Raw genomic sequence first — 41,559 nt, 5'->3', positions numbered from 1 at the left:
TTTCACCCAAATTTGTATGCTTATCAGCATAACATTTCTTTCTTAATGGGTGGCCAAATTAACTATGCCACTACAACATATAAGAATGATCTAACTCGACAATCAAATAGCGAGTTAGAAGAATTAAAAACCACACTGAAAATTTCTGAAATAAAATCGAATGTTCAGATAAGCCATCTTCATGAAAAACAGGCAGAAAGTATATTTACTATTCATAAGTATATGTGGGAGCTATTTTCGTCTTTAGAGGATTACACTACGGTGTTTCAGGCTCGTACACTTGCAGAGAAAGAAGGAAAACGATTAAGTGTGGCTAATGACCTAGAGCAATTGAGAATTTACCATCAATTGAATTCACTATATCTTTCTGAAAAGTTAAGTGAAAACATTACAAGTATTATTAAAAACATGCAAAAAACTGCATTTGAGTTTATGAATGAAGTTGAAAGGGAAAGTGGTAAAGATATGCTTGATAAATGGGATAGTATACACAAAGAAGTTAACACCCAAATTAAGTCAACAATTAATGGGTTAGCTAATGAGTTTAGGTCTGTACTAGGCGTAAGCTAACAAGCTAACAAGCTAACAAGCTAACAAGCTAATAAATAAGGACTAAAAACAGTTCGCTGTTTTCGTTCCTCAACATTTTAGCAAACTATTTTTAGCCCATTATTAGGGCGTTATGTATCTAAGGTGTAATATTGAAGTACGGTGCTTGTGTTTTACTTTTAATGCTTTCTATTGGCTTAGGTGTCTTGAAGTTAAATCAAGATGAAGTATCCGGAACTGAGCTAATTCAAAAAACTGGATTTATTGAGTCCATAAATTGTAATTCGGGAAGTAAAGACGGCGCTCCAACAGTTACGGTAAAAAGCAATGAAAGTATTTATTCCTACAAAGTATTAGAAGAATTTTCTCTAAGAACCGATTGTGATGATAAAAAGAAAGACCTAATAGGTCTTCCTGTAATAGTTTCTGTTTTTACTAACGAAAAAGACTTTGCACTGGCTTATGAGTTTACCCTTGATGGAACTCAAATTTATTCATTAGATGATGTTGTATCTTCGGACAAAGAAACAGCTTACACACTATTTTTAGTTGCTTTGGCTATGCTAGGTTTATTATTCTTTCGTCGGCGAAAAGATACATAACAACACGCCCTGAGGTGGACAGCAAGCGCTAAAGCTCACTTTCCACCGCAAATTTTAACAGCGGTGATCCCTTACTTTTCAATGCAGTTAAGTAAGTTGATTCATCGTAGGGCGTATGTGTTTTCCAGCACCTAAATAGGATTCGTATCCACTTAAATGCCAATGATCTGATGATGGTATTATGGGGTTTTCCTTTGCCTTCTTGCTGCCGATAATATGCTTTAGCCCAAAATGAATAACGTACAGATAATCCTGCCCATTCCACAAATGTTTGCCTTAAAAATTTAGTGCATGAGTACCGCCAGTGTATCCATTCCTTTTTGCCACTGCGTTCGGTAACAGGGGCAATGCCTGCGTATTTTTGTATGTCAGCGGCGCACTTATAGCGGTCACGATTTGACCCCATAGCGGCTAATAGTCGAGGTGCTAATTGTGGGCCTGCACCTGGTAAACTATCAAAAATAGCGCGATCTGCATGTTGCTTATAAAAAACAGAATAACAGTGACACCCATCCTAAATTTTGCTCTTTTTAAAATTAAGGACTACGTTTTATCTAGTCTAAAAAACAAGCAGGGTGTCTTATGGCTATTGCAAGAAAGCGTCAAGTTAGTTTGGTTGATACAAAATACTATCACTGTATTTCACGGTGTGTTCGTCGTGCATTTTTATGTGGCGAAGACCGTTTTACAGGTCAATCTTACGAGCATCGACGAGGCTGGGTTGAAGATAAGCTGCTTGAATTAGCAAAAATATTTTGTATTGATGTATGTGCTTATGCCGTCATGAGTAATCATACCCATTTAGTACTATATGTAGATGATAAGAAAGCAAACAGGCTGAATGATAAAGCGATTGTTATTCGCTGGCATAAACTGTGTAAAGGCACATTGTTAACGCAGAAATATGTACAAGGTGAAAAGTTAAGTAAAGTTGAGCTCATCTTTTTCAATCAAACGGTTAAACAATACCGCGAACGCCTAGCAAGTATTAGCTGGTTTATGCGGTTGTTAAATGAAGACATTGCGCGCAGAGCAAATAAAGAAGATAACTGCACAGGACGATTTTATTCGCAGCCATCCATGGCGCTCACCCTTCGGGCCGCCTAAGGCGTTCAAAGTTGTTCCATACAACTTTGTGGGAAGGGCCTTTCCTTAAAATAAAAAGTAATCGCAAGCATTACTAGATGAAGCAGCACTTGTAGCCTGTATGGCCTATGTTGATTTAAATCCCATTAGAGCTAAAATGGCTAACACACCAGAAGAGTCAGACCATACCAGTGTACAAAATCGCTTAACATGCGCGGCAGAAGGTAAACAACCTAAGCAGTTACTACGTTTTGCAGGCATGCCACGTCAGATTATGCCTAAAGGGCTGCCGTTTGAGCTTAAATCGTACCTTGAACTTGTTGAGCTAACAGGGCGAATAATACGAGAGGATAAGCGCGGGCATATTGATAATATGAACCTTCCTTTACTAGAAAGGCTTAATATATCCCCAGATAACTGGCTAAAACTCACTACGCAATTTACGCGCCTATTTCACGGCGCAGTAGGCAGGCCGACCTCACAAGCAAGTTACTGTGAAAACTTAAAGCGAAAGCGGCGAGCGAATATCAGTAACTGTGAAAAGCTATTAGCATAAATTAAAAACCATTCAGTAAAAGTTAAAACTGCCATTACGGAGCTATTTTCATGCGTGTAATTTGGGTTCAAGAATGTAGTGACTTATTTAATAGATGAAATGAAAGTGACCCAGTAAAAAAGATAAATTTTGAATCTGAAGGGCTAATTTTGTGGCACAGTTTTGTTTGTTCAATTAAAGTGGCTGCCTAGTTTGGTCATAATTCAGGTTTAAGCATGCTAATGACTTATTTAATGGATGAAATAAAAGTTATCCAGTAATAAAAGATAAATTTTGAATCTGAAGAGCTAATTTTGTGGCACAGTTTTGTTTGTTCAATTAAAGTGTCTGTCTGGTTTGGTCGGTATTAATCGATCCCTTGGAGGGGTAATGGAAGCAATAACAATTACGAGTGTTTTTAGTGCGGTAGTCGGTGCATTAACAGGTAGTCTTGGGGCTGCACTCCTGGGAGCGGGTATTGGTGCAGGGCTTTCTGCAACTTTAATAGTTATCCATGAAACTAATCGTGAAAGAAAAAATAGAGCTCTTGATCTGATACAAGAATACAGTTCTCCGGATTACATTCAGATTCGTAATGATGCAAGTAAAGCACTTAAAAAGTCGATGCTAGAAATTGAAAGCCCATCTTGGGATAGTCTTTACCGAAAACTATCTACGGAAGAGTGGCAAAAAATATCTAAAATTGAACATTTCTATAAAAAGTTAAATTTTATGGTAGATATTAAAGAGGCTGATTCTAGATATTTAGCAAAATATTTTGAAGTTGAATTTTGGCATTGGCAAGCAAGGTATTTTAGTCGGATTAATATTGAATCTGGTGAGCCTGAAATGGTATTTCAAGCTCTTGCGGATGCTTTCGAAAACCCTAATAATAAAAAGACTTAGGGAAATAATAAAATCGTATCCCCATTCTTAAATAAACTAGACAACCATTCTAAATTTTATGAAAACACTAATAGATTGAAGCAAAATAGGAACTCAGCTATGGTTTGTTTATTAATAAAAACAAATAAAAACGAGTTAATCAGCTGGCTCGTTAGGTAATTCAATGAATACTGCCATCGATGAAGTCACAAATAATTACCAAGACTGGAGCTTAGACAAATTATCGTATGTTGATGGGTTACTAACACTGAACCTTAAAACTTATATAAAAGACGATGATCCCGTAAGGTTTATGGTTGTGTTTACAAATACCGTTTTATTCGAAACTTATGATGAAAGTAGCCATTTTCATGACTATCATCAAAACCGTGATTCGGGCGTCATTGGCGTATATTCTGATTCAAGCTTATTGGAGTATGCTCAAACTAAAACGAATACTTTCAGTTTAAACAACAATAAGCTGTTTCATTATTCTGTAATGACTACAAATGAAATTATTCATGTTTTAACAAATATTGAGCCTCAGGTGATAAACGTTACCTAACAACACGCCTTGAGATGGGCGACTAGTAAAATTTGGCTATTAATTGTGGGAAGCTGAAAATAGTAAGTAAGATTTTAAAAGCTTTATAACAAGGAACGTATATGAATTTATCTGAAGGCAAAACTGTAATTGAGTTTGAAATATCAGAAACAGGCCACCAAATTGTTGAAGCTAAAATTAACGGTAAATTGTTACGTTTTATTTTAGATACTGGCGCTGGAACGTCAGTTTTAGACAGGGGATGCCTAAGTGAGCTTAGCATTGAAGAGACACTCAATGTTGAGAATGCAGCAGGCTTGGGCACTTCGGATCACGCTATGGGTGATATAGAAGTTCATTCAATAGAGTTTGGAAATGCCTTGTTTGAAAGTCCTGACTTTGTGTCACTTAATCTTGACCATGTTCAGGTAGCGGGTGGTGAAAAGGGAGTACATGGTTTGTTAGGCTCTCCCTTTTTTACTCAATACCAAGCAGTTATCGATTTTTCAAAAAATAGGTTAGAGCTTTTTAATAAAAAAAATTAAATATCTAACCTAAATTTTGTTAGTAGATTTTAACTAACGCACCATGTTTATAGATTTTACTATGGCATGGTGCGACAGCTGTTATTGTTTACAATTTGTATTTTATAGCTACTTTTCTAATTCTTTTCTTATAATTTCTGCCCCTGCGCTCAAGGCATTTAATTTGCCGTTAGCTATATGGTGAGGTAGCGGAGCCATGCCGCAGTTTGTACATGGGTAAAGTTTGTCGGCATCTACAAATTGCAGTGCTTTACGCAGCGTATTAGCTACTTCTTCTGGCGTTTCGATAGTATGATTTGCTACATCAATAGCGCCTACCATTACTTTTTTACCGCGAATGAGTTCTAGTAAATCCATTGGTACATGTGAGTTATGGCACTCTAATGAGATAATATCGATATTAGATTGCTGAAGCTTAGGGAATGCTTCTTCGTACTGGCGCCATTCGCTTCCTAGTGTTTTTTTCCAATCTGTATTGGCTTTAATGCCGTAGCCATAGCAAATATGCACGGCGGTTTCGCATTTGAGCCCTTCAATTGCGCGCTCTAAACAGGCAATTCCCCAGTCGTTTACTTCATCAAAAAATACATTAAACGCGGGCTCGTCAAATTGAATAATATCAACGCCTGCGGCTTCTAACTCTTTTGCTTCTTGATTGAGAATTATGGCAAATTCCCACGCTAGTTTTTCGCGGCTTTTATAATGGTCATCGTAAAGCGTGTCAATCATTGTCATTGGGCCTGGCAATGCCCATTTTATTGGTTGCTTGGTTTGCTTGCGTAAAAACTTGGCGTCTTCAACAAACACTGACTTTTGGCGGCTAACAGGGCCCACAACGGTAGGTACACTTGCGTCGTATCGGTCACGAATTTTTACTGTTTTGCGCTTTTCAAAATCAACGCCATTTAGGTGCTCTATAAATGTAGTTACAAAATGCTGCCTTGTTTGCTCGCCATCGCTAACAATATCAATGCCTGCTTGTTGCTGGTCGAATAATGACAAGCGTAGGGCGTCGTGTTTGCCTTGAGTTAATTCATCACCTTGTAATTTCCAAGGTGACCAAAGTGTTTCTGGCTCTGCAAGCCATAAAGGCTTAGGTAAACTGCCAGCGGTAGATGTAGGTAGTAAGATTTTCATAATAAATAATGCCGTATATTTTAGTTAATTATTAAACGTAGCGTTAAGCGCGTTATTACTGGTTGTTACCATTAGTTGTTATGACAGATAGCGAGTAGAGAATTGCTCAAGAACCGTTTGGTACGGCTTGATAAAATGCTCTTGTGCAAACTTGCCTTGCTCATTCGCTAACTTGCCGCGCTCTTCTCGGTCATACACAATTTGCGTTAGTGAGTGATCCAAGTTTTTTAAGTTTGGTTTGTATGATTTACCCGCTGTTGCGTTGGCATTATAAATCTCTGGTCTGTAGATTTTTTGAAACGTTTCCATCGTACTAATGGTGCTTATAAGCTCAAGATTGCTGTAATCATTAAGTAAATCACCAAAGAAAAACAATGCTAAAGGCGCGGCGCTATTTTGTGGCATAAAATAACGTACCTGTAAGCCCATTTTTTTGAAATATTGCTCAGTTAAAGACGATTCATTTGGCTCGTACTCAACGCCAAGTACCGGGTGTTGGTTTTCGGTGCGGTTGTAGGTTTTGTTATCTGACACACTTAGGCATATAACCGGTGGTTTTTTAAAGTTTTGTTTGTATGTATCCGAATTTACGAATGACTGAAATAGTTTGCCATGTAATACCCCAAAGTCATCAGGAATACTAAATTGAGGTTTTCCTTTATTGTGCTCTTGTAGGAGTACGCTAAAGTCGTAGTCACGCACATACGATGAAAAGTTGTTTCCTACAATGCCTTCAATGCGCTTATTAGTTTTATGATCAACAATATTTGTTTTTAATATTTCTATTGATGGGAAGCTTTCGCCGCCGTCTTCAATACCTATCTCAACAGAGACAATTTCAAGCTCAACAGCATAACGCTCACCTTTGGTGTTATCCCAGTGGGCTAGGGCATTAAAACGGTTGTTAATCATGTTTAAGGCGTTACGCAAGTTTGCTTTGCGGTATTCACCTCTGGCTAAATTAGCAAAGTTGGTTGTGATACGCGTATTAGTTGATGGATGATAATTTTCGTCGAGTGAAACGCTCTTAATATTAAATGTAAAATCTTTTTTCATCGTGTTTATATCCAATTTTATAATTTAAACCTGATTGATGCTCTGCGCTTTATTAGCCTTGCAACTTACTTAGCTGGTTTTGTTATTCAGCGGCTTTAAGTTGTTAGTAATAGTGTTTAGCGCTAAGGGATGAGTAATTTATACGTGGATTGGCATATGAAGAAAAACGGTTTAATTTCACATAAAACATGAGTCATATTCATTAATCACTATTGTTAGATTCGATTACGTAGCAATTGGCGAGAAAAAGGCATAAATCGGTAAAAATAAAGGATAGATGTTTAGCCGTTTAGACTTCCTTTGTTTTGGTGTGCACTTTATTCATGTTGAACATGAGGAATATTCAAAGGGGTTTTTTATAGCTATAACAGTACATTAGCGGTGCTATTGAGCTTAATTACTGAAGTTTATGGCTTATGATCAGCTTTATTCTATAAGTTGAATGAACTATTTTAAAAATTGAACAACAAAACTTTCTACGGAAAGTGCATGGTAATAAAAACTTATCAATTCTCAAGTTGTTATAAAGTTTAGGATTTACTTTAATACGAGATTGAAATGAAGAGTCAATATAACTATCGAATACAAGCAGTTAGAAATGAAATGGCGAAACTGGATTTGGATGCATTTGTGGTTCCTCATGAAGATGAATATCTTTTAGAAGAAGTTTCTGATTGTAATAATCGTTTAAAATGGATCAGTGGTTTCACAGGTACCGCAGGAGTTGCTGTCGTTTTAAAAGATGATGTCATTTTTTTTGTTGATGGTAGATACAGCGTTCAAGTGACTAAGCAAGTTGACGGGGAGCTATTTTCATTTGAAAGTATGGCTGTATTTGAGAGCAACAGTTGGATTGATTCGTTACTACCTCCCTCAGCAAAAATTGGAATCGACCCTTCTTTGCATTCATTTGACTGGTTTTCGAAATTTATAAGTAAAGTTGCTATAGAAGGTAGAAAATCGCTTCCACTTAAAAATAATTTAATAGATTTATGCTGGACAAATAGACCGACTAAAATAAGCACCAACGTAAAATTAATAGATGAAAAGTACTGTGGTAAATCAAGCATTACTAAGTGCAAAGAAGTTGCAGACATTTTAAGTAAGGTGGGTGTAGATAGGTTAATCATTACCAATCTTGAGTCAACGTGTTGGTTACTCAATTTACGAGGAAGTGATATCCCTTGTTTACCCGTTTTTTATTCAACATCAATTATTGATCAAAATGCAGAGGTTATTTGTTTTTTAGATTTAACTACACTGGATGAAAAACTTAAATCTTCTTTTAAGCATAATGTAAGTTTTAAATGTATTACGCAGTTAGATGAATACTTATTATCTATTTCAAATTGTGTAACTCAAATTGACCCAAAAGTCATTAATGCGCACATGGCGAGATTACTACAAAAGCCAGATGTAAACGTTATTCAAAGCAGCGATCCTATAGGATTACTAAAAGCACAAAAAAATCCGATTGAGATCACAGGAATGAAAGCATGTCACATTCGCGATGGTGCAGCACTTATTAACTTTTTATCGTGGTTAGATTTGCAAGTACGCGAACAGACTTTTTACGACGAAGCCCAACTTGCCGATAAGCTTGAAACATTTAGAACTGTAGATGAGTTATACCAAGAACCTAGCTTTGATACTGTGTCAGCTGTTGGGAGTAATGGGGCTATGTGTCATTATAATCATAAAGATACGATCGCTAAACTAATGACAAATAATACTATTTATCTTGTTGATTCGGGCGCGCATTATCTTGATGGAACTACAGATGTTACACGTACAGTGGCTATAGGTAAGGCGACTAAAGAGCAAATAAAAATGGCTACTTTAGTCTTAAAAGGTCATATTTCGTTGGCGACTATCCGATTTCCTTTTGGAACAACAGGACAGCAATTAGACGCTTTTGCGCGGCAACACTTATGGCAAAAAGGGTATGATTACGAACATGGCACAGGACATGGTGTAGGGCATTACCTTAATGTACATGAAGGGCCGCAACGCATTGCAAAGGCAAATTCTAACGTTGCACTTTTACCTGGGATGGTTGTATCTATTGAGCCAGGTTACTATCGTCAGGATGAGTTTGGTATACGCCACGAAAACTTATATGTTGTAAAAGAAAGCCTTAATATCAGCGGGTCAGATATAAATATGCTGTGTTTTGAAGTGTTAACTCATGTTCCTTTTGACAGAAGGTTAATAGATAAAGCAGAACTTACAAAATGTGAAATAGAGTGGTTAAATACATACCACGAAATGGTATATCGACTTATATCTCCGCTTATAGACACACGTAGTAACGCCTGGTTATTAAAAGAGACGACAGCCTTGTGATTACATAAGCTCATAATATATAAATGCCTATTATTATAAATTTGATAATAGGCATTAAGCTACTCTTAACCTCCCTAAACATTCATAGAAACGGCTTTATCTACATTTCATAACATAGCCTCTGCCAGGCAACACAACCATCTATTCAACCTTAAAAGATAAATCGCCTGAGATCCCATTACTTTTAGCATGACAATTTAATGTATGGCGAAAAGCGGCTCATAAAACACGTCATTATTTAACTAAATAAAATGAGCTTAAATATTTTTTTGCTATAAGTTCTGTTTTAGATTGTGAATACAAAATAAATTGCGTTTTATTGCATTTTTAGAATCAAAGATTTTCCGACCGATGCGTACTATTAAAAGTGATAAAAATATTAAACATTTATAAAAAACATAACAACTTTGTAAATCAACAGGTCTAAAGGGGAGTAATATGATACTAAGTAATCGTTTTTGTCCTAAAAAAATAGCGTTATCAGTCATTATAGCAATTTCAGGAAGTACACCGTTATACGCAAATGAGTTGAATACCGAAGGCGGTAATGAAGTAAAAAAAATTGAAAAGATTGTTGTTACATCCAGAGGGCGTACCGAGACATTACAACAAATTCCAGATTCGGTCACTGTATTCACTGGTGACGACATTAAAGCCGCTCGTATCTCTAGTATAAAAGATTTTTCTTCATTAACACCAAATTTAAATGTATCAACAAATTTTAGATCAGGACTAAATTTTGTCACTGTTAGAGGATTAATTACTCCTCAGGTAGGTGAAGCACCTATTGCTTATGTTGTAGATGGTATAACTGTGCCAAATCTAGAGTTTATTAACCAAGGCTTACACGATATTGAACGTATTGAAGTTCTTAGAGGTCCGCAAGGTGCTTTGTACGGAAAAAATGCGATTGGTGGGGCAATTAATATTGTTACAAAGCAAGCGACAGATGAATTTGAAGGAAGTGTACAGGCATCAATTGCACAAGGGGATGATAAAAAGCTAAACGTTGCGCTCAGTGGTCCAATTGTTCAAGACAAAGCTTATTTTAGGTTATCTGCTAATTATCAAGACACTGAAGGTCTGATTGATAACACTTTTTTAAATGAAAAAGTAGATTATGTTGATGATGCATTTGGCTTTCAAGGTATGCTTGAATTTTACTTAAGTGAATATACTAAGTTAACTTTTCATGGTAACTACGCTGAAAAAACGCAGGGTAGTAACTATATGTCATTTATTACCAGTGATCAGTTAGAGGATTTTTCAGTACATCCTGAGGCAAATGCTGTAGGGCGTGATGAATCAACATTATGGTCAGTTTCGGTAAAACTTGATCATGAAACTGATTATGGCGATTTAACATTTATAGCGTCTGCTAATGATTCAGACATTATGTTTTTTTCTGATGGGGATTTTACTCCTCAGGCTCCAAGCGAAGATAATTTTTTCTTCCCTAATACACAAATTAATCCAATAGAAGAAGACTCTAATAGCTTTGAGACTCGATTCACTTCGCCAAGTGATAACGCTCTGCGTTGGTCGATTGGTGCCTATTATGAATCAAAAGATAGAAACGTATCTTACGACCAAGTATTAGACCTTACTCCAACGCAAAGGGTTACCTATCAAGATGTAAAAGCCGATATTGCGAATGATCCTAGTTTAGTGATTACCGGTGAAAAAACCGTACAAGAAAGTAATGCTTATGCTTTGTTTGGGCAAGCAAATTACGATGTAGTGGAAGATGTTGAGCTGACGGTTGCTCTGCGCTACGACTCAGAAGAGCGTGATGCATTTGATGAACGAGACCCATCAGCGTCTAAAGTAAATGCGACATTTAGTGAATTACAACCTAAAGCCTCTATTGCTTGGCAAATTAATGATGATCATTTGTTATTTGGTACTTATTCAAAAGGTTTTAGATCGGGCGGCTTTAATGAGTATGCCCCAACTGTAATACGTAAATACGATCAAGAAGTATCCGACACCGTAGAGCTAGGTTTAAAAACAACGTGGCTTGATGGGAAAGTGTGGCTGAATATGTCTTTGTTTCATATTGATCAACAGGATGCACAGTTTACGCGCTTAAACCCGACAACGTTCACTTTAGAAAACTTAAATATTGATGAAGTAGCGATAGATGGTTTTGAATTAGAGATGTCAGCCACTTTAACTGATTATTTAACGCTAAATTTTGGACTTGGTTTAATTGATAATGAAATTACTAAAAATCGAGGCGTTGATATTCTATCGGGCAGAGATTTGGCCGCAACAGAGGGCGGTACCATGCCTTATGTTTCGGACTTTAATTTAAATGGCTCTGTTGATTATTCGCAACAAGCGTTTGCTGATTATGAATTTAAAGCACGCCTTTCGTTCAATACTTTAGGTCCACGTTCGTTTGATATCTTTAATGAAGACACAGGTGAAACGGATACACATACATTTTTAAATGCTAATTTTACTTTAGAAAATGAGCAATGGTCTACCTCAATATTTGTTTCTAATTTAACAGACGAAGCATCCCCAGAAAGCGTTTTTTTATTCAATCCACTAATAAGAATGCGTAATCAACCTAGGCAAGTTGGTGTACAAGTTCGGTATAACTTCTAAAAATAAGATGGCTATTAATGTAAGTTAATAGCCTCGTTCATGATGAATTTAGTCTTTAGCAATAATTTTTATTTATAAGTTTAGTTTGGCAAAAATGCGGCTAAGCAAATCAAGTTAATAGTTACCGCATGTAAGGTAACTACGTAAGGTGTAATTTATGACAGTTAGAGTCGCTACAGATGTTGGTGGTACATTCACAGACCTTGTTTATATTGATAAAGGTAATGTTAAAGCTGTAAAAAGTGATACTACGCCACCAAATTTTGAACAAGGCGTTGTAAATGCAGCTGTAAAAGCTGATATAAAATTATCTGATGTTAATTTTTTTGCTCATGGCTCTACGGTAGTAATTAATGCGATTACTGAACGTAAAGGTGTAAAAACGGGCTTAATCACAACAAAGGGTTTTCGTGATGTGCTAGAAATTGCACGCGGGAATACACCCGATATTTTTAATAATACCTATAAAAAACCGAATCCGTTTGTTGAGCGTCATTTGAGACTGGAAATTCAAGAACGTCTTGATTATAAAGGCAATGTAATTACGCCTGTTGACTTGAGTAACTTACAATCTTTGGTCGATTATTTTAAATCTCAAGATGTACAAGCAATCGGTATTTGTTTTTTACATGCTTATTTAAATCCAGAGCATGAGATTAAAACGACAGTGGCTTTAAAATTACTATGGCCTGAGGTTAATGTTATTGCATCTCATGAAATTTCGGCTGAGTGGCGCGAATATGAAAGAACAAGTACCACCGTTTTATCAGCTTATGTATTACCACCTGCTCAACAGTATTTAGATAAATTAAAGAGTAAGTTACGCACTAATGGTTTGAAAAATGATCCTTTTATTATGCAATCCAATGGTGGTATTGCTACTTTACAATCGGCGCGAGATAACCCGATTACGTTAGTTGAGTCAGGTCCTGTAGGGGGGATTTTAGGTGCTGCCGCGTATGGTGCTGTAATAGGCGACAGTAATATAATGGCGTTAGATATTGGTGGAACAACAGCTAAGTGTTCGCTAATTCATAATGGTAAAACACGTATAACAACTGAATATGTTTTAGAAAAAACAGCTAAAAAAGCAGGTTACCCAATAAAAACACCGGTAATAGATATCGTTGAAATTGGTAATGGTGGCGGGAGTATTGCGTGGATTGATGCTGCTAATAGCTTACATGTAGGCCCTCAAAGTGCGGGCTCTACTCCAGGACCTGTTGCCTATGGACGCGGTGGTAATGCGCCAACAACAACAGACGCCAACTTAATTACAGGTCGTATTAACAGCGAGAATTTTGCTGGCGGTGAAATACACCCCGATTTGAGTGCTGTAGAAAAATCTTTTCTTACTTTAGCCAATAAGCTTAATGTTGAAGCAATGGATGTAGCACATGGCGTTTTAGATATTGCCAATTCTAATATGGTAAATGCCCTAAAGCTAATCTCAGTTAATCGTGGTTATGATCCACGTGACTTTTCTTTAATGGCTTTTGGTGGTGGAGGTGCTTTGCATGCAACTGCTTTAGGTCGGGAACTGAATGCTCGTAAAGTTATTATTCCTCCATTTGCAGGTGTGTTTTCTGCATGGGGAATGCTGATGATTGATTTACGCAGAGACTATATTCAAACTCACCGGTTTTGCTTAAGTGATCAAAGTAAAGCTGAGGTTCTTAGTGCGTTTGATGGTGTTATTTCAAAAGCGAATTTAGATTATAAAAATGATGGAATGGCGCAAGATAAAGTTAAGCATGAACTATATGTTGATGCACGTTATAGCGGACAAGAACACACCGTCAAAATTCATTTACCAGAAAATACTGAGCTTGGTGAACACGATTTTATCGAAGTGTTATCAGAGAAGTTTCATCAAACACATGAGCAAGAATATACGTTTAGATTAAATGATTCAAAAATTGAAGTTGTAAATATACATTTAGTTGCTTTTGGGATTTTAGATAAAGCAGAGCTTGAGAAGCTACAGAAAAGTAAAACAACGAGTGCTGATAGTGCCTTAATTGGTACTCGATGGGTTGATTTCGATAATAGCACAAGGCTAACCACGTCTATTTTTGACCGTGAGAAGTTAATGCCTGGTATGAAGTTTAAAGGCCCTGCAATCATTGAAGAAAGCACAACAACAACGGTTGTGTTACCAGATAATCGAGTTGAAGTGGATGACTTTGGCGGATTGCATATTTATTTACGAGATTAAGTTGTCGTTTATATAAATTAACTAAATTGGTACAAAATTATGAATAAAAAAATTGATATCTTTACAATCGAAATCATAAAAAATGCATTGGTCGCCATTGGCGAAGAAATGTTTTTAGCGTTAAAGCGCAGTAGCAAAAGTCCGATTATTTACGAGTCACTTGATTACGGTATTGGTGTTACCGATGCAACAGGGCGCCTTATTTCTCAAGGCAATGGTATTCCTGGATTTATAGGCACCTTAGATGCGGGTGTAAAAAATATTATTGCTAAGTTTGATAGCGCTAATATTTATCCTGAAGATGTATTTATATTAAATGATCCGTATGCAGGTGGTGGTACTCACTTATCTGATGTATGTATGATCCGTCCAATATTTTTCGAAAATGAACTAGTTGCTTGGACAGCTAATAAAGCACACTGGACAGAAATTGGTGGTAAAGATCCGGGAAGTTACAGTGCTGATGCAACAGAAATATACCAAGAAGGGCTTCAATTTCCTGGTATTAAGGTATTTGAAAAAGGGATACCTAACCAAGCTTTACTTGATTTAATAGAAGTTAATGTACGCTTGCCTGAAATGACTTTAGGTGATTTACAAGCATGTGCAGCGTCATTAAAAGTTGGGGAGCAACGCTTTTTATCGGTTATGGGTAAGTATAGTAAATACGTTACTTTAACCGCCATTGATAAGTTACTAGAACATGGTGATTTAATGGTGCTAGAGAAGTTTAAAACGTTACCAAAAGGTACTTTTGAAGCACAAGATGTTATTGATGAAGACGGTATGGGCAATGGTCCATTTTTGGTCAAGGTAAAAGTAACCATTACCGATGAGTCATTTATCCTCGACTTTACCGGTTCATCTGATCAAGCACCAGGGCCAATAAATTGTACGATGGGCGTGTTAATTTCAGCAGCAAGAGAAGTTTTTATGGGGATTGTTCAGCCCGATGCTCCTGCCACCGACGGCTGCTTTAGACGATTAGAAGTTATTTGCCCTGAAGGTACTTTATTAACAGCTAAGCGTCCTGCCCCCGTGTCTTCATACTTTGAAGCTATGGTGTGCGCTTCAGATGTTATTCGTAAAGCGTTGGCTGATGTACTTCCGGGTGTTGTTACTGCGGGGCAATTTGGCTCTGTATGCACTATGAACTTATCAGGAAAAATGCCAGACACTGGCGAAGCTTACTTATTGGTTGAACCATTAGTTGGTGGCTGGGGGGCGGCGGTAGGTAAAGACGGTGAATCAGGGCAATTTTGTGTTGGTAATGGCGAAACTAGCAATATACCCATTGAAATAACAGAAGCACGTTATGGTGTATTAGTAGAGCAATATACATTTAATAGTGAGAGCGCGGGTGCGGGTGAATTTAGAGGTGGTAATGGTGTTGTACTCGATTATCGAATTTTATCTGATGGGACCGACATTTCTAGCTTTTTTGGTCGCGGTATAACGGCTCCTTGGGGAATTGACGAAGGTAAAGAGGGCTCATGTAACTATGTGCAAGTTTTTGATAGTGAAGGAAATGAAAAAGCACGCTTTAGCAGAACAAGCCGATATCCTTTAAATAAAGGTGATCTAATTAGGTTAGTTACAGGCAATGGTGGTGGCTGGGGAAATCCTGCAAAACGCTCTAAAGAAAAAGTTATTGCTGATATTAAAAACGGTTACATTACACAGGAGCAAGCCCAAGTTCTTTATCAACATGGTTGAAACTAGATCATATTTGAAATTTAATTAGCAGTGCAGGAAGGGTTATAGATAAACGCATTCTTTATAGATATTGTTTTTACCTATTACGTAGCTCCTGCAGGTGCTAAACAATAATGCCTAGTTATTGAGAAGTTTATTGTTAAATAAACCCATACTTAAACGGATTGGCATAATTGAAATGACGAATGCCACCGGAGAGATAAAAATGAATAATAAAAACTCATCAGAAAAACATTCAGATTTACGCTTGGGATTAAGTGGATTAGCAACCGCGCCCATTGGTTATCTTGTTTTGCTCTTCTTACCTGTCTATCTAGAAGTTGTCGGTATTAATTTATCGTTGACGGAACAGCAAATTGGCTGGCTAGCTTCTACTGATTCTGTTGGATTGGCATTTGCGACGTTTATTTTTTCTGTATTTATTAAAAAAGTAAATTTTAGACATGTTTTAGTTATAGGCGTAATTGTTACAGTATTAGGGAATTTGCTGTCGGCTTTGGTTGGTGATTTTATTTTATTGTTCATAATTCGCAGCTTAACGGGTTTAGGTGAGGGCATGATAGTTGCTGTTGGTATAAGTGCTATCGGTATGACTAAAAATCCTAATCGTTGGTTTGGGTTTTATACTGCTGCCATTGTTATGGTGCAGGCAGTTGGTTTGGTACTAGTTCCTATTATATATGAGCAGTTTTCGTTGCTTGGTGTTTTTGTGGCCATGGCATTCTTTTATGCACTGCCATTGTCGGTTGTTAAACTATTACCAAGCAAAAGCGATGACTATAAGTTATTAATAGACACTGAGGATCTTGTACTTAAACAGCCAAGTAAATCACTTAATTTAGGGTTGCTAAGTTTATTGTTTTTTTATATTAGTATTGGTGGTATGTGGACTTATATGTCGCTAATAGGCACCAGTGGTGGTTTAACTTTATCATTTGTTTCTCAAGCGTTAGCAACCGCAATGATAGCAGGTTTACTCGGTGCGCTATTCTTTGCTTACATAGGGCACCATGGTAAAAATATAGGGTTGTTATTCATTTCGTTATTACTCATGGCTTTACCGTTATGGGGTTTAGGGGATGGTTTAACAGGCACTCGTTACTTGATTGCGTTATGTGTATTTAGTTTTTTTTGGAGTATTGCTGGTGCACGTCTATTTGCTGTTATTTCTGATGTTGATCGCTCAGGAAAGTACATCAGTTCAGCTCAAACTGTCGTGGGCTTTGGTTATATCATTGGACCTATTTGTGCCTCCACCCTTGTAACGGGTAGCGGCTATACTGGGGTGATAACAATGGGAACAATTTTGCTTGGTGTATGTTTTGTCTCAATACTGCCGTTGGCTCGAATTAAAGTAAATACAGTAACTTAATATCGTTTTATGGATACGATAGATATTTGGTTATTTAAGTACTCTTGTTTTTCTGCTTTTTGATAAATTTTCTCAAGTATATTTCTACCTTGCGTTATATGTCCAAAAGCAGCAAAACCTAAACCATCGTCATATCGTTTACCTCTATAATTAAGTTCTGGCTGATCGTTAATACAAATAAAAAAACTACCATCGGCTGTTCCCGGTTCAAATCTTGCCATAGATATGGTCCCATCTAGGTGCTCTATACCGGTTTCTTTTGTTGATTCATGAACAATGCCGGCAAGTAACTTAGGGTGTTCAGGAGGCAGACCGGCTTGAATTACGTTGATTTTTGCATTTGCATCTTCAGCTTGTTCTGCATTTTCATCTGTTACGATTCTAAAAATACTACTACCATCGAATAGGTTATTATCAACATACTCAAGGAAGTTTTTAACGGTAATTGGGGCTTTATCTAAAAATAACTCAAGTATGATATTACCCAGCGAGGTTTCTATTAAAATTTGGGGAGTTTTATTCATAATTCCTACTAACATTAATTTTTTAGAAAGATTAATGTTTTATTATGATGTATGTCTGCCGAATATAATTTAGTATTTAAAGCTAAAACCCCATAATCTTTTTATTTTAGGGTAGATAAACTACTTACACGGGAACTAACATGGTTAGAAAAAGCATTAAATTAGACAGACTAAATCGTCGTATTTTAACCGAACTACAAAATAACGCGCGTATTAGTAATAATGAATTATCTACAATTATAGGGTTATCGCCAAGTGCTTGTTTACAAAGAGTGAAAGCATTAGAGGATAGTGGATATATTATTGGCTATGCAATGGTCGCTAATGTCGATAAGTTATGTGTAAACGTAAAAGCATATGCCCACTTTACATTAAAAAGTAATACTTACGAGCATTGTGGTGTTTTTGAAAAAGGCATTAAAAAATATAGTGAAGTGGTTGATTGTATGAAGGTTAATGGCAGTATAGATTATATAGCCTTTATGATGGCATCAAGTATTGAAGACTTTAATAGTGTGTGTAATGAAATTATGAAAGACACTTTAGGGGTAGAAAAAATAACAAGTCACTTTGTGTTAGAAACGGCAAAATGGTTTGGAGGCTATCCACTTGAATCATTAGAGTGGAAAGTGCAAGACGAATAACAAACTAACTTAGATAGGCTCTAAGTGGATTATTAAATCTGCTTGTGCAAATCTAGCGCAGAAAAGATAAACCGACTTTCTATTATATTTATAAATCCATAGCTGTTTGTCTATTAATAAAAGCGTTATAAACCATATTAATGGCAATGCCAGTGCATTAACTAAGTTATACTCGTTTTTCATCACCTCACCTATTGAGTATTCGTGGATATCAAAGGCACTTGTATTGCATCAACTATTGATGAGCATGGCCCTGTTTATGTATATCAAACAAAAAAGAATCTTATTCTCAGCTTTGACGGAAAAATTTATCAAAGCTGTATTAAATTAAATAATATTAACGGGTTAAGCTTAGCTTATACGCAAGCTATGATGGCTGCGCTTTTTTTTATACCGCACTTAAAAACCGCGATGATAATGGGACTTGGGGCGGGCTCTATAGCAAAAAGTCTTTATCATGCGTTTCCCGCGCTGGCTATACATACCGTTGAATACCGTAAAGCCGTTGCTGATATGGCTATAAAATATTTTGAAGTCCCAGTATCAGAACGTTTGTTTATTCATATTGATGATGCGGCAAACTACATGAATAAAACGCAGATAAAAACAGATGTTATTTTTTCTGATTTATATAGCTCAGATGGGATGGAGACAGATCAGGTGCAATCATCCTACTTACGTGATTGTAAAAATGCGCTCACTTTTGATGGTGTTTTAGTACTTAATATTTGCCATACCAAAATTGGGCAGAGGGAAGTGTTTGATCAACTACTTGAGAAAGAATTTGCAGGAAAGATTCTTAGTTTTATTATTGAAGGCGGTAATAAAATTGTGTTCGCTTTTAACAATAAAATGCCTGCACTTAGTGAGGATGAATTACTGGTAAAAGCTCACGCGTTACAAAAATTAATAAACGTACCAATGACGCGCTATGCAGAGCTTTTATTTAATTAAAAGTGGTTAGTTTGATGTACTGTTAAATGGCGCGTTTAAATCCATCCATCTATCTGTTGTTCATTTAAACTTGGTTAAACTAATCATTCTCTGAATAAAAATAATAAAGTACGTACCCGTACGGAAACACTCATACATGGATTACTGTAAAAATATAATCGCTAAGTTTATAAGCTCGATGCAAAAGCGGCCTGGATTATTGGCTGTGCTGGCGTTTTTGTCGGGCGTTGCTAGCTTTGCACTTGTAGATAGAAAAGAGTCTTTTTCGCAATTTATTGCGATATTTTTACTTATTAGTTGGTTGTGGCTAATTATTGATAATTGGCTGCGTGATAAAGTAGAAGAAAAGTTTGGTGTGGCTGTATCTCCTAACGTAATGCGTTTTGCGCTACAAATGGTGCAGCAAGAAAGCCTATTTTTTGCATTGCCATTTTTTTTAGCGGTTACGCAGTGGGATCATCCTCAAGCAATTTTTACTTCCCTTATTGCTTTGTGTGCAGTTATATCGGTTATCGATCCCTTTTATTATAAAAAACTTGCTAGAAACCGCACGCTATTTAGCGTGTTTCATAACTTTGCTTTATTTGTTGTTTTGCTTGTTACGTTACCTATTTTGTTAAACCTTACAACGAGCCAAAGTTTAGCTGCCGCACTTGTAACTGCTATAGTGGTTACTCTTCCGAGTTTAAACAATTTAATGCCTAATGCTCGCTGGTGGCGTTTTCCTATTCTTGTATTGATTTTATGTGCTTTAAGCACAGCAGTGTGGCAATTAAGAAGCTATGTGCCTCCTGCAGCACTGCGATTAACCGATATTACGTTAGCTCATGAAGTTGATTTACAACATAAAAAGCCAGTAGGGAGTATTAAACAGTTAGATTCTTATACGCTGCACCATCAAGGTTTATATAGTTGGACTGCTGTTAAAGCACCAAGAGGCTTAAACGAAAAAATATTTCATGTGTGGCTTCATAATAAAAAAGAAGTTGATCGGATCACGTTAAATATAAACGGTGGGAGAGAACTAGGTTATAGAGCGTGGACACACAAAGTAAACTTTCCTAAAGACTCTGTTGGTAAGTGGCAAGTAAAAGTAGTCACCGAATCAGGTCAGTTAATAGGTTTAACGAAATTTACTGTTACACCTTAATGATGGTACTAGGTTTGTAATCTAATAAATATTTGATAGGCTATTTTTACAGTGTTTATTGGATGAACGTTATGAGTTTTGCATTTGATCTGTTTATTTGGTTAATGGTAGAGACTATTTTAGGTTTTTTAATTTACTCAACAGGTTGTACTATTTTAAAAATAGTTACCTTTGGTAAGTTTAAAAGCGATATTACCGATTACGTATCGTTTAAGGCGAATAATGCTAAAAATGTTTATTTAATTTGTGTGCTCGGGTTTAGCTTTTACGTGCTATTAATTGGCTTTGTTGCCTACATGAGTCATTAAATTATAATTACATGAATAATAATACATTATTTACAGCAGGCATTTTAAGCTTTATAGCATCACTTTTACATGTAGCCTGTGTTTTTGGAGGGCCTGACTGGTATCGCCTTTTGGGTGCTGGTGAGCAAATGGCTCAAATGGCAGAGCAGGGTAGTATGTATCCTACTTATGTAACTTTAGCTATTTCAGTTATTATTGCTATTTGGGGCTTTTATGCGCTCTCTGGTGCAGGCGCCATTTTAAAACTGCCATTTTTAAAAACTGCACTCGTATTAATAACCGCAGTGTATTTAATACGAGGTATTGCGGGTTTAATCATTCCTTTTTTAACTTCAAGCCAAATCGTTCACCAGAATTCTATTCAATTTTGGATTATAAGCTCGATAATTTGCTGCATTTATGGGTCATTTTACTTATTTGGTACCCTTAAATTGTGGCGAATAAAAAATGTATGAATGCTAGATTTCCTGATCTTTTAAATTCAAATTATTAAATACTGATAGCTTATTTTTATATTGCGAAATACTATGTGCGACTATTTTTTACGCGCATATATTTTGGCTTTAGGGATCTATAAATGAATAAAACGTTATTGAGTACTTTGCTTGCAGCTCTTATTTGTACATCTCTTTTAGTTAAAGTGCAGGCCCAAGACGTTCATGCACTTGAGCCTGAATTAGGTGTTGGCGGAAATATTAAGCTAGATGAGGCAAGTACAGCTTATGTTGATGACGGTTTTGATTTTCATGTGCATCCACTTTGGGAAAGCCGATATGTAAGTGAGGGCCGTGACAATTTAGCGGGTAAAGGTATTGCCTCAATCGCAACTGAATTTAATTATAATGAAATAGCTATTATTCCGTGGGTTGCAACGGGTGTTGATAGCGATTATACCGAGTTTAACTTAAATGCTATTTACGCAACTCAGTTATTTAATACCGTTGATATATTTATTGGCTACAACCATTTAAGATCGCGTGAAAATACCTCTAATGATCACGACAATGAGGTTAGCTTAGATTTTTCGTATTTTTACGATGATAAATTTCAGCTCACTAGCGGCGCATATTATTCGTTTGATTCTCAAGGCACATTTATAGAGCTTGCGATAAACAAAGGCTACGAGATAAATGAAGCTGTTAATATCGATTTTCAAACGGGGCTAGGGTTTAATGCAGGTTATGTAAGTGATGGCCATAATGGTATTAACAACCTTAAGCTTACAGCTAACGTGTCGTATCAAGTTATTAAGCAACTTGAAGTATACGCATATACTAGCTACACCATGGCAATTAATAAAAACGCTGAGCGTTTTGTGGGTGATCAAACCTTAAAAAACGTGTTTTGGAGTGGTATTGGTCTGAGCTATCTATATCGTTAAAAGTTAGCAGCACAATAAAATGGTTGTGCTGCTTATTAAGAGTTTATCAATAAAAATTAGCCCTAAATTTACATAGCTTTATTAAAGTTGGTTTTTAAATCACTCTTTTCTTTTTCGTGAGTGTGGCTTTTTATAGGGGCGGAAATTTCATTATCAATTTTTTGAATCGGTTGGCTTCGTACACACATTAAATCATCAGCCATATACTGGCAGCTGCCAATATATAAATCGTTATGGCCGCCTTCGTATTTACATGATTGAGATTTTACTTTATCTGCGCAGGCTTTAACTGCAACATCATTTAACGGCCCTGAATGAGCATTTAAAAATGTGGGTGCTGCAAGTAAAGCCATACCAAACACGCTTAAACAACTACTTTTTATAAACATAACAACTCCTTTTTAATGCTTTTCAGGATCATGGCCTGGCGGTGGACCGTTGTGATCACCTGGTGGCCCACCTGCAGGCCTAACTGATTCTCCATGTAGGCACCCTATAAACATATTTTCACTAGGACTGGCTGCGTGGTAGTGATAACCCCTTACTTCATCTGTATTACCTCGGCATTCATCAAGTGACTCTTCTTTACCGCTTGTATCACGCATTGCATAAATACCATAACCGTCTATTGCATAACCTATAAGAGGTGCATGTCCACCTTCTGTAGCAGCTGAGTCAGTACAACCAGTGGTAGAGTGATAGTGATAACCTTGGTGTAAATTTATATGGCCACCACAATCATCAAATGCCGCAATGGTATAGCTCTCTAAAATTGCATTAATTGGAGCAGGCCCTGATAGCTCAGTACCGTCTAGTGCTATACCTACTGTTCTTAATCGGCCAGTATCAGATGCTGGAATAGGTGTAACAGGAATTAAATACGTTAATGAAAAATTATCTTCTAAATACGACAGTTCACACTCAATACAATTTTGTTTATATTGCTCTTCAACATCAGGGCGAGCTGCACCAGCGCAAGACTCTTTTGTAGCTGTATATCTAATTTCATTTGTTTTAGTGTCGTAAAGTACCCACTTTTCATCGCCGTAGTATTCATCAAGCTTTAGGACAAATTGGCCTGTTAAATCAACTAAATCACCAGTACCTTCTTTACTAAACCAACTGCCAGTTACATCAGCGCCATCGGTCGATGTGCGCGGGCAAAATGGACCCGGCTCTCTACCTGCGGGTGCGCCTGATGTAATTAACTCATAACACTTAGTTTTAGTTCCTTGCGCCGTTTCGCAATCAACAATGTTAGGCTCAGATAAAAAGGCCCCTTTTTTAAACATAGATAAATTTATTGTTTGATTCGTTTTTTGTACTTCACTAAGGGAGCTACTGACTTGCTTAGTATTTTTATTAGTTGGTGAGTCGTCGCAGCCACTTAGAGTTAAAACTGTTGCGGTAATAATGATTGCAAACGCGCTGTAATTATTTGAGCCCATTACTTGTATCCTTTTCAGTATAGGTTTTGGTGTACTTATACTGTGGCATATTACTGGCTAAATGTGCAAAAAGTATGGAGAACGACAAAATAAGCACATGATACAAAACCTTTAACAGTGTGTGGTTGCTAAAGCGCAGTTTTAAATTTAATTATTAGTGTTCAAAATTAATAAAAAACGGATATGTGTAATACACAATAGCTAAAAGTGTTAGTGTTTAGATGTTATTCAAATACATATGAGGATTACATATGAAGTTTTTAGTGTTTTTAGGGACAGTGCGTAACAGCACGCCACCAAAACCTGCTCGCTTAGGTGAGAGAGTGTCTAAAGCCTGCATGGAGTGCTTAAACGAGCAATTCTCCGAACATGAGTTTGAGCTTATAGATGCACTTGATTACCCAAGTGAGCAAGTTTTTAAACCACATTTTGCCTATGCTCAAGGTAAGGCGCCTTCAATGCTAAATACTTTAGCTGATAAAATTAAAGCGGCTGATGGATATGTAATGGTTAGCCCTGAATATAATCACAGTATGAGCCCAGCTCTCGCTGACTTACTTAATCACTTTGGTAGCTCACTCTTTTCGTACAAGCCCAGTGCTATTGTTACTTATTCTGCTGGGCAGTGGGGTGGACTCAGAGCGGCAATTAGTATGCGCTCGTTTTTATCAGAGCTTGGCTGTTTGCCTGTATCAGCAATGATCCACGTACCAAAAGCACAAGAAGTATTTAATGATAATGGCTCTGTGCAAGCTGGTGAAGAGCAGTCATCGTGGTTTAATTATTTTCACCGTACTTTTGGGCAGTTGGTTTGGTGGGCAAAAGCTGCAAAAGAGCATAGTGAAAATGTAGATCCTCATCAAATGATAAAAAGCTTTAAAACAGATCCTTCTCAGCGAAATGCCCCATAACGAATACTTTTAAAATATAACAAATTTAGCCCTTGATTGGGCTAAATTTGTTTCTTTTATAGAAACTTAAAATATATAAATGTTACTATTAACATCTACTTATAAAAAAGGATGTTATATCTTGAAATACCTTACTCTTTTAAGTGTATTAACACTTAGTGCTTGCAGCTCTGTACAAAACTTACCGGCGCTTGGCGAAGGCACTACTGCTAATATGAATTTAATAGCTCTTTCGGAGCAGAGCGCGCCACAAGGTGTTAGCGGTACATTTAAGTTTTATATTAAAACTGCAGGCTCTCAGTACGGTGACGTATTTTTAAATACCGAAGCTGACTATCGTGATCGACGTGCTATTACAATTTCAATTGATTCAAACGTAGCTGCTAAACTCACAGAAAAATACGGACAATCAGCCGACACATTTTTTATTGGTAAAACAATTGAAGTAACAGGTGAAGCGAAGCGGGTAACTATCGATTTTTTAAGTAAAGGCAGAAAAACCAATAAATATTACTATCAAACACATGTTGCTGTTAACTCAATAAATCAACTTCGCATTGTTGAGTAACATCAGCCAGCTTGTTGAGGCATCGGATTAATTACTAAGATACTTATTGGCTAAGGGTATGTTTTACAGTGGCACTGTTTTTATATACAGTGCCACTGTAAATCTCAATTAATACTAAAATAACAAGCTTAATGTTAGTCGCGCTGTTCTTGGCTCTATTGGATGAAAGTGGTTATCTTCAACGCCTTGTGCTGATTCGCCAGGTAAACGCGATGCATAATAGTAATCTATATCGTGGTCGGTGCTATTAAATAAGTTAAGTAATTCAAAGTTTACTTTCCAGTGAGTCTGCTCATAGCTAATTGCGCTATTTACTACTGTTAAAGGCTCCGAACGCTCGTTACCATCGCTAGTTAATGTACGTTTGCCAATATGGCGAACTCTAACTGATGACTGCCATTGCTCACTTAAGTGCCAATTTAAACCTGTACTTGCAACAACAGGAACAGCACCTTCTATATAATCATTATTGTCATTAATATCTAAACGTGAATGCGTGAACGAGGCTTCTGCGTCGATACTAAAGCTGTCGTTAATCCAATAATAAGCGCTTATTTCTAATCCGTAACGCTCAGATGCATCACTTGGTTCTGTATTACCCGCATCGCCAACAAATAAAAGCTCTGAGTCGAGTGTTAGCCACCAAAGTGCAGCTGATAGATTAAACTTTTGCTCATCAGCAAATCGGACGCCTATTTCAGCGCCTTCACTTTTAACTAATAAGTCAACTTGCTCTGCTTGGTCACCGGTAATAGGGTCAATATTAATAGTAGATCCACGCGCATCATTTGAATGAAAAGATTGTCCCCAATTAGCATATGCAGCTACTAAATTTGTAAAACGGTAATTTAAACTCCCTTTAAAACTTACTAAATCATCCTTTGCTTTTCCTGAATTTACGGCGGTAATACTAGTCACGTTTGTATCAAAATAGTCGTACCTAACGCCAACGGTTGCTTCAAGTTTTGGAGTAAGTAAAAGTTTAGACTCCCAAAAGCTTGAGTAGCTAGTTTGCTTTAGTTCATCTTGCCTTACCGTACTAAGTCGCTCTCTTGCTTGCGTGTTATAAAGCCCTACGTTATCTATGTCGTCGTGGCGAAGCTCAATACCTGCGGTATGTTGTATGTTTATATCTGATGTTTTGGTTTCAAACTGGTAGCTTATATCTGTTCCATAGATATTTCGGCTATCTTGCTGATTAAACTGATCGCCATTAATTGGATCATTTAAAAAATAACTAAAGTTAGAATACAAAGTTAAATCGTAATTTATGGCATAAATGCTGGCTTTAATATGCTCACCTTGCCAGTTACTAGATAAACTATAACGGCTAGAGCTGCCACCAAGTGTGGTGTCAAGAGAGCCTAATTGAGTAATTAAATTTTGTGATATCGCACGCTGTGGAATTTGATCTGCTGAATTCCATGTATTGTCGTATGCCATGGCACTTATTGATAAGTCACCATCAAAAGCTTTACCAACATAGCGCAGTAGGGCATTCTTTTTATTTACATCTTCGTTTATATCATCCCATGGGCCGTCATAGCCTTGCCATTCTGCCGCTGCAATGAGCTTACCTGTTGCAATGTTAGTAGATCCCAGTACAACAGCGCGTCTATAATTATCTTCTCCTATACTGAGTTCAACTTGGTGATGTTTTAGGTTATCAGCAAGTTGAAATTGAGCACTACCTGCGGTTGAAAAGTCACCTTGGGTTGCGCTATATGAGCCTTTTTGATAGTTAATAGTTGAAATAGACTCAGGGATTATAAAGTTTAGGTCGGTGTAACCTTGTCCGTGGCCATGGCTGCGCATATTAATTGGCATGCCATCTATGCTGGTGGCAAAGTCGGTGCCGTGATCTAAATTAAACCCCCTAATAAAGTACTGATTAGCTTTACCAGAGCCGCTATGTTGAGTGACTGCCATACCTGGGATTAACTCTAACATTTCGGCGCTTCTTAACATTGGGCGCTGCTGAATTTCACCTTGACCAATAATACCGCTAGATGCGCTGATTGACTCACCAATTAGCCCATCTCTGTGACCATAAACGGTTAACTTTTCTATGTTTGCATAGCTATAACCACTATACAAAGTGCCTAGCGCTAAAATTGCTAATGTTCTCATGACTAAAATCCCTATCTAATGTATTTGTTATTAATGCAGCTATGTTAAATACGGCTTAGATAATTTATTGGATGCAACATTTGTTGGTTATTTGTAATTATTTAGAGGTGAGTAAAGATGGGTAACTTAAAAACTACGCCGCACGCTATTGTAATCTTATTACATAAAACTAATAATCGAGTGCTTTAAATGACTACATAACACTAACAAAATAGAGAGCCCGTATTGAAAGCCAAAGAAATCCGCAATTTTTACATTAACGAAGAGCAATCTGTTTATTTGCTTTCGCACCGCGATGCTAAAAAGCACCGTCAGTGGCTTAACATTTGTATTAAGCAGTTAACACTGCTGGGGTACAAAAATGTAGAAATGATTGGCTCGGGTGCTTTTGGTTTTGTGTTTGCAGGAGATGACGATAACGGCTTACCTTGGGTATTTAAGTTTTCGCGTATTACTCTTGCCCAAAGTGTGCGTGACCGCTTAGAAGATGAAGCGTATATGCTTTCGCAAATTGATAATCCGTTAGTGCCTACCTTTTATGCGTTTGAACGTATTAAAAAACAAGGGATTTTAATGATGGCACGCGCCATTGGTGAAGACCTTGAAAAAGTATCGCTTAAAACAGGGCGCTTTAGTGCCGCGCAAATAATGGCGCTCGCGGTTAGGCTTCGTAATGTGCTAGTTGATTTACGCAGTCATAAAAATGGCATTAGCCCACAACCTATAGTGCATGGCGATATAAAGCCTTCAAACCTTGTATGGGATGCAAGCACTGATGCGCTGTCGTTAGTCGATTGGGGTAGCTCTGTGTATGCACAGTTAGATAGTGATGGTAATCCTGTTGCGAGTAACTTTATGGATTTAATGTCGGGCGATTTAAGCACAACGAATGCGCGTATGGGCGATGTGTACTTTATTGGTGAAGCGCAAATGTCGGGGGAGCAATCATCCCCACGATTTGACGAACAAGGTGTAGCCGCTACGTTATATGCGCTAGCGTCGGCGCAGTCGTGTCGCTTTGGTGCACAAGCTATACCTGCAAGCAGCTTAGGGCTTCCAAAAGAGCTGGCTAAAGTAATTGACGGTATGCTTTCTAAAAGTAAGGCACAACGTGATGGTGCTGGTGATTACTTTATGCGTAACATTACAACTATGGCGAAAGCGTATTTACCTGAATTTGCTAAAAAACAAAAAAAAGCAGATATCCCTTTTTGGTATGGTAGCGATGAGCAGCCAGATACGGTTGTGTATAGCTCACGAAAACAATTTTTACGCCAGGCTGATCATAATCAACAATTACTAGATATAAACGACGCGCAACTTGACCGTTATTACAAAGAGTTTTTGTTTGATACAGGCGATACCGAAAAAGCATTTTTAGCATCTATAAGCCGATTAGCAAAGTATCCTGTAGTAGGCGGGCTTAGTTTTCATTGGAGAGATGAGTCGTTATTTGTTGAATCGTCTTTAATTATGCATGACGAATCATTGGGTGATGCGTTTAGTGATGCGATTAATAATACAGTTATGCTTGCGCAAGCGATTAATCAAAAAGGGCTATTTAAGTGCTGTTTGTTTGATGCCCGTAAAACTATTCAACTAGAGCGAGATGGCACGGGGGCATTTAAGTTTGATAGCCTACCAGAGCTTGAATACGAAGTCGTAAGTATGAAAGCAAATGACATAACCCGCCCGCATTCATACTTTGAAGACGGTAAAGACCCTGACGAGCAACTACAGCTACCTAAAAAAGTTATTAAGTGCGTATTTGAGCTTAACCAAATTCATCATACCGGTTGTATTATTTTTGAAGCACTGCCGGACAGAATGAAAATTCACCATTACTACCGATTACTCGATTCGACCAAAGAAGTTGAGTTTAAACGCCTTCTTAATAAACTCATGCAATACGCGGTAAATATTACTGACGTTGGTGTTGCGGGCTTTATGAAACTCCCTTATAAAAACACCCGTGAGTTTAGTTTATGTGAGCAGCAAGAAGAGCATTACTTTCCTAAAAACCCCAAGCTTGTACCTTTGTAGAAATAGCCCTTAAATAAAGAGAGCTGCATAAAAAGACAAAGATAAAAAAGAGCACAAGTTTGTTCAAATTGTACTCTTTGCTACTTAATTATTTGGTAAGTATTACTAATTATTAAAACACCTTACTAAAGGGCGACGTTGGTGATAGCTCAAATTGATGAGTAAGTTTTTGCGTTATATTAGTCGCTGTTATTTGATAATGCTGCTTGTGCTCATTGTTACTAAATAGCTTAACGTTAAAGTTAACTTTGGTTAATTTACTGGGCATAGAGTAGCGCCCAGTAATGGTTACTTGGTCTATATTGTCGCTTTTATGTGTATGCGACGCTTCTGGGTTTAGCAAAAGTCCGTCAATAGTAAATTTATACTGATGATCCGCTAAATAAACGTTCTTTGTAACTCGCTTACTTATTTGTTTTTTGTGAGCATTAAACTCAACTATTGATATTTTGCCATCTTTATTTTCATCAACCCCTTTAAAAGCCGACATAGGGATTGAAAGTACAATAAACACGTTATTATCAACAAAGTTTAGTGTGCCGTGCTCTGCAACCATTAAATGTGCGTTTGCTAAATTTGGCATAATCAACAAACCCAAGGTAGTCATACTTAGCAGATGTGATTTTATATAAGGCATAGCTTACTCCTAACTAAACTTCGCCTTTAACGCAGCGTTGAAAAAACGGGTAAGTGTCTGTTGCGTAATAGTGGTATATCCCATCGGGAAACTCAGGTGTTACGCCAACGCGGCCATTACATTCATCTAAATCACCAGAGCCTGCTACGTATTCCCAATCTTGTCCAAATGTACCTAAGGGATATATATCGGTAGAAGGGCGATTTGCGCTTACGGTTGTTACGTGTTGGTAGCTACCGGTCATTGCGGTTAGGGCTGAAGTTGCATCACTTGAATCCGAATAGCCGTAACGTGCATAAATAGGAAAGCCGTCTGCTGCCCAGCCTATTAAAGTCATATTGGTGCTATTACCACCTCGCAGTGCTACAAAGCCTTCAGGCATACCGTGATAGTGGTATGTACCATCGGGTTGTACGTGTGCGTTGTTGTCGTCTGTTCCAAAACTAAACGTGTCTTGGCTTAGGGCTTCGATGTTCCAGTTGCCGCTGTTGTCGCCCAAATCGCAATCGGTGCCCGAATCATCGCAACTCCCGCCTGTGCCTGCGTCTATTTTAATGCCGTTAAGTACAACGCCTATCATTCCACGAGGACCACCAAGCATAGTTGCTTGTGTTGTTTCTACAGGCTCAAGTGTGTAGCTTTCATTTAAAGATTGCTCAGAAATAGTATTTGGGTTGTCGGCATTAGGAAAAGTGCCTACTTCATGGTCGGGTATGCCATTAGCTACTAAGTCGCGTGTAGTTCCTGTGCATGACCAATCTGCTGCGCTGGTGGCTTGTACTGATTCTGACTCGTTATATTCGCTGTAGCTATATTCACAAAGTACGCCCTGGGTTGAGCTACTCGTACCTGTGCCATTATCTGTGGTGGTTTGGGATGAATCTGTAGTTGTTGAGTTATCAGCTAAGGTTTCGTTATCACCTCCACATGCAACTAACGATGAAACAATTAAAGCAAGAGAAGTGAGCTTTAAACCATTTACTATGTTGCGTTTTTTATTTATTAGCGCGTGTTGTTTCATTGCAGTACACCTGATCAATTAAGTTATACATACAATAATCAGCAATTGTGCAAATAGTGTGTAAACAATGATGACAAACTAGCAATTATGTTAATAGACGTATTGTAAAGTACGACATTTTAGCAGTACGGGCATTAAGGTGTATTAGATTGTGTTTTATTTTAAAATTTCAAAAAGTTAAACTAACAGTAATTAAGTAATATAAAAGGCTATCTTAATGGCTAAAATAAAACCTGTTGTTACGCTACAAAGCCACGGCATTTACTCCACGTGGGATAGCGAAAGTAAGGCGTTGCCACAAATAGAGCAATTTACAACAAATGTAATAGCTGAGGTAGATATTGAGTTTGGTTTAATCGTAAATATTAAAAAAGGTAAAGGCGAAAAGCTTCATTATTGTATTTACCATCCAGATATTCCAGATAGTAACGGCGATGTAATGGACCCATTTGAAGGCGATGTATACGTTAAAAATAGCGATTGGAACTTTTACTTAGGCGATACGCTTTGGCTGCCAATAGAAAATAAATTGGGTGATTGGCGTATGACGATTGAGCTTAATGGCAAAGTTATTGCGGATAAGACATTTAACGTGGTATTAGAGGCAGAGCGCACTGAAACAGACTTTTGGAAAAACCGGGGATATTGATTGTTATTTATTGTATGTAGCGCGGATATAATTGAAGTTAATGAGAAGATAGTCGAAGAGCTACTTATAAATAGATCTTCGACCTTAAATTAGTAAGTTTTTAGTTACCCCAAGGGTTACTCGAGTTTGAACGCTGTTTGCGATCGCGAGCACGTTGCTTTGATTCTTTCTTTTCTATAATGCGTTTAGCGTCAACAAAGCTAAGTTCACATGGCTCACCAGGTTTATGATCAGCTGGGATCACACGATCTCGTGGCGGCAATTCGTATTGAACATCATCAGGCTTAGGTAAGTTTTTAAGACGATAAAGGTAAAAGTTATCTACTTTTTCTTGTGCCCATTGTGTTTTACGTAAAAATTTAACTGCGGATTTTATATCAGGATTGTTTTTAAAGCAGTTAAGTTGTAAATAAGCGTGTAGGAGTTCCCACCCATATTGTTCAACCAGCTCTTCAACCACTTGTTCTAATTTTACGCCTTGCAGTGGGTTATTACTGAAAAGTTCTTGGTTGCTCATAGGTGTTGCCTCGTTATTAAAATACAAATTGCATTATAAATTTAATAACGAGGCTTTAACAGAGTAAATATCTTAACTTTGGCAATTAACTACAACACGACCACGAATTTTACCTTCCATAAGTTGCTCTGCGTTATCAATTACGTGTTCGAGTGATATTTCTGTCGAAATTTTATCTAAATAATCAGCGCTTACTAATTTAGCTAAACGATCCCATGCTTCGATTCTGTCGGCTTTAGGGCGCATTACGCTATCAATCCCCATTAACGATATGCCACGTAATATGAATGGCGCAACTGACCCTGGTAAATCCATACCTTGTGCAAGTCCGCAGGCGGTTACTACGCCACCATATTTCAATGATGCACAAATATTGGCAAGTGTATGGCTGCCTACAGAGTCTATTGCGGCAGCAAAGCGCTCTTTTTGGATCGGCTTACCTGGATTTGAAAGCTCATTTCTGTCAATTACGTGTTTAGCGCCTAACTCTTTTAAATACTCACTTTGATCTAATCGGCCCGTTGCTGCTGTTACGTTAAACCCAAGTTGATTTAATAAATAAATAGCAAAGCTGCCTACGCCACCATTAGCACCCGTTACCAGTATTTCGCCAGGCTCAGGCGTAATACCTTGTTTTTCAAGAGCTATAACACTTAGCATGGCGGTATAACCGGCGGTACCAATTTGCATGGCTTGTTTTGGTGAAATACCAGCAGGCAAGGGGATTAGCCAATCGCTATTAAGTGCCGCTTTTTGAGCAAGCCCACCCCAATATTTTTCGCCTACACCAAAGCCATTTAATATTACGTTATCACCGCTTTTAAATTCATCGCTGGTGGAGTTTGTAACCGTACCTACTAAATCAATACCTGGCACCATAGGAAAACTACGTACAACGGGGCCTTTGCCAGTGATTGCTAAGCCATCTTTATAGTTAAGTGTGCTGTATAGCACGTCAATAGAAACGTTTTCGTTTGGTAAATCACTGCTTTCGATAGTCGATAATGAGGCACTATAGTTATTATCTTCTTTATTAATAACAATGGCTTTAATTGGGTTACTCATGGGATATCCTTTTAGACCGATCGTCTTTTAATTGATAAATAAAAACGCATTAGGTTAATAATGCGCGTAAAAACATTTCTGTATACAAAGTAAGTGGGGTATTTGATTTAGTGAGCTTGGCGCGCATAACAGCACCTTCCCAACCAATCCAAAAGTACTCACTCATTAATTTTGTGTTTACATGGCTTGCAATAGTGCCTTGCTGCTTAGCTTGGTTTAAGCAAGCTTCTACATGGTTTTGCCAAGCGGTGTAGCTTTGCATTAATCTGGTTTTAAACTCTTCACTTAAATGATTAAGCTCTTGGTTTAAGTTACCGACTAAGCAGCCACGTTTGTAATCGTATTTTTTCATCCCCTTAATTGCGCTTTGGGTAAAATTAACGATTCGCTCCAGTGGGGGAACATCTTCTTGCTGTAAGTAATAGGTAAGCTTGGCAATAAAATAATTGTCGTATGCATCAACTAACGCAATACCGTAGGCTTCTTTACTTTTAAAGTAGTGATAAAAAGAGCCTTTAGGTACAGCGGCTTTTTTTAAAATAGTATCGAGGCCTGTGGCACTAAAACCAAATTCGGTTAGTGTTTCTAGGCCCGTGCGAATAAGTAACGCTTTTGTATCGGCGTTCTCTCTGGCTATTTTAGGTGGGCGACCACGGCGTATTGGTGTTGATGTATTTTTGTTCATAGGTATATATTAGACCGATCAACTTTAAATAATCAAGTGTAAATTTAAATTGTTTAAAAATAGTTCAAATTAGGCGAGTAATAATAACTGAAATAAAAGTGTCACGATTACATTTTTGTTTGGAACTTAGTCAAATTACTCAGGTCGTAATTTATGTACTTAAGTACATTTTAGCGATTATTGAGTCGCATTTTATTTAGCATAAAACCGGTCAAATTAAATGTTGTATGACCACTTACTTTTTTAAATGTTAATTCATTTTTGCATCAGCAGCTTAGTTAAAGTCAAACAATTTAATTGCTTTTACGATTTGAATTTTACATTTTTATTAACTATTCATTAAATGTAGATTTCACTAATGCTACACAATATATAAATAAAAAGGTGAGGATATTACCGATGAAGAGACAGAAAAGAGATCGTTTAGAAAGAGCTCATTCTCAAGGTTTTAAAGCAGGTTTAGCAGGTCGCTCAAAAGAGCTATGCCCTTATCAACAAGTAGATCCAAAATCAGAGTGGTTAGGAGGTTGGCGTGAAGCGATTGAAAACCGCAACATGTACAAAACCTAAAATCAATAATCGAATTTAAGCAAAAAGGCCTCCACATTGGAGGCCTTTTTGTTTGTGCATTTAAAAATTAAAATGCGCTAGTGTCTTGGAACAAGCCCACTTTTAAATCTTTTGCTTCGTAGATTACTCGGCCATCTACTTCTACAGTGCCGTCAGCAACGCCCATAAACAATTTACGTTTAATTACGCGTTTCATTACAAGGCGGTAAGTTACTTTTTTATTTGTTGGTAAAATTTGGCCAGTAAATTTAACTTCACCCACACCTAGCGCACGGCCAAGACCAGGGCCACCTGACCAACCTAAGTAAAAACCAACTAGTTGCCACATAGCATCTAAGCCTAAACAACCTGGCATTACTGGGTCACCTTTAAAATGGCAATCGAAAAACCAAAGGCTAGGGTCAATATCAAGCTCAGCAACAATCTCGCCTTTACCATGAATTCCGCCATCAGCGGTAATAGAGGTAATGCGGTCCATCATTAACATGTTGTCACTTGGTAAACGGCAGTTGCCTTCACCAAACATTTCACCTTGACCGCAAAGGATCAAATCTTCTTTTGTATAGCTATTTTTAGGTTCCATAACACTTATCTTCGCTTAGAAATTGCCAAGTACTTTAGCGTACACTTGTACGCTAAACAACTCGGAGCAGTTAAAAAATCAAAATATTGCATATTAAATCACCAATCAATCAGCGCGATTGGTTTTTGCACTATAAAACCGCGCAATTACAATCAGAAATCATTATAATTGGCACTGTCTTATAACCAGTCTAAAGGAAGTTTATGATCCTTTTTGTTAACTCACTAACTGTGATTGATTTTTCTTACTTATGTAACAAACGCGGCGCCGTTGGCGAGAGCTGGATTGTTGATTTAACTTTGCACGGTAAACTTAACGAAGAGTCTATGGTTTTAGACTTTGGTTTAGTTAAAAAGCAAATTAAAGGCATTATAGATGAGTGTATTGATCACCGATTAGCAATTCCTACGGGCCTTAATGGCACTGTATCTGAATTTGACGAGCATAAAACACTCGACTGTACATTTGGTGAAAACAACCACTTGGCTATGAGTGCTCCTCATCAAGCTTATTGCATGATTAACGCAAACGAAGTCACTGTTGAATCGGTAACTGAATTTTTAATTGCGACTATTTTACCAAAGCTACCAGATAACATAGAAAAAATTGAGTTGTCTCTTAAGCCTGAGCACAGCCAGAGCTTTTACTATCATTACAGCCATGGCCTTAAAAAGCATGACGGTAATTGCCAACGTATTATTCATGGGCATCGTTCTCAAATTGGTATTAGCCTAGACGGCATCTCTATGCCGCGATTGCAAAAAGAATGGTCTCAAAAGTGGGAAGATATTTACTTAGCCACTAGTGAAGATCAAATTAACGCACCTGATTTAAAACACCTAACAGCCAAAGCGGATGATGTATGTTTTGCTTACACATCGGCACAAGGCTATTTTGAAATGGCTATAAGCGAGTCTCGTTGCGACATTTTACCAGTAGACACCACTGTAGAGTGTATTGCTGAACATGTAGCTGGCCAAATTAAAGCCCAATACCCAGAAAAAGCAGTAAAAGTAACCGCTTATGAAGGGGTTGGAAAAGGATCGATTAGTTATGTTTAAAACACTTATAGCAACAGCGCTTGTCGCCTCTGCTAGCTTTAGTGCTATGGCGCTTGAGTTAAAAGGGCATTTAACACAAGGCGGTTTAGTTACAGGTAAGCTAGAAAACGCTAAATCAGTAAGTTTAGATGGCAAAAGCTTAAAGCTTTCGCCAAATGGTGATTTTGTATTTGGTTTTGGTCGTGACGCTGATACTACTCATACTTTAAAATGGGTAGATAACAAGGGTAAATCGCATTCACAATCGATAGCTATTACTAAGCGCGAGTACAAAATTGATAAAATTACTGGTGTAGCTAAAAAGTATGTATCTCCGCCAAAAGAAGTCAGTGCACGTATAAGCCGCGAAGCTGTTGCTGTTCGTAAAGCGAGAGAAGTTGACTCTGATTTACTGTACTTTTTAGACCCTGTGTTAAAGCCTGCAGAAGGGCGTATATCGGGTGTGTATGGCAGCCAACGTTATTTTAATGGCGAGCCTCGTCGGCCACACTTTGGCTTAGACATCGCTAATAAAACAGGCTCTCCTGTTTATGCTCCTATTAGTGGTAAGGTGGTATATGCTGAACCTGATTTATATTACTCAGGCGGTACATTAATTATTGATCATGGTCATGGTATTACCTCAACTTACATTCATTTGAGTAAGCTTGACGTAAAAGTGGGTGACACAATAACGCAAGGCAACAAAGTAGCTGAAATTGGTGCAACAGGACGTGTAACGGGTCCTCACCTAGATTGGCGTTTTAACTGGAAAGGCGAACGCCTTGATCCTGCATTACTAATGCAAGATACATTAGCAAACAAAAAGTAGAGATTATGACTGACGTAAATCGCGATGCAATAATTGCTCAGCGTATTGAAGACTCAACCACATCGGTAACTAAAACAGTGTTTCCAGGGCGCACCAATCATCACAATACATTATTTGGTGGTGATGCACTGGCGTGGATGGATGAAGTTGCATTTATAGCGGCGACTCGTTTTTGTCGTAAGCCTTTGGTTACCATATCCTCTGATAGAGTTGATTTTAAAGAAGCGATACCAGCAGGTACGTTTGCAGAGTTAATAGCTAAAGTAGTGCATGTAGGTAACACAAGCTTAAAAGTTGATGTAGATATACTCTTAGAAACGATGCACAGAGACGATAAGCACTCAGCTATTAGTGGTAGCTTTACGTTTGTTGCAGTTGATGATAACCACAGACCAACACCGGTAGTATGCGATAAAATGATTTATGGTTTTGACTAATTTAAAGCTTTAAATACAAGATAGAGTAAAGTTATATAAGCACCTTAGTAGGTGCTTATATAAAAACCCATAAAGAACACATCATACCTTATGTTTATTAAATGCAATCTCAACAGCTCAATTAATATTTACTAATAAAGTAATCAAAATAGGGGACCAATTGATAAGGCTGAGAATTGTTAGAACCAAAAAAGGCATGCTTTAAACATACCTTTTTAGTTACATTTAGCTTTTAATTAAATGTTTTAATACTTACAGAATACTACTTATACCAATCTGCTTATATATGGGGTCTATTAACGTTAAGAAGATTACGCTAGGCAAAAGTTTTTATATCTAGTTGTTCTCGGCAATTGCTCCCTGCATTGCTCTACCTCCTGCATCCATGCAGTCGTAAATAAAAAACTTTTAACGACGTTATAGTGCAATTTAATTCGTTAAATTGATCAAAGATTTATGCAGGTTGGTATTAAAGCACCATTGCTGCAATCCAGCCAAATATCAGCAGCGGAATGTTAAAGTGAATAAATGTTGGGATAACAGAGTCTCTAATATGGTCGTGCTGACCATCGGCATTTAAACCTGAGGTTGGGCCAAGTGTTGAGTCTGAAGCAGGGGAACCTGCATCACCTAAAGCGCCCGCAGTACCAACAAGTGCAGCGGTAGCCATAACAGAAAAGCCAAGGTCTAAACATAGAGGTACAAACAAAGTTGCAATAATAGGCACTGTTGAAAACGAACTACCAATTCCCATTGTAATTAATAAACCAACTAACAAAATAACACCTGCAGCAAGGGGTTTATTACCATCAAAAAGGGCGGCTCCACTGTGTACTAAGCTCGCTACATCGCCAGTAGCTTGCATAACCGATGCAAAGCCTTGTGCCGATATCATAATAAAACCAATCATCGCCATCATCGCAACGCCTTTACTAAATACGTCGCCGTTTTCTTCCCACTTAACTACACCAAATACACTAAATATCATTACACCTACTAGACCACCTAAAATCATTGAGCCACTTAGGTTTTGTGCAACAAGTGAGGCTAACACAGCGCAAAGTCCTACAATCATCACTTTTTTAGGCTTTTCGACATCAGCTGATTTACTCTGAGTTGTTAATGGGAGCTCTGTGTATTCACGACGTTTTTTGTAGGTAATAAATACCGCAATAAGTAATCCAATAAACATACCCAATGCAGGAATAATCATCGCCATAGGGACTTGTGTATTTACAATGTCTAAGCCGTTATCGACCAGGTTTTTATGCAAAATAGAATATAAGTAAATACCCCCAAAGCCATAAGGCAGCACCATATAAGAGGTTGCTAATCCAAATGTTAAAATACATGCTATAGCACGCCTGTCTAACCTTAGCTGATTAAAAACAACGAGTAACGGTGGAATTAAAATAGGAATAAACGCTATGTGTACAGGTACTAAGTTTTGCGAAGAAATCGCACAACCTAAAATAATTAATAAAATGAAGTAACTTAAAAATGTTTCATTCCCGCTGCCTTTAGCATTTACTTTAGCAAGTAACTTATCAGCGAGAATGCGTGTTAAACCCGACTTAGAAATAGCAACGGCAAACGCACCAAGCATGGCATAACTTAGTGCAATTTCAGCTCCAGCAGAAAGGCCAGAATTAAATGCATCAACACTTTCTTTTATACCCAAGCCTGCGGTTAAACCAGCAACTAAAGCACTTATGATCATGGCAACAATGACGTTAACGCGAGCCAGAGATAGCCCGAGCATTAAAATAACGCCTATAACAACAGCATTCATAGTATTCTCTATTTGGAAATTTTAATTAATTTTATCAGATCTTTAGCCTGAGTTTTACGCTCTTTCGTAAAAGGTTTTTTACCATAGCGAACTTGGTTAAATAACTGGCTAAATGTGTTTATAGATTGTGCAGAATTAGGAAGTTGCTCAGCAAAAAAACGTAACTGCTGACTAGGTGTTAAATTATCGGGTGTATTTATTTTTTGTTTTTTCGCCCATGCTTTTATTTCATAGAACTCTTTAACCATAGGCGCTAATTTAGCCGGACGTTTTGGTAAGTTTAAATAAACAAAATAACCTACAAAACAAAAACCAGCTGTTAATAAAACTATTAATGGTACAAGCCAAATATTATTACTACCAAAAATTGATTTTAAAAAATCATTTTGTTTTTCTTCATCAAAACCAAGTACCCAGCTAGACCATTGATAATCGAGATTTTCAAGTTCCAACCTTAACCAATTAATAGCGGGGAAATTACTTAAACTCACTAAACCAAAATCAAGATTACTTTTAAATTCGTTATTCAGCTCTTCGTTCTGAGAAAGTGAGCCATTTAAACGCTCTGGTGCAACAACGGCGGTTGCATCAAAAATAACCCAACCCTCGTTTTGTAAATATACTTCTACCCATGCGTGTGCGTCGTACTGGCGAACTGTTAGCGTATTATTATCTTGATTTAATTCACCGCCTAAATAACCACTTACTAATCGAGCGGGTATACCTGCAGTTCTAAAAATGTACGCAGCAGCGCTTGCATAATGACCACAAAAACCTCGTTTATTATCAAATAAAAATTGGTCAATGGTATTATCGCCGCTCATAGGTGTAGGAGTTAGCGTGTAAGTAAATCCCGTACCTGCAAAGTATTGCAATAAGCTATTGTAAAAATCGCGGTCAGAGTGTGTTTTTTGCTTTAAGTTTTTAGCAAGTGATGATGTTTTTATATTCTTTTTATGGGTTAGGTATTTGTAGCGTTTTTCTTCAAATTCGCCAAGCGGTAAAGTTGCAAAGTTAAAGCTATTTACATCGTATTGTAAGTTTTTAGCTTGTCGGTTTTTTTTTCGCAATAAACCTAGCGAATTACCTTCAACATTTTGTGAGTTACTACTGGAATAGGCTAAACCATAAAGCCACTTTTGTGTAGCAGGCTCTGTAATAACTGAGTAGCTTGCAATAAGTTGCTCATCATTTTTGCTCTGCGTATTTGCTTTTAAATTATTATATTTTAAAAAGTCAGACGTAAGCCACGCATTGCCATTAAATTCATCATGGACGATTGCTCGCCAATAATAAGGCGCTACAGGTTTTTCTTCGTTAAATTTAGCTCTAAATACAAGTTCATCTGAATTTGAAAGCTTTGCGATATCGAATGGATCGACTTGTTCAGAAAGCCCTGTTTTTGCAAGCTTAGGTCCAGGAAGTTGCCAAAAGGCGGGCATTTTGGGTAAAAAAAGCAGTAAAAATATAGCTAAAGGAAGCGCTAAAAGTAGCAATTTCCCACTTTGCTTAGAGGCTATTTTTAAATTATGTTTGGACTCGAGTAGGCCAAGTACTGCAAAGTTTAATATGTATAAACCACTTACAGTTAAAGTCGTTAAAATGCTTTGGTTGAATAAATACACAGATGAGAGTGAAAAAAATGTAAGCGTTGTAATTACATGATAGTGTTTTTTGGTTTTAGCCTGCAGCAGCTTAAATAAACTAGCAAGTAGCAGCATGGCCACAAATAAAATAACCGTATTCGACATGCCTATGGTGTAGAGCATTAAAACTAGTGACACACCTGCGAGTATGTTTGCCAGCCAAGCATTTGGCTTTGGTTTATTACTCAGCGTTATGTAAAAGTTCCATGCACAAATAAGTGCAAGTACACCAACAAAAACAAGGGGTAAATGCGCTATAAAAAATACAATCAAACAGGCATATATAAAAGACAGTGAAAAATTTATTACTTTTTCGTTTTTAATTATGCTCATTAAACACCACCATTATATGAGCATAATAACGCTAAACATTGCTGCTTATGATGCTGTCCGGTATTTGTGTTTATCGTTTTACTCGGTAGCTTTAACATAAAAGGGGTGTTTTTCTCGGTTGCTTCACACACTAAAAAGCATAACTGACTTAAGCGCTGCTCTGTATCTCCATTCATTAACGTAAAATCGAAGAGCGCATTCGCTATTTTAAAGTCTACAAACTCTTTAACTAACAATTGCTGTGTTTTTGCGTAATGCTTCCACGACACTCTTTGCAAGCCCATTTCCGGTAAGTGTGGGATGAGTGCCTCAAACTCTTCGCTGCCCGATTGTGTAGAAATACCTTTATCGGCTTGCTCATCTAGCATAGAAACATGCGCATCACTGTGCACTTGTTCAAGCGACGGGTTGTAGTGGCATAGTTAATTTGGCCACCCATTAAGAAAGAAATGTTATGCTGATAAGCATACAAATTTGGGTGAAA

General features: G+C 37.5%; 38 protein-coding genes and 3 pseudogenes. 25 read left to right on the top strand and 16 right to left on the bottom strand.

Features of this window, described 5'->3' with window-relative positions:
* Together WNY98_RS19465 and WNY98_RS19460 are read left to right on the top strand one after the other, a co-directional pair.
* A partial coding sequence (locus tag WNY98_RS19465) for a hypothetical protein (protein WP_342878709.1) occupies window positions 1-570 on the top strand: 570 nt, incomplete at its 5' end.
* A 131-nt stretch (window positions 571-701) separates the two neighbouring features.
* Window positions 702-1,151 carry a hypothetical protein gene (locus WNY98_RS19460; RefSeq protein WP_342878708.1) on the top strand — a complete coding sequence of 150 codons (450 nt, stop codon included), beginning with the start codon at window positions 702-704 and terminating at the stop codon, window positions 1,149-1,151.
* Between the two features lie 28 nt (window positions 1,152-1,179).
* Here the strand turns inward: WNY98_RS19460 and WNY98_RS19455 are convergent.
* Window positions 1,180-1,614, bottom strand: a pseudogene (locus WNY98_RS19455) (IS110 family transposase); the annotation flags it as partial.
* Window positions 1,615-1,733: 119 nt separating this feature from the next.
* Between WNY98_RS19455 and WNY98_RS19450 the strand changes: the two are divergent.
* The 4 genes and pseudogenes from WNY98_RS19450 to WNY98_RS19435 all read left to right on the top strand — a co-directional run bounded on the left by WNY98_RS19450 (window position 1,734) and on the right by WNY98_RS19435 (window position 4,746).
* Window positions 1,734-2,793, top strand: a pseudogene (locus WNY98_RS19450) (transposase).
* Between the two features lie 369 nt (window positions 2,794-3,162).
* The gene (locus WNY98_RS19445; RefSeq protein WP_039487800.1) at window positions 3,163-3,678 is read left to right on the top strand and encodes a hypothetical protein; all 516 of its coding nucleotides are present in this window, start codon (window positions 3,163-3,165) and stop codon (window positions 3,676-3,678) included.
* A 163-nt stretch (window positions 3,679-3,841) separates the two neighbouring features.
* Complete coding sequence (locus tag WNY98_RS19440; protein WP_197184318.1) at window positions 3,842-4,222, top strand: hypothetical protein; 381 nt, start codon at window positions 3,842-3,844, stop codon at window positions 4,220-4,222.
* 101 nt (window positions 4,223-4,323) lie between these two features.
* The gene (locus tag WNY98_RS19435; RefSeq protein WP_342878707.1) at window positions 4,324-4,746 is read left to right on the top strand and encodes a retropepsin-like aspartic protease; all 423 of its coding nucleotides are present in this window, start codon (window positions 4,324-4,326) and stop codon (window positions 4,744-4,746) included.
* Between the two features lie 108 nt (window positions 4,747-4,854).
* On the opposite strand, the gene WNY98_RS19430 is transcribed toward WNY98_RS19435, so the two are convergent.
* On the bottom strand, window positions 4,855-5,883 hold the full coding sequence (locus WNY98_RS19430; RefSeq protein WP_342878706.1) for a methionine synthase: 1,029 nt from the start codon (window positions 5,881-5,883) through the stop codon (window positions 4,855-4,857).
* Window positions 5,884-5,961: 78 nt separating this feature from the next.
* Window positions 5,962-6,939, bottom strand: a complete 978-nt coding sequence (locus tag WNY98_RS19425; RefSeq protein ID WP_342878705.1) for a DUF1852 domain-containing protein — start codon at window positions 6,937-6,939, stop codon at window positions 5,962-5,964.
* Between the two features lie 558 nt (window positions 6,940-7,497).
* On the opposite strand from WNY98_RS19425, the gene WNY98_RS19420 reads away from it, so the two are divergent.
* From WNY98_RS19420 to WNY98_RS19400, 5 genes are all read left to right on the top strand, one after another.
* Entirely contained in the window at window positions 7,498-9,285 is a 1,788-nt protein-coding gene (locus WNY98_RS19420; protein ID WP_342878704.1) for an aminopeptidase P family protein, read from the top strand.
* Window positions 9,286-9,723: 438 nt separating this feature from the next.
* Window positions 9,724-11,901: a TonB-dependent receptor gene (locus WNY98_RS19415; protein ID WP_342878703.1), complete on the top strand. Its 2,178-nt coding sequence runs from the start codon at window positions 9,724-9,726 to the stop codon at window positions 11,899-11,901.
* A gap of 157 nt (window positions 11,902-12,058) precedes the next feature.
* Window positions 12,059-14,119: a hydantoinase/oxoprolinase family protein gene (locus WNY98_RS19410; RefSeq protein ID WP_342878702.1), complete on the top strand. Its 2,061-nt coding sequence runs from the start codon at window positions 12,059-12,061 to the stop codon at window positions 14,117-14,119.
* A 39-nt stretch (window positions 14,120-14,158) separates the two neighbouring features.
* The gene (locus WNY98_RS19405) at window positions 14,159-15,835 is read left to right on the top strand and encodes a hydantoinase B/oxoprolinase family protein (protein WP_342878701.1); all 1,677 of its coding nucleotides are present in this window, start codon (window positions 14,159-14,161) and stop codon (window positions 15,833-15,835) included.
* Between the two features lie 205 nt (window positions 15,836-16,040).
* Window positions 16,041-17,207 carry an MFS transporter gene (locus tag WNY98_RS19400; protein WP_342878700.1) on the top strand — a complete coding sequence of 389 codons (1,167 nt, stop codon included), beginning with the start codon at window positions 16,041-16,043 and terminating at the stop codon, window positions 17,205-17,207.
* Here the strand turns inward: WNY98_RS19400 and WNY98_RS19395 are convergent.
* A complete protein-coding gene (locus WNY98_RS19395) occupies window positions 17,204-17,731 on the bottom strand; it encodes a peptidylprolyl isomerase (protein WP_342878699.1) in 528 nt (175 codons plus the stop codon). The two genes, WNY98_RS19400 and WNY98_RS19395, sit on opposite strands and share 4 nt — an antisense overlap.
* A 140-nt stretch (window positions 17,732-17,871) precedes the next feature.
* Between WNY98_RS19395 and WNY98_RS19390 the strand changes: the two genes are divergently transcribed.
* The 6 genes from WNY98_RS19390 (at window position 17,872) to WNY98_RS19365 (ending at window position 22,168) form a co-directional block, all read left to right on the top strand.
* Window positions 17,872-18,375 carry an Lrp/AsnC family transcriptional regulator gene (locus WNY98_RS19390; RefSeq protein ID WP_165726008.1) on the top strand — a complete coding sequence of 168 codons (504 nt, stop codon included), beginning with the start codon at window positions 17,872-17,874 and terminating at the stop codon, window positions 18,373-18,375.
* Window positions 18,376-18,579: 204 nt separating this feature from the next.
* Window positions 18,580-19,329, top strand: coding sequence for an ATP-binding protein (locus WNY98_RS19385; RefSeq protein WP_342878698.1), 750 nt, complete (start codon window positions 18,580-18,582; stop codon window positions 19,327-19,329).
* 136 nt (window positions 19,330-19,465) lie between these two features.
* Window positions 19,466-20,479 carry a DUF5924 family protein gene (locus tag WNY98_RS19380; protein ID WP_342878697.1) on the top strand — a complete coding sequence of 338 codons (1,014 nt, stop codon included), beginning with the start codon at window positions 19,466-19,468 and terminating at the stop codon, window positions 20,477-20,479.
* Window positions 20,480-20,550: 71 nt separating this feature from the next.
* The gene (locus WNY98_RS19375) at window positions 20,551-20,787 is read left to right on the top strand and encodes a hypothetical protein (protein ID WP_182693745.1); all 237 of its coding nucleotides are present in this window, start codon (window positions 20,551-20,553) and stop codon (window positions 20,785-20,787) included.
* A gap of 11 nt (window positions 20,788-20,798) precedes the next feature.
* Window positions 20,799-21,242, top strand: a complete 444-nt coding sequence (locus WNY98_RS19370) for a hypothetical protein (protein WP_182721194.1) — start codon at window positions 20,799-20,801, stop codon at window positions 21,240-21,242.
* A 122-nt stretch (window positions 21,243-21,364) separates the two neighbouring features.
* Complete coding sequence (locus tag WNY98_RS19365; protein WP_342878696.1) at window positions 21,365-22,168, top strand: hypothetical protein; 804 nt, start codon at window positions 21,365-21,367, stop codon at window positions 22,166-22,168.
* Between the two features lie 68 nt (window positions 22,169-22,236).
* Here the strand turns inward: WNY98_RS19365 and WNY98_RS19360 are convergent, their stop codons facing one another.
* Both WNY98_RS19360 and WNY98_RS19355 read right to left on the bottom strand, forming a co-directional pair.
* Complete coding sequence (locus tag WNY98_RS19360) at window positions 22,237-22,557, bottom strand: hypothetical protein (RefSeq protein WP_342878695.1); 321 nt, start codon at window positions 22,555-22,557, stop codon at window positions 22,237-22,239.
* Between the two features lie 12 nt (window positions 22,558-22,569).
* Entirely contained in the window at window positions 22,570-23,616 is a 1,047-nt protein-coding gene (locus WNY98_RS19355) for a YHYH protein (RefSeq protein WP_342878694.1), read from the bottom strand.
* Window positions 23,617-23,867: 251 nt separating this feature from the next.
* Between WNY98_RS19355 and WNY98_RS19350 the strand changes: the two genes are divergently transcribed.
* Together WNY98_RS19350 and WNY98_RS19345 are read left to right on the top strand one after the other, a co-directional pair.
* Window positions 23,868-24,527 (top strand): NAD(P)H-dependent oxidoreductase, encoded by a 660-nt coding sequence (locus WNY98_RS19350; RefSeq protein WP_076926010.1) that lies wholly within the window; start codon window positions 23,868-23,870, stop codon window positions 24,525-24,527.
* A gap of 121 nt (window positions 24,528-24,648) precedes the next feature.
* Complete coding sequence (locus tag WNY98_RS19345) at window positions 24,649-25,095, top strand: hypothetical protein (protein WP_342878693.1); 447 nt, start codon at window positions 24,649-24,651, stop codon at window positions 25,093-25,095.
* A 114-nt stretch (window positions 25,096-25,209) separates the two neighbouring features.
* On the opposite strand, the gene WNY98_RS19340 is transcribed toward WNY98_RS19345, so the two are convergent.
* On the bottom strand, window positions 25,210-27,225 hold the full coding sequence (locus WNY98_RS19340; RefSeq protein WP_342878692.1) for a TonB-dependent receptor: 2,016 nt from the start codon (window positions 27,223-27,225) through the stop codon (window positions 25,210-25,212).
* Window positions 27,226-27,450: 225 nt separating this feature from the next.
* Here WNY98_RS19340 and WNY98_RS19335 point away from each other — a divergent pair, with 225 nt between their 5' ends.
* Window positions 27,451-29,268, top strand: coding sequence for a serine/threonine protein kinase (locus WNY98_RS19335; RefSeq protein WP_342878691.1), 1,818 nt, complete (start codon window positions 27,451-27,453; stop codon window positions 29,266-29,268).
* A gap of 112 nt (window positions 29,269-29,380) precedes the next feature.
* Here the strand turns inward: WNY98_RS19335 and WNY98_RS19330 are convergent, their stop codons facing one another.
* Both WNY98_RS19330 and WNY98_RS19325 read right to left on the bottom strand, forming a co-directional pair.
* Window positions 29,381-29,905 (bottom strand): hypothetical protein, encoded by a 525-nt coding sequence (locus WNY98_RS19330; protein WP_342878690.1) that lies wholly within the window; start codon window positions 29,903-29,905, stop codon window positions 29,381-29,383.
* A 13-nt stretch (window positions 29,906-29,918) separates the two neighbouring features.
* Window positions 29,919-30,926: a YHYH protein gene (locus tag WNY98_RS19325; protein WP_342878689.1), complete on the bottom strand. Its 1,008-nt coding sequence runs from the start codon at window positions 30,924-30,926 to the stop codon at window positions 29,919-29,921.
* A 217-nt stretch (window positions 30,927-31,143) separates the two neighbouring features.
* Between WNY98_RS19325 and WNY98_RS19320 the strand changes: the two genes are divergently transcribed.
* Window positions 31,144-31,575: a DUF3859 domain-containing protein gene (locus tag WNY98_RS19320; protein WP_342878688.1), complete on the top strand. Its 432-nt coding sequence runs from the start codon at window positions 31,144-31,146 to the stop codon at window positions 31,573-31,575.
* Window positions 31,576-31,675: 100 nt separating this feature from the next.
* Here the strand turns inward: WNY98_RS19320 and WNY98_RS19315 are convergent, their stop codons facing one another.
* From WNY98_RS19315 to WNY98_RS19305, 3 genes are all read right to left on the bottom strand, one after another.
* Window positions 31,676-32,092, bottom strand: a complete 417-nt coding sequence (locus tag WNY98_RS19315) for a VF530 family protein (RefSeq protein WP_024599091.1) — start codon at window positions 32,090-32,092, stop codon at window positions 31,676-31,678.
* A gap of 72 nt (window positions 32,093-32,164) precedes the next feature.
* Window positions 32,165-33,157, bottom strand: coding sequence for an MDR family oxidoreductase (locus WNY98_RS19310; RefSeq protein WP_342878687.1), 993 nt, complete (start codon window positions 33,155-33,157; stop codon window positions 32,165-32,167).
* A 49-nt stretch (window positions 33,158-33,206) separates the two neighbouring features.
* Window positions 33,207-33,842, bottom strand: a complete 636-nt coding sequence (locus WNY98_RS19305; RefSeq protein ID WP_197186189.1) for a TetR/AcrR family transcriptional regulator — start codon at window positions 33,840-33,842, stop codon at window positions 33,207-33,209.
* A gap of 399 nt (window positions 33,843-34,241) precedes the next feature.
* Here WNY98_RS19305 and rmf point away from each other — a divergent pair, with 399 nt between their 5' ends.
* Window positions 34,242-34,412: a ribosome modulation factor gene (gene rmf, locus WNY98_RS19300; RefSeq protein WP_002960897.1), complete on the top strand. Its 171-nt coding sequence runs from the start codon at window positions 34,242-34,244 to the stop codon at window positions 34,410-34,412.
* A gap of 67 nt (window positions 34,413-34,479) precedes the next feature.
* On the opposite strand, the gene fabA is transcribed toward rmf, so the two are convergent.
* The gene (gene fabA, locus WNY98_RS19295) at window positions 34,480-34,995 is read right to left on the bottom strand and encodes a bifunctional 3-hydroxydecanoyl-ACP dehydratase/trans-2-decenoyl-ACP isomerase (protein WP_007582756.1); all 516 of its coding nucleotides are present in this window, start codon (window positions 34,993-34,995) and stop codon (window positions 34,480-34,482) included.
* A gap of 203 nt (window positions 34,996-35,198) precedes the next feature.
* Between fabA and WNY98_RS19290 the strand changes: the two genes are divergently transcribed.
* The 3 genes from WNY98_RS19290 to WNY98_RS19280 are packed head-to-tail and all read left to right on the top strand — an operon-like array spanning window position 35,199 to window position 37,304.
* Window positions 35,199-36,056, top strand: a complete 858-nt coding sequence (locus WNY98_RS19290; RefSeq protein ID WP_024597965.1) for a 6-carboxytetrahydropterin synthase — start codon at window positions 35,199-35,201, stop codon at window positions 36,054-36,056.
* Complete coding sequence (locus WNY98_RS19285) at window positions 36,049-36,867, top strand: M23 family metallopeptidase (RefSeq protein ID WP_342878686.1); 819 nt, start codon at window positions 36,049-36,051, stop codon at window positions 36,865-36,867. Before WNY98_RS19290 ends, WNY98_RS19285 begins: the two co-directional genes overlap by 8 nt.
* Before the next feature lie 5 nt (window positions 36,868-36,872).
* On the top strand, window positions 36,873-37,304 hold the full coding sequence (locus tag WNY98_RS19280; protein ID WP_007582749.1) for an acyl-CoA thioesterase: 432 nt from the start codon (window positions 36,873-36,875) through the stop codon (window positions 37,302-37,304).
* 469 nt (window positions 37,305-37,773) lie between these two features.
* Here the strand turns inward: WNY98_RS19280 and WNY98_RS19275 are convergent, their stop codons facing one another.
* The 3 genes and pseudogenes from WNY98_RS19275 to WNY98_RS19265 form a co-directional block, all read right to left on the bottom strand.
* Window positions 37,774-39,096: a Na+/H+ antiporter family protein gene (locus WNY98_RS19275; protein ID WP_024593634.1), complete on the bottom strand. Its 1,323-nt coding sequence runs from the start codon at window positions 39,094-39,096 to the stop codon at window positions 37,774-37,776.
* 8 nt (window positions 39,097-39,104) lie between these two features.
* Complete coding sequence (locus WNY98_RS19270; RefSeq protein ID WP_197186191.1) at window positions 39,105-41,075, bottom strand: DUF3488 and transglutaminase-like domain-containing protein; 1,971 nt, start codon at window positions 41,073-41,075, stop codon at window positions 39,105-39,107.
* A pseudogene (locus WNY98_RS19265) lies at window positions 41,075-41,482 on the bottom strand (DUF58 domain-containing protein); the annotation flags it as partial. The gene WNY98_RS19270 and the pseudogene WNY98_RS19265, both read right to left, overlap by 1 nt.
* Between the last annotated feature and the right edge of the window lie 77 nt (window positions 41,483-41,559).

The organism is Pseudoalteromonas sp. AS71, from assembly GCF_038900275.1.
In the GTDB taxonomy this organism is placed as follows: domain Bacteria; phylum Pseudomonadota; class Gammaproteobacteria; order Enterobacterales; family Alteromonadaceae; genus Pseudoalteromonas.
Note: the sequence above shows the minus strand (reverse complement) of the source record. Positions and strands in the feature narration are given on the sequence as shown.

Excerpts from the sequence above, each read along its gene's own strand:
- WNY98_RS19275 (WP_024593634.1), bottom strand. The coding sequence starts at position 39,096 with ATGAATGCTGTTGTTATAGGCGTTATTTTAATGCTCGGGCTATCTCTG.
- WNY98_RS19325 (WP_342878689.1), bottom strand. The coding sequence starts at position 30,926 with ATGAAACAACACGCGCTAATAAATAAAAAACGCAACATAGTAAATGGT.
- WNY98_RS19350 (WP_076926010.1), top strand. The coding sequence starts at position 23,868 with ATGAAGTTTTTAGTGTTTTTAGGGACAGTGCGTAACAGCACGCCACCA.
- WNY98_RS19445 (WP_039487800.1), top strand. The coding sequence starts at position 3,163 with ATGGAAGCAATAACAATTACGAGTGTTTTTAGTGCGGTAGTCGGTGCA.
- WNY98_RS19315 (WP_024599091.1), bottom strand. The coding sequence starts at position 32,092 with ATGAGCAACCAAGAACTTTTCAGTAATAACCCACTGCAAGGCGTAAAA.
- WNY98_RS19330 (WP_342878690.1), bottom strand. The coding sequence starts at position 29,905 with ATGCCTTATATAAAATCACATCTGCTAAGTATGACTACCTTGGGTTTG.
- WNY98_RS19370 (WP_182721194.1), top strand. The coding sequence starts at position 20,799 with ATGAATAATAATACATTATTTACAGCAGGCATTTTAAGCTTTATAGCA.
- WNY98_RS19310 (WP_342878687.1), bottom strand. The coding sequence starts at position 33,157 with ATGAGTAACCCAATTAAAGCCATTGTTATTAATAAAGAAGATAATAAC.
- WNY98_RS19395 (WP_342878699.1), bottom strand. The coding sequence starts at position 17,731 with ATGAATAAAACTCCCCAAATTTTAATAGAAACCTCGCTGGGTAATATC.
- WNY98_RS19360 (WP_342878695.1), bottom strand. The coding sequence starts at position 22,557 with ATGTTTATAAAAAGTAGTTGTTTAAGCGTGTTTGGTATGGCTTTACTT.
- WNY98_RS19270 (WP_197186191.1), bottom strand. The coding sequence starts at position 41,075 with ATGAGCATAATTAAAAACGAAAAAGTAATAAATTTTTCACTGTCTTTT.
- rmf (WP_002960897.1), top strand. The coding sequence starts at position 34,242 with ATGAAGAGACAGAAAAGAGATCGTTTAGAAAGAGCTCATTCTCAAGGT.
- WNY98_RS19290 (WP_024597965.1), top strand. The coding sequence starts at position 35,199 with ATGATCCTTTTTGTTAACTCACTAACTGTGATTGATTTTTCTTACTTA.
- WNY98_RS19285 (WP_342878686.1), top strand. The coding sequence starts at position 36,049 with ATGTTTAAAACACTTATAGCAACAGCGCTTGTCGCCTCTGCTAGCTTT.
- WNY98_RS19355 (WP_342878694.1), bottom strand. The coding sequence starts at position 23,616 with ATGGGCTCAAATAATTACAGCGCGTTTGCAATCATTATTACCGCAACA.
- WNY98_RS19405 (WP_342878701.1), top strand. The coding sequence starts at position 14,159 with ATGAATAAAAAAATTGATATCTTTACAATCGAAATCATAAAAAATGCA.
- WNY98_RS19380 (WP_342878697.1), top strand. The coding sequence starts at position 19,466 with ATGGATTACTGTAAAAATATAATCGCTAAGTTTATAAGCTCGATGCAA.
- WNY98_RS19340 (WP_342878692.1), bottom strand. The coding sequence starts at position 27,225 with ATGAGAACATTAGCAATTTTAGCGCTAGGCACTTTGTATAGTGGTTAT.
- WNY98_RS19415 (WP_342878703.1), top strand. The coding sequence starts at position 9,724 with ATGATACTAAGTAATCGTTTTTGTCCTAAAAAAATAGCGTTATCAGTC.
- WNY98_RS19435 (WP_342878707.1), top strand. The coding sequence starts at position 4,324 with ATGAATTTATCTGAAGGCAAAACTGTAATTGAGTTTGAAATATCAGAA.
- WNY98_RS19400 (WP_342878700.1), top strand. The coding sequence starts at position 16,041 with ATGAATAATAAAAACTCATCAGAAAAACATTCAGATTTACGCTTGGGA.
- WNY98_RS19420 (WP_342878704.1), top strand. The coding sequence starts at position 7,498 with ATGAAGAGTCAATATAACTATCGAATACAAGCAGTTAGAAATGAAATG.
- WNY98_RS19390 (WP_165726008.1), top strand. The coding sequence starts at position 17,872 with ATGGTTAGAAAAAGCATTAAATTAGACAGACTAAATCGTCGTATTTTA.
- WNY98_RS19430 (WP_342878706.1), bottom strand. The coding sequence starts at position 5,883 with ATGAAAATCTTACTACCTACATCTACCGCTGGCAGTTTACCTAAGCCT.
- WNY98_RS19375 (WP_182693745.1), top strand. The coding sequence starts at position 20,551 with ATGAGTTTTGCATTTGATCTGTTTATTTGGTTAATGGTAGAGACTATT.
- WNY98_RS19365 (WP_342878696.1), top strand. The coding sequence starts at position 21,365 with ATGAATAAAACGTTATTGAGTACTTTGCTTGCAGCTCTTATTTGTACA.
- WNY98_RS19425 (WP_342878705.1), bottom strand. The coding sequence starts at position 6,939 with ATGAAAAAAGATTTTACATTTAATATTAAGAGCGTTTCACTCGACGAA.
- WNY98_RS19410 (WP_342878702.1), top strand. The coding sequence starts at position 12,059 with ATGACAGTTAGAGTCGCTACAGATGTTGGTGGTACATTCACAGACCTT.
- WNY98_RS19305 (WP_197186189.1), bottom strand. The coding sequence starts at position 33,842 with ATGAACAAAAATACATCAACACCAATACGCCGTGGTCGCCCACCTAAA.
- fabA (WP_007582756.1), bottom strand. The coding sequence starts at position 34,995 with ATGGAACCTAAAAATAGCTATACAAAAGAAGATTTGATCCTTTGCGGT.
- WNY98_RS19320 (WP_342878688.1), top strand. The coding sequence starts at position 31,144 with ATGGCTAAAATAAAACCTGTTGTTACGCTACAAAGCCACGGCATTTAC.
- WNY98_RS19280 (WP_007582749.1), top strand. The coding sequence starts at position 36,873 with ATGACTGACGTAAATCGCGATGCAATAATTGCTCAGCGTATTGAAGAC.
- WNY98_RS19440 (WP_197184318.1), top strand. The coding sequence starts at position 3,842 with ATGAATACTGCCATCGATGAAGTCACAAATAATTACCAAGACTGGAGC.